Source organism: Pseudomonas sp. FP603 (assembly GCF_030687415.1).
In the GTDB taxonomy this organism is placed as follows: domain Bacteria; phylum Pseudomonadota; class Gammaproteobacteria; order Pseudomonadales; family Pseudomonadaceae; genus Aquipseudomonas; species Aquipseudomonas wuhanensis.
The window spans coordinates 57,672-115,342 of record NZ_CP117431.1; the positions used below are offsets into that span (position 1 = coordinate 57,672).

46 protein-coding genes and 4 pseudogenes (2 of these 50 cut by a window edge) are annotated in these 57,671 nt (G+C 59.1%); 22 read left to right on the forward strand and 28 right to left on the reverse strand.

Features of this window, described 5'->3' with window-relative positions; genetic code table 11:
- From PSH65_RS00255 to PSH65_RS00280, 6 genes are all read right to left on the reverse strand, one after another.
- Positions 1-25 carry the beginning of an N-acetylmuramoyl-L-alanine amidase gene (locus tag PSH65_RS00255; RefSeq protein WP_305424430.1) on the reverse strand. 755 nt of this gene lie to the left of the window's left edge, so 25 of the gene's 780 nt are visible here — the first part of the coding sequence; it begins with the start codon at positions 23-25; the stop codon falls past the left edge of the window.
- A gap of 105 nt (positions 26-130) precedes the next feature.
- On the reverse strand, positions 131-2,158 hold the full coding sequence (locus PSH65_RS00260) for a diguanylate cyclase (RefSeq protein WP_305424431.1): 2,028 nt from the start codon (positions 2,156-2,158) through the stop codon (positions 131-133).
- Positions 2,159-3,019, reverse strand: a complete 861-nt coding sequence (locus tag PSH65_RS00265) for an endonuclease/exonuclease/phosphatase family protein (RefSeq protein ID WP_305424432.1) — start codon at positions 3,017-3,019, stop codon at positions 2,159-2,161.
- A 14-nt stretch (positions 3,020-3,033) separates the two neighbouring features.
- The gene (locus tag PSH65_RS00270) at positions 3,034-3,675 is read right to left on the reverse strand and encodes a thiol:disulfide interchange protein DsbA/DsbL (RefSeq protein ID WP_305424433.1); all 642 of its coding nucleotides are present in this window, start codon (positions 3,673-3,675) and stop codon (positions 3,034-3,036) included.
- Between the two features lie 197 nt (positions 3,676-3,872).
- Positions 3,873-4,484 carry a cytochrome c4 gene (locus PSH65_RS00275; RefSeq protein ID WP_205888941.1) on the reverse strand — a complete coding sequence of 204 codons (612 nt, stop codon included), beginning with the start codon at positions 4,482-4,484 and terminating at the stop codon, positions 3,873-3,875.
- 46 nt (positions 4,485-4,530) lie between these two features.
- Positions 4,531-4,821: a cytochrome c5 family protein gene (locus PSH65_RS00280; RefSeq protein ID WP_038980343.1), complete on the reverse strand. Its 291-nt coding sequence runs from the start codon at positions 4,819-4,821 to the stop codon at positions 4,531-4,533.
- Between the two features lie 191 nt (positions 4,822-5,012).
- On the opposite strand from PSH65_RS00280, the gene yihA reads away from it, so the two are divergent.
- Positions 5,013-5,654, forward strand: coding sequence for a ribosome biogenesis GTP-binding protein YihA/YsxC (yihA, locus tag PSH65_RS00285; protein WP_038980342.1), 642 nt, complete (start codon positions 5,013-5,015; stop codon positions 5,652-5,654).
- Positions 5,655-5,954: 300 nt separating this feature from the next.
- On the opposite strand, the gene polA is transcribed toward yihA, so the two are convergent.
- On the reverse strand, positions 5,955-8,723 hold the full coding sequence (polA, locus tag PSH65_RS00290) for a DNA polymerase I (protein WP_305424434.1): 2,769 nt from the start codon (positions 8,721-8,723) through the stop codon (positions 5,955-5,957).
- 74 nt (positions 8,724-8,797) lie between these two features.
- On the opposite strand from polA, the gene PSH65_RS00295 reads away from it, so the two are divergent.
- Entirely contained in the window at positions 8,798-9,085 is a 288-nt protein-coding gene (locus PSH65_RS00295) for a DUF2782 domain-containing protein (protein ID WP_305424435.1), read from the forward strand.
- A gap of 59 nt (positions 9,086-9,144) precedes the next feature.
- Positions 9,145-10,095 (forward strand): homoserine kinase, encoded by a 951-nt coding sequence (locus tag PSH65_RS00300; RefSeq protein ID WP_253545653.1) that lies wholly within the window; start codon positions 9,145-9,147, stop codon positions 10,093-10,095.
- Positions 10,096-10,212: 117 nt separating this feature from the next.
- Here the strand turns inward: PSH65_RS00300 and PSH65_RS00305 are convergent, their stop codons facing one another.
- Positions 10,213-11,133, reverse strand: coding sequence for a zinc ABC transporter substrate-binding protein (locus PSH65_RS00305; RefSeq protein WP_305424436.1), 921 nt, complete (start codon positions 11,131-11,133; stop codon positions 10,213-10,215).
- Between the two features lie 66 nt (positions 11,134-11,199).
- Between PSH65_RS00305 and zur the strand changes: the two genes are divergently transcribed.
- Genes zur through PSH65_RS00325 form a run of 4 tightly spaced genes read left to right on the forward strand, consistent with a single transcriptional unit; the run spans position 11,200 to position 13,996 of the window.
- Positions 11,200-11,682: a zinc uptake transcriptional repressor Zur gene (gene zur / locus PSH65_RS00310; protein ID WP_007902861.1), complete on the forward strand. Its 483-nt coding sequence runs from the start codon at positions 11,200-11,202 to the stop codon at positions 11,680-11,682.
- Entirely contained in the window at positions 11,682-12,461 is a 780-nt protein-coding gene (gene znuC / locus PSH65_RS00315; RefSeq protein ID WP_008076246.1) for a zinc ABC transporter ATP-binding protein ZnuC, read from the forward strand. Before zur ends, znuC begins: the two co-directional genes overlap by 1 nt.
- Positions 12,454-13,242, forward strand: a complete 789-nt coding sequence (gene znuB / locus PSH65_RS00320) for a zinc ABC transporter permease subunit ZnuB (protein WP_305424437.1) — start codon at positions 12,454-12,456, stop codon at positions 13,240-13,242. Before znuC ends, znuB begins: the two co-directional genes overlap by 8 nt.
- A gap of 37 nt (positions 13,243-13,279) precedes the next feature.
- Positions 13,280-13,996: a PA5502 family lipoprotein gene (locus PSH65_RS00325; protein ID WP_305424438.1), complete on the forward strand. Its 717-nt coding sequence runs from the start codon at positions 13,280-13,282 to the stop codon at positions 13,994-13,996.
- A gap of 109 nt (positions 13,997-14,105) precedes the next feature.
- On the opposite strand, the gene katE is transcribed toward PSH65_RS00325, so the two are convergent.
- A complete protein-coding gene (gene katE, locus PSH65_RS00330; protein ID WP_305424439.1) occupies positions 14,106-16,244 on the reverse strand; it encodes a catalase HPII in 2,139 nt (712 codons plus the stop codon).
- 264 nt (positions 16,245-16,508) lie between these two features.
- Here katE and PSH65_RS00335 point away from each other — a divergent pair, with 264 nt between their 5' ends.
- Genes PSH65_RS00335 through PSH65_RS00345 form a run of 3 tightly spaced genes read left to right on the forward strand, consistent with a single transcriptional unit; the run spans position 16,509 to position 19,024 of the window.
- Positions 16,509-17,516 carry a methionine ABC transporter ATP-binding protein gene (locus PSH65_RS00335; protein WP_305424440.1) on the forward strand — a complete coding sequence of 336 codons (1,008 nt, stop codon included), beginning with the start codon at positions 16,509-16,511 and terminating at the stop codon, positions 17,514-17,516.
- Positions 17,516-18,190, forward strand: a complete 675-nt coding sequence (locus PSH65_RS00340) for a methionine ABC transporter permease (RefSeq protein ID WP_305424441.1) — start codon at positions 17,516-17,518, stop codon at positions 18,188-18,190. Before PSH65_RS00335 ends, PSH65_RS00340 begins: the two co-directional genes overlap by 1 nt.
- Before the next feature lie 60 nt (positions 18,191-18,250).
- Positions 18,251-19,024 carry a MetQ/NlpA family ABC transporter substrate-binding protein gene (locus PSH65_RS00345; RefSeq protein WP_305424442.1) on the forward strand — a complete coding sequence of 258 codons (774 nt, stop codon included), beginning with the start codon at positions 18,251-18,253 and terminating at the stop codon, positions 19,022-19,024.
- 166 nt (positions 19,025-19,190) lie between these two features.
- Here PSH65_RS00345 and PSH65_RS00350 read toward each other — a convergent pair whose 3' ends face one another.
- Both PSH65_RS00350 and PSH65_RS00355 read right to left on the reverse strand, forming a co-directional pair.
- A complete protein-coding gene (locus tag PSH65_RS00350; protein ID WP_305424443.1) occupies positions 19,191-20,090 on the reverse strand; it encodes a D-hexose-6-phosphate mutarotase in 900 nt (299 codons plus the stop codon).
- A gap of 87 nt (positions 20,091-20,177) precedes the next feature.
- Positions 20,178-20,582, reverse strand: coding sequence for an acyl-CoA thioesterase (locus PSH65_RS00355; RefSeq protein WP_007896491.1), 405 nt, complete (start codon positions 20,580-20,582; stop codon positions 20,178-20,180).
- Positions 20,583-20,946: 364 nt separating this feature from the next.
- Here PSH65_RS00355 and PSH65_RS00360 point away from each other — a divergent pair, with 364 nt between their 5' ends.
- The 8 genes from PSH65_RS00360 (at position 20,947) to PSH65_RS00395 (ending at position 31,780) form a co-directional block, all read left to right on the forward strand.
- A complete protein-coding gene (locus tag PSH65_RS00360; RefSeq protein WP_305424444.1) occupies positions 20,947-22,245 on the forward strand; it encodes an MFS transporter in 1,299 nt (432 codons plus the stop codon).
- 233 nt (positions 22,246-22,478) lie between these two features.
- Positions 22,479-23,477 carry a phosphate ABC transporter substrate-binding protein PstS gene (locus tag PSH65_RS00365; protein ID WP_305424445.1) on the forward strand — a complete coding sequence of 333 codons (999 nt, stop codon included), beginning with the start codon at positions 22,479-22,481 and terminating at the stop codon, positions 23,475-23,477.
- A 487-nt stretch (positions 23,478-23,964) separates the two neighbouring features.
- Complete coding sequence (locus PSH65_RS00370; protein WP_305427079.1) at positions 23,965-25,998, forward strand: ABC transporter permease subunit; 2,034 nt, start codon at positions 23,965-23,967, stop codon at positions 25,996-25,998.
- 15 nt (positions 25,999-26,013) lie between these two features.
- Entirely contained in the window at positions 26,014-27,684 is a 1,671-nt protein-coding gene (gene pstA, locus PSH65_RS00375; protein ID WP_305424446.1) for a phosphate ABC transporter permease PstA, read from the forward strand.
- Between the two features lie 207 nt (positions 27,685-27,891).
- Complete coding sequence (gene pstB, locus PSH65_RS00380; RefSeq protein WP_305424447.1) at positions 27,892-28,725, forward strand: phosphate ABC transporter ATP-binding protein PstB; 834 nt, start codon at positions 27,892-27,894, stop codon at positions 28,723-28,725.
- A 71-nt stretch (positions 28,726-28,796) separates the two neighbouring features.
- Entirely contained in the window at positions 28,797-29,558 is a 762-nt protein-coding gene (gene phoU / locus PSH65_RS00385; protein WP_007896483.1) for a phosphate signaling complex protein PhoU, read from the forward strand.
- A gap of 165 nt (positions 29,559-29,723) precedes the next feature.
- Positions 29,724-30,674, forward strand: a complete 951-nt coding sequence (locus tag PSH65_RS00390) for a response regulator (RefSeq protein WP_305424448.1) — start codon at positions 29,724-29,726, stop codon at positions 30,672-30,674.
- Positions 30,675-30,883: 209 nt separating this feature from the next.
- Complete coding sequence (locus PSH65_RS00395) at positions 30,884-31,780, forward strand: peptidoglycan DD-metalloendopeptidase family protein (RefSeq protein ID WP_305424449.1); 897 nt, start codon at positions 30,884-30,886, stop codon at positions 31,778-31,780.
- Between the two features lie 115 nt (positions 31,781-31,895).
- Here PSH65_RS00395 and PSH65_RS00400 read toward each other — a convergent pair whose 3' ends face one another.
- The 3 genes and pseudogenes from PSH65_RS00400 to phoB form a co-directional block, all read right to left on the reverse strand.
- Positions 31,896-33,236 (reverse strand): hemolysin family protein, encoded by a 1,341-nt coding sequence (locus PSH65_RS00400; RefSeq protein WP_305424450.1) that lies wholly within the window; start codon positions 33,234-33,236, stop codon positions 31,896-31,898.
- A gap of 123 nt (positions 33,237-33,359) precedes the next feature.
- Positions 33,360-34,647: pseudogene (phoR, locus tag PSH65_RS00405) on the reverse strand (phosphate regulon sensor histidine kinase PhoR).
- Between the two features lie 74 nt (positions 34,648-34,721).
- Positions 34,722-35,412 (reverse strand): annotated as a pseudogene (gene phoB / locus PSH65_RS00410) (phosphate regulon transcriptional regulator PhoB).
- Positions 35,413-35,564: 152 nt separating this feature from the next.
- Between phoB and PSH65_RS00415 the strand changes: the two are divergent.
- On the forward strand, positions 35,565-35,942 hold the full coding sequence (locus tag PSH65_RS00415; RefSeq protein ID WP_305424451.1) for a hypothetical protein: 378 nt from the start codon (positions 35,565-35,567) through the stop codon (positions 35,940-35,942).
- A gap of 79 nt (positions 35,943-36,021) precedes the next feature.
- Here PSH65_RS00415 and ubiA read toward each other — a convergent pair whose 3' ends face one another.
- Positions 36,022-36,912 carry a 4-hydroxybenzoate octaprenyltransferase gene (ubiA, locus tag PSH65_RS00420; protein WP_305424452.1) on the reverse strand — a complete coding sequence of 297 codons (891 nt, stop codon included), beginning with the start codon at positions 36,910-36,912 and terminating at the stop codon, positions 36,022-36,024.
- Positions 36,912-37,475: a chorismate lyase gene (locus tag PSH65_RS00425; RefSeq protein ID WP_305424453.1), complete on the reverse strand. Its 564-nt coding sequence runs from the start codon at positions 37,473-37,475 to the stop codon at positions 36,912-36,914. Before PSH65_RS00425 ends, ubiA begins: the two co-directional genes overlap by 1 nt.
- Before the next feature lie 200 nt (positions 37,476-37,675).
- Between PSH65_RS00425 and PSH65_RS00430 the strand changes: the two genes are divergently transcribed.
- The 3 genes from PSH65_RS00430 to PSH65_RS00440 all read left to right on the forward strand — a co-directional run bounded on the left by PSH65_RS00430 (position 37,676) and on the right by PSH65_RS00440 (position 39,479).
- Positions 37,676-37,843, forward strand: coding sequence for a rubredoxin (locus PSH65_RS00430; RefSeq protein ID WP_007896465.1), 168 nt, complete (start codon positions 37,676-37,678; stop codon positions 37,841-37,843).
- Between the two features lie 19 nt (positions 37,844-37,862).
- Positions 37,863-39,011: an NAD(P)/FAD-dependent oxidoreductase gene (locus PSH65_RS00435; RefSeq protein ID WP_305424454.1), complete on the forward strand. Its 1,149-nt coding sequence runs from the start codon at positions 37,863-37,865 to the stop codon at positions 39,009-39,011.
- A gap of 192 nt (positions 39,012-39,203) precedes the next feature.
- The gene (locus PSH65_RS00440) at positions 39,204-39,479 is read left to right on the forward strand and encodes an HU family DNA-binding protein (protein ID WP_003213368.1); all 276 of its coding nucleotides are present in this window, start codon (positions 39,204-39,206) and stop codon (positions 39,477-39,479) included.
- Between the two features lie 89 nt (positions 39,480-39,568).
- Here the strand turns inward: PSH65_RS00440 and PSH65_RS00445 are convergent, their stop codons facing one another.
- From PSH65_RS00445 to tssG, 12 genes and pseudogenes are all read right to left on the reverse strand, one after another.
- Positions 39,569-39,964 (reverse strand): DUF6124 family protein, encoded by a 396-nt coding sequence (locus PSH65_RS00445; RefSeq protein ID WP_305424455.1) that lies wholly within the window; start codon positions 39,962-39,964, stop codon positions 39,569-39,571.
- 480 nt (positions 39,965-40,444) lie between these two features.
- Positions 40,445-40,750, reverse strand: coding sequence for a tetratricopeptide repeat protein (locus PSH65_RS00450; protein WP_305424456.1), 306 nt, complete (start codon positions 40,748-40,750; stop codon positions 40,445-40,447).
- A 203-nt stretch (positions 40,751-40,953) separates the two neighbouring features.
- Positions 40,954-41,400 (reverse strand): hypothetical protein, encoded by a 447-nt coding sequence (locus PSH65_RS00455; protein ID WP_305424457.1) that lies wholly within the window; start codon positions 41,398-41,400, stop codon positions 40,954-40,956.
- 22 nt (positions 41,401-41,422) lie between these two features.
- A pseudogene (locus PSH65_RS00460) lies at positions 41,423-45,791 on the reverse strand (RHS repeat-associated core domain-containing protein).
- A 96-nt stretch (positions 45,792-45,887) separates the two neighbouring features.
- Positions 45,888-46,169 (reverse strand): hypothetical protein, encoded by a 282-nt coding sequence (locus PSH65_RS00465; RefSeq protein WP_305424458.1) that lies wholly within the window; start codon positions 46,167-46,169, stop codon positions 45,888-45,890.
- Between the two features lie 41 nt (positions 46,170-46,210).
- Positions 46,211-46,810: a hypothetical protein gene (locus PSH65_RS00470; RefSeq protein ID WP_086946469.1), complete on the reverse strand. Its 600-nt coding sequence runs from the start codon at positions 46,808-46,810 to the stop codon at positions 46,211-46,213.
- Between the two features lie 115 nt (positions 46,811-46,925).
- Positions 46,926-47,513: a hypothetical protein gene (locus PSH65_RS00475; protein ID WP_305424459.1), complete on the reverse strand. Its 588-nt coding sequence runs from the start codon at positions 47,511-47,513 to the stop codon at positions 46,926-46,928.
- Positions 47,514-47,550: 37 nt separating this feature from the next.
- Positions 47,551-52,022: pseudogene (locus PSH65_RS00480) on the reverse strand (RHS repeat-associated core domain-containing protein).
- A 12-nt stretch (positions 52,023-52,034) separates the two neighbouring features.
- Positions 52,035-52,469 carry a DcrB-related protein gene (locus tag PSH65_RS00485; RefSeq protein WP_305424460.1) on the reverse strand — a complete coding sequence of 145 codons (435 nt, stop codon included), beginning with the start codon at positions 52,467-52,469 and terminating at the stop codon, positions 52,035-52,037.
- 18 nt (positions 52,470-52,487) lie between these two features.
- Positions 52,488-54,425, reverse strand: coding sequence for a type VI secretion system Vgr family protein (locus PSH65_RS00490; RefSeq protein ID WP_305424461.1), 1,938 nt, complete (start codon positions 54,423-54,425; stop codon positions 52,488-52,490).
- 171 nt (positions 54,426-54,596) lie between these two features.
- A complete protein-coding gene (gene tssH / locus PSH65_RS00495) occupies positions 54,597-57,275 on the reverse strand; it encodes a type VI secretion system ATPase TssH (protein WP_305424462.1) in 2,679 nt (892 codons plus the stop codon).
- Positions 57,268-57,671 carry the 3' portion of a type VI secretion system baseplate subunit TssG gene (gene tssG / locus PSH65_RS00500; protein WP_305424463.1) on the reverse strand. It continues 649 nt past the right edge of the window, so 404 of the gene's 1,053 nt are visible here — the last part of the coding sequence; its start codon lies beyond the right edge, outside the window — the gene reads right to left on this strand; its stop codon occupies positions 57,268-57,270. Before tssG ends, tssH begins: the two co-directional genes overlap by 8 nt.

Sequence of the window (57,671 nt, forward strand, 5' to 3'; positions counted from 1 at the left end):
ACGCAATAAGAACAAGACATTTCATGGCGGGAGGCAGTACACGCAGGACAATAATGCAACAGTGTAACGGTATTGCCTTGCGCGCAGATGGCAAAAAATGCTGTTTTAAACAAAATGGAACAATTAGCTATCAGCCCAGTTCTATTCGATTCCGGCCATTATTTTTCGCCCGATATAGCGCCTGATCGGCTCTTTTAAGCACCAGATCACTATGTTCGCCCGATCTGAAGGCGGTCAGTCCCATGGAAATGGTGATAGTGACTCGCTCGCCCTTGAAGTGGAACGGGCAGGCTTCGATCGATGCGCGCAACGCTTCCAGCAGCTTCGCGCCAGCCATAGGTGGTGTGGCAGGCATCAACAGTACAAATTCCTCACCGCCAAATCGGGCAATGAAATCAGTCCCCCGCAGACGCTTGCGTAGCACGCTGGCGATGATTTTCAGCACCTTGTCGCCCGCCAGATGGCCGTAGTTGTCATTGATGCGTTTGAAATGGTCGAGGTCGAGCATTGCCAGCAACAGGGTATTGCCATGTTGTTGCCATTGACCGATTTCCTGCTCCAGGCGTTCGCTCCAGGCCGCTCGATTCGGCAGGCCGGTCAAGGGATCGATCAAGGCCTTCTGGCGCTGCTCTTCGAGATGCTCGCGGTAGCCCAGGGCTTCCTGCTCCATGTGAGCAACCCTTTCGGCCAGGCTTTGCAGGCGGGCTGCTACTTCCTGCTCACGCTCATCGCGCTGCTTCTGGTGTTGGTCCATGGTGCCGAGCAGGCCTTCGAGATGGTTTTCCAGCACATGCTTGAGATCATCAAGGTCTGCCGCTTCCTGCATGCTGCTTTGCAAGCCGTCAACTTGCTCGCGAATCTGTGTGTCCATTTCCCGCGCGGCCGAGCGGTTGTCGGCGTGGCCGTCGCTCGCGGCTTGCAAGTTGCTCTGGAATGACTCGAGGCGTTCGTTGAGTTGCTGCAAATACGCTTCGAATTCGTGTTGGCCGCTGTCGGTGATCGCTAGCATCAACGTTGCCAGGTCATCGAGGATCGGTAGCAATTCGTACCAGTTCAAGCCATTTTGCAGGCGATCCCGCATCGCCTCGGCTTGCGGACGATGGCGTTCGGGCAGTGCCAGGTCATCGAGAAGACCCAGCAGCGTGTCTTCGATGTGCTTGGCGACAGAGCTGTAGGATGGCTCCGGCGAGTCCGGCAGGGCATACAGAACATCGTGCTCGGACGGCTCTGGATCGATGGTCTCCGGAGTCAGTTCATCGGGATTGATTGCCGACGGAGCCTGAGTGGCCGGTAGGGTGATCATTGGAGCCGTCTCTTGTGTCTGCTCGACATTCGCTCGGGTTTGTAACTCCAGGACTTGGCTGCCCGTAGATTCTGGCTCAAGGACGGGCGGGACAAACGCCACGACTTCAGCCGCAGGTGCCATTGCTGTTGGTGCCTGAATTTGCACTGGCTCAGGGCGCGTAGCGGCGGGCAGGGCGGCTTCTACTGTTGGCAACACCTGCGGTTTATGGGCGGCTGGCGTGAGATTGATCACCGCTTGTGGGGGCTCGGCCGCTGCTGCAACCGGTTCGACAGGTTGCGGGGCAGGCATTGGCGATGCGGGGGCGGCGACCTGTGGCGCGGTCTCTTCCGTTTCCCTACCGAACAGGCGTTGCAGCAAACTCGGGCGACCAGGCTCTGCAGGGTTCTCCAGCAGGTTCAAGGCTTTGCCTTGCAAGCCACTCAGTTCGCTGAGCAGTAACGGGATCTCGCGAGCCTGGCCCACTCGTCCGTCCAGCTGCTTGGCGAAATTCTTCAGTGGCCGGCTCACTTCCCGGGGCAGTGGCAGCGCTTGCAGTTGAGAGACCAGCGCCGTCAGGGCGGCACTGACTTGATCGACCCGGGTTTCCCGGCGTTGCTCGGAGTCGAGCACGGCCTTTTCCAGGCGTGGCAGCAAGGCCGCCAGGCCGGCGTCCATGTCATCGGTGCGGACGACTTCGCGCATTTCCTTCATGCATTGATCAACGGCGCGATCAGTACCTTCTGCGGCCAGGGTGCTGCGCACCAACCCACGACGCAGCAGATCAAGCCGGGCGTCCCATCGACGTTCCAGTTTTTCTTGTTGCTCGATGCTTTTGAGGTATTTCTCTTTCCAGCGCTGTGCTTCGTCGCTCATTCAGGCAGGACTCAACGCGGGCAATGCATCAGCCGTGAGCGAACCCGGCAGACGAATCTCTACCGCGACCGGCAGGTGATCGGAAATGGGATGTGCCAGCACTTCGACTTTTTCAAGGGTCAGGGTGGGGCTGAGCAGAATATGGTCCAGGCAGCGCTGTGGGCGCCAGCTGGGAAAGGTCGCTTCCAGTTGCGGCGCGAGCAGGCCTAAATCACGCAACGGGGAGTTTTGCAGCAAGTCACTGGCATGGGTATTCATATCGCCCATCAGCACCTGGTGTTTATAGCCGCCGATCAACTCGCGGATGTAAGCCAGTTGCATGCTCCGGGCGCGAGCGCCCAGCGCCAGGTGCATCATCACTACCACGAGTGCCTCCGGACCTTCGCCGAAGCGCACCAGAATGGCCCCGCGACCCTTGGGTCCTGGCAGCGGATGATCTTCGATCGCCCACGGGCGCAGGCGGCTGAGCACGCCATTGCTGTGTTGGCCGAGATGACCGAGATTGCGATTGAGTTGTTGATACCAATAAGGGAAGGCGCCGAGCTGCGCCAGGTGTTCGACCTGATTGACGTAGCCTGATCGCAGGCTGCCGCCATCGGCTTCCTGCAAGGCGACCAGGTCGAAGTCGCCCAGCAGATTACCGATTTTTTGCAGATTGTCGGCACGCCCGGTGTGCGGCAACAGATGTTGCCAGCCGCGGGTCAGATAGTGCCGATAGCGCTCGGTACTGATACCGACCTGGATGTTGAAACTGAGCAAACGCAGACGGTTGTCCACGGGCAACCCCGTCGATTCCAGGTGATGCTCGTTGACCCGCGGGTGATGCAGGCCAACGATGCGTTCAGTTCCCCAGCGGCGCATGGCAGGTGCCGCGCTTAGTTGGCGACGGCCTTGGTTGCCGCTCGCTCTTTGGCAACCAGTTGGTCGGCCAGTTTCAGCGCTTGTTCGGCACCGCCGGCAGAGCCGATGTCAAAGCGATACTTGCCGTTGACGATCATGGTAGGCACGCCGGAGATTTCATATTTCTTTGCAAGTTCTTTGGCTTTGTTGATCTGGCCCTTGATGGCAAAGGAGTCGAAGGTGGCCAGGAACTTATCCTTGTCTACTCCTTGGGTCGCCAGGAAGTCCGCCATGTCTTCTTTGTCGGTCAGTTTCTTGTGTTCTTTCTGAATCGCTTCGAAAACTGCAGCGTGAACCTTGCTTTCGACACCCATGGCTTCAAGCGTCAGGAACATCTGGCCGTGTGCGTCCCACGGGCCGCCAAACATGGCGGGAATCCGCACGAAGTTCACGTCGGCAGGCAGTTTTTCAGCCCATGGGTTAACGACGGGTTCGAAGGCATAGCAATGCGGACAGCCGTACCAGAACAGTTCCACGACTTCGATCTTGCCAGGCACGGCCACCGGGACCGGATTGCTCAGCTCGACATAGGGTGCTTCAGGTTTTTCGGCGGCTTGGGCAGTCATGCCGAACAGGCTGGCAGCGACGAGCGCGGCGCTGATGATCAGATTACGCATGCTTTACTCCTGGACAATTGGGTCGCCTCGCGCGACCTGTTTTCAGACAGATCCTGGCGGGCTTGAGTTTGTAGTGTAACGGCAGCGGCCACAAAAAAGGGCAGCCAAAGCTACCCTTTTTATGTTTGCATCGACGGATTAATCGAGTGTTAACGTTGCAAGAGACGTACATCACTCACAACGCTCGATCACAGGCCTTAGTGCAAGCCTTGAATATAGCTGGAGACTGCGGCGATATCTTCGTCGCTGAGCTTTTTAGCGATGCTCTGCATCGGTTTGGTGTCGCCGTCGTTGGTGCGGCCGCCTTCTTCCTTGCGGAATTCGGTCAGTTGCTTGGCGACATATTGAGCGTGTTGCCCGCCCAGATGCGGGAAGCCCGCTGCGGCGTTGCCGGTGCCATTAGGCGAATGGCAGCCGGTGCAGGAAGGCAGGCCCTTGGCCAGATCGCCACCACGGAACAGTGCTTCACCACGAGCCACGACTTTCGGGTCGGCGGCACCGACGCTGCCTTTCTGGCTGGCGAAGTAGGCGGAGATATCGGCCAGGTCCTGATCACTCAGGTTGGTCAGCAGGCCGGTCATTTCCAGTACCGTGCGTTTGCCGGACTTGATGTCGTGCAGCTGCTTGTTCAGATAACGCTCGCCCTGACCTGCCAGTTTCGGAAAGTTAGGCGCCATGCTATTGCCATCCGGGCCATGACAGGCGCCACATACTGCGGCTTTCGCCTGACCAGCAGTCGCATCACCTGCAGCATGGGCAATGCCGGAGATCCCCACGGTCAACAGCAGACTCACGATCAATTTGTTCATCAGCTAATCCAACTACGGCTAAGGGTTAAAGAGTTATGGGCCGGGTTTACTCGCTCATCCAGTGGATGATGGCTCGGTAATCCTCGGCACTGCAGTCCATGCACAAACCACGCGGCGGCATCGCCTTGAAACCCTGGGTCACGTGTTGCACCAGCGTCTCCATACCTTTCGCCAATCTCGGCGTCCAGGCTTCCTGATCGCCCTTGCGGGGCGCCATGGGTAGTTGGCCGGAATGACAGGCACCACAAACACGGTTGTACACAGCTTCCGGATCCTGTGTAGCCTGAGCGCTGTAAAGCGGCATCAAGACACCGGCAGCTAGCAGCCATTTCGTCATAAAACGACCTTTTCAGGGTTGAGAGCGTGCTGCGTTCTAATGCGCAATCAAGGTTAATCGCTCTCGTGAACTTCATCCTACGCTGGGACAAAGCGCACACAAAATCTGCGGCATTATATACTGGCGTCACTGAAACGGAAACGACACTGCTTGCCGCGTCCATTCCCGGCGCCGCCCACATCGGAAATCCCATGCAACTCAAGAACCCCATCCTCGGCCTGTGCCAACAGTCCACCTTCATGCTCAGCGCCGCCAAAGTCGACCAATGCCCCGACGACGAAGGCTTTGAAGTGGCCTTCGCCGGGCGTTCCAACGCCGGCAAGTCCAGCGCGTTGAACACCCTGACACACGCCAGCCTGGCGCGGACCTCGAAAACACCGGGTCGCACACAGCTGTTGAACTTCTTCAAGCTAGACGATGAACGCCGTTTGGTCGACCTGCCGGGTTACGGTTACGCGAAAGTGCCGATCCCGTTGAAGCTGCACTGGCAGCGTCACCTCGAAGCCTATCTGGGCGGTCGCGAGAGTTTGAAAGGTTTGATTCTGATGATGGACATCCGTCATCCAATGACCGATTTCGACCTGCTGATGCTCGATTGGGCCATCGCCAGTGGCATGCCGATGCATATTTTGCTGACCAAGGCAGACAAGCTGACCTACGGTGCGGCAAAAAACGCATTGCTCAAGGTTCAGGCGGAAATCCGCAAGGGCTGGGGCGATTCGATCACTATCCAGCTGTTTTCGGCACCCAAACGCATGGGCCTGGAAGACGCCTACACTGTACTGGCGGGCTGGATGGAGTTGGCGGACAAGGGCAGCGAGACTGCCGAGTAAGACTTTACAGGTGAAAAGCCAGGCAAAAAAAACCCCGGACTTCATATGGGGAGGGAGAAGTTCCGGGGTTCAAGCTCCGGACCGCTAGGGCGGGGTCCAGATATCTGCCAACACTTAACACAACATAGGAGCATCGAAGGGCTTCACCAGCCATTCAGTATCTCTGAGTGGCGGTTCACGGATTTAGTTCAGACTATTTTCAAAAACTATTGGAAATAATCGACGTCATTTTCCGCACTATAGCCCTTCGTTATTTTGTGCTGCGGCATTAGGCCGCAGCACAGGCGTCTTTCATACCGATCAGTGCGCTTCATCCCAGTTGTTGCCTATGCCCACCTCGACCAGAAGCGGTACATCCAGCTGTGCTGCGCTGCTCATGTGTACGCGAATATCCTCACGCACCTGGTCGATCAGATCCTCACGCACCTCAAGCACCAATTCATCGTGTACTTGCAGGATGACTTTGGCGTCCAGACCTGACGATGTCAGCCAGTTATCTACCGTTACCATGGCTTTCTTGATGATGTCCGCCGCGGTGCCTTGCATCGGGGCGTTGATTGCCGTGCGCTCCGCTGCTTTGCGCAGGGCCTGGTTTTTCGCGTTGATTTCCGGCAGGTACAAACGACGACCAAAGATGGTTTCGACGAAACCCTGCTCGGCGGCCTGGGCGCGCGTGCGCTCCATGTATTCCAGGACGCCGGGATAACGGGCGAAGTAGCGGTCGATGTAGGCTTGGGACTGTTTGCGGTCAACGCCGATCTGCTTGGCCAGGCCAAACGCGCTCATGCCGTAGATCAAACCGAAGTTGATGGCTTTCGCGCTACGACGCTGATCGTTAGTGACCGCGTCCAGTTCGACGCCAAACACCTCTGCGGCCGTGGCGCGGTGTACATCGAGGTTGTTGCGGAAGGCATGCAACAAGCCTTCATCCTTGGCCAGATGCGCCATGATCCGCAGTTCGATTTGCGAGTAGTCCGCGGCCAGCAACTTGTAGCCTTTCGGCGCGACGAACGCCTGACGAATCCGCCGACCTTCGGCAGTGCGAATCGGAATGTTCTGCAGGTTCGGGTCGATCGACGATAAGCGTCCGGTGGCGGCGACGGCTTGCTGGTAAGACGTATGAATGCGCCCGGTACGAGCGTTGATCTGCTCAGGCAAACGGTCGGTGTAGGTGCTTTTGAGTTTGCTCAGCGAGCGGTATTGCATCAGCACCTTGGGCAGCGGGTAGTCTTGTTCGGCCAACTCAGCCAACACCGCTTCGGCGGTCGAGGCCTGGCCCTTGGCGGTTTTGCTAAGTACAGGCAAACCGAGTTTTTCGTAGAGGATCACGCCCAGTTGCTTCGGCGAACCCAGGTTGAATTCTTCACCGGCAATGGCGAACGCCTCACGCTCAAGGGCGACCAGTTTCTCGCCCAGTTCGACGCTCTGGATGCCGAGCAGGTTGGCATCTACGAGTGCGCCTTGGCGTTCGATTCGGGCCAGAACCGGCATCAGCGGCATTTCAATCTCGTTGAGCACTTTGCACAGGCTTGGCGTTGCTGCCAGTTTTTCCTGCAAAGCCTGGTGCAGCTGGAAGGTGACATCGGCATCTTCGGCAGCATAGGGGCCCGCCAGCTCAAGAGAGATCTGGTCGAAAGTCAGCTGTTTGACGCCTTTGCCCGCGATTCCTTGAATATCGGTCTTGCTTTGGCCCAGGTACTTGAGCGCCAGGCTGTCCATGTCGTGGCGGGTGGCCGTCGAGTCCAGGACGTAAGACTCGAGCATAGTGTCGTAGGCAATACCCTGAACAATAATCCCGTTGCTCTGATCGCCACCGATGGCGCAGTTGGCGAGGATATTGGTTTCGAATTTCGCATGCTGGCCGACTTTCAGCTTATTCGGGTTTTCCAGCAGCGGTTTCAACGCCAGCAGCACGGTGTCGCGATCCAGTTGCTCCGGCACGCCCATGTAGGAATGGGTCAGCGGAATGTAGGCCGCTTCGTTGGCCGCGACGGAAAACGACAGACCCACCAGTTGTGCATGTTGAGCATCGGTACCATTGGCTTCGGTGACGAAGGCGATCAGTGGTGCCTTGTCGAGCTTGTCCAGCCAGGCCTCGAAGTGTTGCTGGTCGAGGATGGTTTCGTACTTCGCTTCGGCAGCACCCGGCTGTTCCTGGGCGACCTCGACAATGTCCTGACCCGAGCGCTTCGCGTCGCGCTGGTTTTCTTCGAACCAGCTTTTGAATTCCAGCAGGGTGTAGAGCTCGGCGAGCTTGTCGTGATCTGGCGGACCCATTTGCAGATCGTCGAGACCGATGTCCAGCGGTACGTCGATCTTGATGGTTGCCAGTTGATAGGAGAGGAACGCCATCTCCTTATGCTCTTCGAGCTTGGCCGGCAGGGTTTTGGCGCCGCGAATCGGCAGGGTCGGGACGATATCGAGCTGCGCATAGAGCTCGGTCAGGCCGCCGTTCACGCCGACCAGCAGGCCGGAAGCGGTTTTGGGGCCGATGCCCGGAACGCCCGGGATGTTGTCGGACGAATCGCCCATCAGTGCCAGATAATCGATGATCTGCTCGGGAGCGACGCCGAATTTCTCCTTCACGCCTTCTACGTCCAGTGCGCTACCGGTCATCGTATTGACCAAGGTAATGTGCCCGTCGACCAGTTGCGCCATGTCCTTGTCGCCGGTGGAGATCACCACCGGACGGTCGGCGGCCGCGCTGCTGCGGGCCAAGGTGCCGATCACGTCGTCCGCTTCGACGTTGTCCACGCACAGCAATGGAAAGCCCAGGGCCTTGACGCTGGCGTGCAGCGGCTCGATCTGGACCCGCATATCGTCAGGCATGCTTGGGCGATTGGCCTTGTATTCGGCGAACATCGCGTCGCGGAACGTCCCGCCCTTGGCGTCGAATACCACGGCGAACGGGCTGTCCGGGTACTGCTTGCGCAGACTCTTGAGCATGTTCAAGACGCCCTTGACCGCACCGGTCGGCAGGCCTTTGGACGTGGTCAGCGGTGGCAGCGCGTGAAAGGCGCGGTACAGATAAGAAGAACCGTCCACCAGGACGAGGGGGGCTTGGCTCATGAGCAGGATCAACCTTTTCGGCGGGTCCGGCGCTAGAATAGCGGGACCGTTGACGACAAAGGGACAAGGTTATCATGCGCACACTAAATCGCTTGTTGCTGGCTGGCTTGTTCGCAATCACTCCTTTGGCTGCCATGGCCGCGGATGACGCGCCCTCGGCAGACCCGGATGTAACAATCCGCACGGAAGGTGACAAAACCATTCAGGAGTATCGGCAAAATGGTTTTTTGTATGCCATCAAGGTGACCCCGAAAGTCGGTAAACCGTATTTCCTTGTGCGCGCTGATGGCTCGGACGGTAACTTCATCCGCTCGGATCAGCCGGATATGTTGATTCCGTCGTGGAAAATATTCGAGTGGTAAGCCGCTCCTAACTTAAATTGGCGCTGGCAGTCGCGGCGCCCGTACTGGCAGTTTTAACCATGTCTGTGTTCACCCCCCTGGCTCGGCCCGAGCTGGAAACCTTTCTCGCCCCTTATGGGCTCGGCCGCCTGCTTGATTTCCAGGGGATCGCCGCCGGTAGCGAAAACACCAATTTCTTTATCAGCCTGGAGCAGGGCGAGTTTGTCCTGACCCTGGTCGAGCGAGGTCCGGTGCAGGAGATGCCGTTCTTCATCGAGCTGCTCGACGTGCTGCACGACGCCGACCTGCCGGTGCCTTATGCACTGCGCACCACCGACGGCGTCGCCTTGCGCGAACTGGCCGGTAAACCTGCGCTGCTGCAGCCACGTCTGGCGGGCAAGCACATCAAGGATGCCAACGCGCAGCATTGCGCTCAGGTCGGCGAGCTGCTGGCTCATCTGCACCTGGCGACCCAGGCCAACATGATCAAACGCAAAACCGATCGCGGCCTGGACTGGATGCTGGAGGAGGGCACGCAGTTGCTTTCGCATCTGAATGCCGAGCAAAGCGATTTGCTGCAACGGGCGCTGGATGAAATCACACAGCAGAAGACGAAAATTCTGGCGCTGCCGCGGGCCAACATCCATGCGGACCTGTTCCGCGATAATGCGATGTTCGAAGGCACGCACCTGACCGGGTTGATCGACTTCTACAACGCCTGTTCGGGGCCGATGCTCTACGACGTGGCGATTGCCTTGAACGATTGGTGTTCGGACGAGCAAGGGCAGCTTGATGGCGCTCGGGCGCGGGCGCTGCTGGGTGCTTATGCCGCGCTGCGACCGTTTACCGCTGCCGAAGCCGAGCTGTGGCCGACCATGCTGCGCGTGGCGTGCGTGCGGTTCTGGTTGTCGCGGTTGATCGCCGCGGAGTCTTTCGCCGGGCAGGACGTGTTGATTCACGATCCGATGGAGTTTCAGCTGCGGCTGGCGCAACGGCAGAAGGTCAGCACGCCGTTGCCTTTCGCCCTCTAAAAGCATCGCGGGCAAGCCACGCTCCCACAGGGTTTGTGTCGTTCATAGTATTGGCGAACGACACAAACCCTGTGGGAGCGTGGCTTGCCCGCGATTGGGGCGACACAATTTTCGGAACTACAACGACTCCAGACACCCCGCCAAATCATTCCCCAGCTTTTCCAGCAATTGCTCATAGCCCTGAGCGGTCGCTGGCGTGTATCCGCCCAGCGCATCCAGTTCCGCCAGTTTCACCGGCAGCCCGGCCACCAGGGTTTCTGCCAGGCGTGGGCGCAGCGGAGGTTCGCTGAACACGCAAGTCTTGCCGACTTCCTGCAACCGGGTGCGCATCGCTGCCACATGTTGGGCACCGGGCTGCACTTCGGCAGCGACACTGAACACGCCGGTGTGCTTGAGGCCATAAGCGTCTTCGAAGTAGTCGAAGGCTTCGTGGAACACGAAATAAGGCTTACCCGCGATACCCGCCAGACGGGCTTTCAGGCGCAGGTCCAAAGCATCCAGACGCTCGTCGAATGCCTTCAGGTTGCTCTGGTAGCGCGCCGCGTTGGCCGGATCGGCCGCGCTGAGGTCGGTGGCCATTTTGCTGGCGATCACTCGGGCGTTGATCGGTGACAACCACAAGTGTGCATCCAGGCTGCCGGGGCGGTGATCGTGGTCATGCTCGTCGGCTTCTTCGGCGTGAGAGTGGTTATCTTCGGCGAAGTGTCGCAGTTTCAGGCCAGGCAAATCCTGCACCGCAACGCTCGGCAGCGTACGACCTTTCAGTACGCGAGGCAGAAAACCTTCCATGTCCGGGCCGATCCAGTACACCAGATCCACCGATTGCACTTTCCGTACGTCGGAAGGGCGCAAGGCGTAGTTATGGGGCGAGGTGCCGGGCGGCAGCAAGACTTCCGGAACCGCTACGCCGTCCTGCACCGCTGCGGCTATCAGCTGCAGGGGTTTGACGCTGGTGAGGACTTTGACCTCGGCTTGAGCTGAGCCGATCAGCAGAAAACTTGCGACAAATGCGACAAAGATAGAAAAAAGTCGGGACACGATGACCACTCGAAGAGGCGAGAACGGGTAACATAATAACGTCTCTCACAAAACTCGTCGCCGCTCATGCCTAAAACACCGATTGCCAGCCGTCCCCACGACCACTCTCATTGCGTGCATAGCGCATTGTCTGAGGCCGATGCCTTGTGCGCACGTCAGGGGCTGCGCCTGACCGCTTTGCGCCGGCGGGTGCTGGAACTGGTATGGCAAAGCCACAAACCGCTGGGTGCCTACGACATTCTGGCGGTGCTCAGCGAGCAGGACGGCCGCCGCGCCGCGCCTCCAACCGTGTACCGCGCGCTGGATTTCCTGCTGGAAAACGGCCTGGTACACCGCATCTCCTCGCTGAACGCCTTTGTCGGCTGTAATCACCCGGAACACGCTCACCAGGGCCAGTTCCTGATCTGCCGCGAATGCCACGCCGCCATCGAACTCGAACAGAAATCCATCAGCGACGCGATCATCAATAGCGCCAAAGATGTCGGATTTATCGTCGAGGCCCAGACCGTTGAAGTGATCGGTCTCTGCTCGGGTTGCCAGGGGGCTTGATGAGCAACGCGCTGATTCGCCTCGAGCAGGTGGCTGTCACCTTTGCCGGGCAAAACGTGCTGGACAACATCGAGCTGAGCGTCGAGCCGGGGCAGATCGTCACCTTGATCGGCCCCAACGGTGCCGGCAAAACCACGCTGGTGCGCGCGGTGCTCGGTCTGTTGAAGCCGGACAGCGGCAGCGTCTGGCGCAAGCCGAAGTTGCGCGTCGGTTACATGCCGCAAAAACTCCATGTCGATCCGACCCTGCCGCTGTCGGTGCTGCGCTTCTTGCGTCTGGTGCCGGGCGTGGACCGCGCTCGCGCCTTGGCGGCCCTCAAGGAAGTCGGTGCCGAACAGGTCATCGACAGCCCGGTGCAAAGTGTTTCCGGTGGCGAAATGCAGCGGGTGCTGCTGGCTCGGGCACTGTTGCGCGAGCCGGAATTGCTGGTGCTTGATGAACCGGTGCAAGGTGTCGATGTGGCCGGTCAAGCCGAGCTCTACAGCCTGATAACACGCTTGCGCGACCGTCATGGTTGCGGCGTTTTGATGGTCTCTCACGATTTGCATCTGGTGATGAGCACCACCGATCAGGTGGTGTGCCTGAATCGCCATGTCTGCTGTTCCGGGCATCCCGAGCAGGTCAGCGGCGATCCGGCATTCGTCGAGCTGTTCGGAAAAAACGCACAAAGCCTGGCGATATATCACCACCATCACGACCACGCCCACGACCTGCATGGCTCGGTGGTCAGCGCGGTCCCGTCGACTCACGTTCATGGAGATAGCTGTAAGCATGGCTGATTTTCTGCTTTATGCCCTGCTTGCAGGTCTGGCCCTGGCGCTGGTCGCGGGCCCGTTGGGTTCGTTCGTGGTCTGGCGGCGCATGGCCTATTTCGGCGACACGCTGTCCCACGCCGCATTGCTCGGCGTGGCGTTGGGTTTTCTGCTGGATGTCAGCCCGACCGTTGCCGTTACTGTAGGCTGCTTGTTGCTGGCGGTATTGCTGGTGACGTTGCAACAACGGCAGCCACTGGCGTCCGACACGCTTTTGGGAATTCTCGCACCGAGCACGCTCTCTCTGGGTCTTGTGGTACTAAGCTTCATGCATGAAGTGCGGATCGACCTGATGGCCTATCTGTTCGGCGACTTGCTGGCGATCAGTCCGACCGATCTGGCCTGGATCCTCGGCGGTAGCGCGGCGGTGCTGACATTGCTGGTCACGCTGTGGCGACCTTTGCTGGCGATTACGGTGCACGAAGAACTGGCCAAAGTGGAAGGTTTGCCAGTGGCGGCGTTGCGCCTGGCCCTGATGTTGCTGATCGCTGTGGTGATCGCGGTGGCAATGAAAATCGTCGGCGTGTTGCTGATTACTTCGTTACTGATTATTCCGGCGGCTGCGGCACAGCGTCACGCCCGCTCGCCGGAGCAGATGGCACTGGGCGCGAGCCTGCTGGGCATGCTCGCGGTGTGTGGCGGGCTGGCGTTGTCCTGGTTCAAGGACACCCCGGCCGGCCCGTCGATTGTGGTGACGGCTGCCGCACTGTTTCTGCTGAGTTTTGTCCTGCCCCGTCGAGGGGTGTAGACTTGCTCGTTTTTTGCGCAAATAGAGAGTCGCAGGAATGAAGCTGTTCGCCTCCCGTTATCTGCTCCTTGTCGCATTTTCGCTGCTACTGGGCGCTTGCCAAAGCACGCCACCGGCGGCCATCGAGGCCCCCGATGCACGGGCCACGGCTATCGCACAGCTGGAACAAAGCCTGGCCAGCAGCGAGCTGGCCACTGCCGAAGGACAATTGGCAGCCTTGCAGGCCGAGTCGCCCAACGATCAATCCCTCGAGCAATACCAGCGGCAATTGGCTGAGGCTTATTTGTTGCGTAGCCAGATCGTGTTGCAAAAAGGTGATGTGAATGCAGCAGCCACCGCCCTCAGCCGTGCCCGGGTATTGATGCCCAAGGCCCCGGCGCTAACCGGTGGCGTCAACAGCGCCATTGTCCATGCCCGCAAGGCGGAACTGGATAAAGCCGAAGCGGCGCTCAAGGCTGCCGAAGCCAAGCCTCAAGCCAAAGTCATCGACCCGACGGCTGAAAGCACCACGGTCGCATTGAACCTCACCGATATGAGCAAGCTTCGTCGTCAACTGGATGCCATCGCCGCCGATGTGGTGAATTATCAGTGCGACGTGAGCATTCAGGTGCCGCGCACCCAGGATTACCCATGGCTGGCCACGCTGCTGACCAAACGGGTGAAGAAGCTGGATTCGGAGTTTGATCTGAAGCTGGAGAAACAGATTCTGCGCAACATTCCGGCGCAGATGGTTCTGAGTCCACGCAAGCCTTAAAAGCTTCGCGGGCAAGCCTCGCTCCTGCAGGTTCGCGTTGATTTTGAAATCGACACCGACCCTGGAGTGAAGCTTGCCCGCGAAGGCGCCCTTCCTAACGAAAAAAATCTTAAGCCGGAACCGCCTTGGCCTTAGGCTCCCTATCCCACACCCGATGCTGCCCGATCGCGGCAAAAAACGCCTTGAACAGCTTGGCATCGTTACCCACGATCAGCCCCGCATCAGCCTCCAGCTTCAACACATCCAGCAACTGCCTCGCTTCGCCATGCAACGCGATTGCCTTCAAATGCTTGTACGCCTCCAGCAGGTAATGCAGCGCTACACCGTCGTTACTCAGCGCCTTGATCGACGCCGCGCCACCCGGTACGAACACCGCGTCAAATGCCACCGACGGTGAACCTTCCATCGACGCATCCACCGGCAGCGCTTTGCCATCGGCGGTTGTCACGGGGGCCGAGGTCGGGCCAAGCAGTTTGGCGTGCGCGCCTTCGGCCATCAGAGCCTTTTTCATCGATTCAATCGCCGCGCCATCCACCCCGTTGGCCGCCAGAATGGCCACTTTTCGGGTTTTGATATCCCCTGACAGCAGGTTGGCCTGGCTCAGGGCGGGGGAGTGGTCGAGTGAAGTTTTGCGCACCTCGACCGTGCCGGCCTTCGGTACCGGCAAGCCCAGGTTCTGTGCCACGCGTTTGGCCAGTTCCAGATCGATATTGGCCAGGATCTCATTCACCTGCCGCGCACGAATAAATTCGCGTTCGACCTTGCCCAGCTCAAAGCTGTAAGCCGCGATGATGTGTTCCTGTTCGTGCTTGCTCATGCTGTGGAAGAACAGCCGTGCTTGGGAGAAATGGTCGCTGAACGACTCGCTGCGCTGACGGATTTTCGCAGCATCGATGCGCTCCGGATAAGTCTCGAAGCCGCCGTCCTGCGCTGCCGGTGGGGTTTCCTTCGGCCAGCCGCTGTCGATAGAGTTCGGCTCGTAAGAGGCGCGTCCCTTGTCGATGGTGGTGCGGTGCTGCGCATCCCGTTGACCGTTGTGGAATGGCGACACCGGACGGTTGATCGGGATCTCATGAAAATTCGGCCCACCCAGTCGGCTGATCTGCGTATCGGTGTAGGAAAACAGCCGCCCTTGCAGTAACGGGTCATTGGAGAAGTCGATCCCCGGCACGATATGCCCGGGGCAGAAGGCAACCTGCTCGGTCTCGGCGAAGAAGTTGTCCGGGTTGCGGTTGAGCACCATCTTGCCCAGCGGAGTGATAGGGACGACTTCCTCGGGAATGATTTTGGTTGGGTCGAGAAGGTCGAAATCGAAGGCATGTTCGTTTTCCTCCTCGATGACCTGTACGCCCAACTCCCATTCCGGGTAGTCCCCCATCTCGATGGACTCCCAGAGATCACGACGGTGGAAGTCGGTGTCTTTACCGGCAAGCTTCTGCGCCTCATCCCACACCAGCGAGCAGGTGCCGGCGGCGGGGCGCCAGTGGAATTTTACGAAGCGTGCTTTGCCTTCGGCATTGATCATGCGAAACGTGTGCACGCCGAAGCCTTGCATGGTGCGCAGGCTTTTGGGAATTGCCCGGTCGGACATGGTCCACATCACCATGTGCGCGGATTCCGGCACCAGAGAAACAAAGTCCCAGAAAGTATCGTGGGCCGAACCACCGGTAGGAATCTCGTTGTGGGGTTCGGGTTTTACCGCATGGACGAAGTCAGGAAATTTGATCGCATCCTGAATGAAGAACACCGGCATGTTGTTGCCCACCAGATCGAAGTTGCCTTCGTCGGTGAAAAATTTCACCGCGAAACCTCGTACGTCCCGCACGGTATCGCCTGATCCGCGCGGACCTTGCACCGTGGAAAAGCGCACAAAAACCGGAGTCTTTTGATGTGGGTCTTGTAGGAACCCGGCCTTGGTCAGTACGGAATGGGTTTCGTACGCCTGGAAGTAACCATGGGCGCCGGTGCCGCGGGCATGGACGATGCGCTCGGGAATGCGTTCATGGTCAAAGTGCGTGATCTTTTCACGCATGATGAAGTCTTCCAGCAATGACGGCCCGCGGGCACCGCCCTTCAACGTGTTCTGATTGTCCGCGACCTTCACGCCCTGGTTGGTGCGCAAGGCCTGCTCGGTGGCGTCGGAGCGAAATTTTTCCAGGCTGTCGAGCTTGGCGTTGGTGTTACTGCGGTCTAGGGTATCGGTCCCGGCCAGTGCGCTTTGGGGGGCTGCAGGCTTTTTAGTACTCATCAGACGTAAACTCCTCGTGGCGATTCCCGCCGGGCCAAGGCTTATGGGCCATTGCCCAGACACGGCATCCAGGCATTCTCGAGTTGCTTAATCAGTGACCGATGGGGAGTTGGCGCCGTTCCTTTTTTCTGACCTTTGATCGCGTTATTGCCAAATCGCTGGTTGAATGCGAAATAAATGCTAAGAACCTCTATACGGACAGGCTAAAATGCGCGCCCGGCTAACCGCTGATCCTTTTCTAACGCGCCCCACAAGGTTCGCTACGTGATCGAGTTTCAAAACGTCCACAAAACTTACCGCGTCGCCGGTAAGGATATTCCCGCCCTGCATCCGACCAGTCTGACGATTGAGAATGGTCAGGTCTTTGGCCTGATCGGCCATTCCGGCGCGGGAAAAAGTACCCTGCTGCGTCTGATCAACCGCCTGGAGAACTCCAGTGGCGGCAAGATCATCGTCGATGACGAAGAAGTCACCGCGCTGGATGCCAATAGCCTGCGGCGCTTCCGTCAGCAGGTCGGGATGATTTTCCAGCACTTCAACCTGCTGGCCTCCAAAACCGTTGCCGACAATGTCGCGCTGCCGCTGACCCTCGCCGGTGAACTGTCCCGTGGCGAAATCGACCGGCGTGTGGCGGAGTTGCTGGCGCGGGTCGGCCTGTCTGATCATGCGAAAAAGTACCCGGCACAATTGTCTGGCGGTCAGAAGCAGCGTGTCGGCATCGCCCGCGCCCTGGCAACCAAACCGAAAATCCTGCTGTGCGATGAAGCCACCAGTGCCCTGGACCCGCAAACCACGGCGTCGGTCCTGCAACTGCTGGCCGAGATCAACCGTGAGCTGAAACTGACCATCGTCCTGATCACCCACGAAATGGATGTGATCCGTCGGGTCTGCGATCAGGTGGCGGTGATGGATGCCGGCAAGATCGTTGAGCAAGGTTCGGTGGCCGAGGTGTTCCTGCATCCCAAGCACCCGACCACCAAGCGCTTCGTACAGGAAGACGAGCAGATCGACGAAAGCGAACAGCGCGACGACTTCGCTCATGTACCGGGGCGCATCGTGCGTCTGACCTTCCAGGGCGAAGCGACCTACGCGCCGTTGCTGGGTACCGTCGCCCGGGAAACGGGCGTGGACTACAGCATCCTGGCCGGTCGTATCGATCGCATCAAAGACGTCCCTTACGGGCAATTGACCCTCGCCGTCACCGGCGGCGACATGGAAGCGGCGTTTGCCCGCTTCACCGCAGCTGACGTCCACATGGAGGTGCTGCGCTGATGGAAGTCCTGATGAGTTTCTTCTCTAATATCGACTGGTACGAAATCTGGCTGGCCACCGGCGATACCCTGCTGATGCTCAGCGGTTCGCTGTTGTTCACCGTGCTTTTAGGATTGCCGCTGGGCGTGCTGTTGTTCCTGTGCAGCCCTCGTCAGTTGCTGGAAGCCAAAGGCGTCTACGCGCTGCTGTCGCTGGTGGTGAACATTCTGCGTTCGCTGCCGTTCATCATTCTGCTGATCGTGATGATTCCGTTCACTGTGTTGATCACGGGCACCTCCCTGGGTGTTGCCGGTGCGATTCCACCCTTGGTAGTGGGCGCCACGCCGTTCTTCGCACGACTGGTAGAAACCGCCTTGCGTGAAGTGGATCGCGGCATCATCGAGGCGACCCAGGCCATGGGCGCGACGACACGTCAGATCATCATCAATGCCTTGCTGCCGGAAGCTCGTCCGGGCATCTTCGCGGCGATTACGGTGACAGCGATTACACTGGTGTCCTACACGGCAATGGCCGGTGTGGTCGGCGCTGGCGGTCTGGGCGACCTGGCGATCCGTTTCGGTTACCAGCGTTTCCAGACGGATGTGATGGTTGTGACGGTGGTGTTGCTGCTGATGCTGGTTCAAGTGCTGCAAACCGTTGGCGACAAATTGGTTGTCCACTTCTCACGTAAATAAGTCATGAGCCGGCCATTCGCTGGTAGGCGCCAAACGGGCGCCTCACAAGGAGTTAGCTGAATGAAAAAACTACTCGTCGCATTCGCTGCCGTTGCAGCCTTTTCCGCACACGCTGCCGACACCCTGACCGTCGCGGCCACCCCGGTGCCTCACGCGGAAATCCTCGAGTTTGTTAAACCGGCCCTGGCCAAAGAAGGCGTGGACCTGAAGGTCAAAGTCTTCACCGACTACATCCAGCCGAACGTGCAGGTGGCCGAGAAGCGTCTGGACGCCAACTTCTTCCAGCACCAGCCGTACCTGGATGAGTTCAACAAGGCCAAGGGCACCAGCCTTGTCAGCGTTGCCGGTGTGCACCTGGAACCTTTGGGCGCTTACTCCAGCAAGTACAAAGCCCTGACCGAGCTGCCGGGCGGCGCCAACGTGGTGATCCCTAACGACGCCACCAACGGCGGTCGTGCGCTGTTGCTGCTGGCGAAGGCTGGCCTGATCAAGTTGAAGGATTCGAACAACATCCTGTCGACCGTCAAGGACATCACCGAGAACACCAAGGACCTGAAATTCCGTGAACTGGAAGCCGCGACCATCCCGCGCGTGCTGACTCAGGTCGACCTGGCGCTGATCAACACCAACTATGCGCTGGAAGCCAAGCTCGATCCGTCCAAGGACGCGCTGGTCATCGAAGGCAGCGACTCGCCATACGTGAACATCCTCGTGGCCCGTCCGGACGACAAGGACAGCGCCGCGATGCAGAAACTGGTTGCTGCGCTGCACAGCCCGGAAGTGAAAGCCTTCATTCTCGAGAAGTACAAAGGCGCGGTATTGCCGGCGTTCTGATCAGCTGACGTAAACGAAAAAGGGGCGCAATCACTGCGCCCCTTTTTTGCGTCTGAAACACCGTACCTGTGGGAGCGGGCTTGCCCGCGATGGCGGTGAAACAGTCGACATCAATATTGAATGATGCTCCGTCATCGCGGGCAAGCCCCACATTCGTTTTGTGGTGTTAAAGGGATTTGCTGGCGATGCTCACACCCAAGGTGTGGCTCGCCCCTGGTGCCAGCGTCACCACATCATCCATCACATTCGCCGTTTCAATACACAGCATGCGCTGCCAGCCATCGTCAGCCATGTCACTGAACGCTGCAGCGCGGTCGATCCAGGGGTTCCAGATCACCGCCGAACGCGAACCGCTGCTGGTCAGTTCAATGCGTCGTTCCCAGTGTGGGTCAACAATGCTCAGCTTCGGTGGGGTATTGAGATAGATGCGGTCGGTCTCGCCGGTAAAACGCAAATCACCGGTCTGGGTGACGGTTTTCCAGTCGTCCAGGGTTTCGATATAACTCAAGCCGTCCAGCCCTTCGACATGTACGTTGCGCACATCGCTGACCGCGAAATAGCTGTGCAATGCCTGGCTGATCGTGACGTGCTCAGCGCCTTTGTTTTCGCTCGTCAGGTTGATATGCAACTGCTCATCCAGACGAATGCTCAGCTTCAAGTCCACTTGATGCGGCCATCCCGGCAGACCGCCTTCGGGGTAGGGCAGAACGAATTCCACCTTCAGGCTTACGCCCTCGGTTTCGATGCCGAGCAATTCCCAGTCCATCGCACGTACCAGACCATGGGCGGTCGGCGGTTCATTGCCGACGCGCATGGCCTGGACACTCTGCGGATTGCGCGACAGGTTGCCGAACCATGGCCAGCACACTGGAACGCCGGCGCGGATGCTTTTGCCGGTCTTGAACACCGCCTCGTCGTTGAGCCAGATCAGTGGCGGCTCGCCAGCCAGTTGATAACTGAGGATGTGCGCACCTTGTTGGGCCACCAGCAATTCGGCCTGACTGTGACGGATGCGCCAGCAGTTCAGTTCATCCAGTTTCACAGCTTCAACGTTGGGCGTGCTCATGGGGCAACTCTCAATCAGGAACAATGACTGCAATGGACCGCAAAACGGTCGCCGTGTTTAACGCACCGTTTTTTTACGAGCTCCGGTTTAACGCGCTCTAGGCGGAACCGAGCGAGTGCGGCCGCTGCCGTCGATGGCGACGAACACAAAGACGGCTTCGGTCACTTTACGCCATTCGCTGGACAGTGGATCGTCGCTCCAGACTTCGACCATCATCTGAATCGAGCTGCGGCCGATTTCCAGGGCCTGGGTATAGAAGGACAGCTGAGCACCCACCGCTACCGGCACCAGGAACGCCATGCGATCGATCGCAACGGTGGCTACGCGACCACCGGCAACCTTGCTGGCCATTGCGGTGCCAGCCAAATCCATCTGCGCCACCAGCCAGCCGCCGAAAATATCGCCAAAGCCATTGGTTTCACGCGGAAGCGCGGTGATTTGCAGGGCCAGGTCGCCTTGCGGGATTGGATCTTCTTGTTCGAGCTCTATCATGCCGGGGGTGCCTCTGACCCGTGACTCTTCATAGTTGTAGCGGGTGGATAGCCGTCTCGGAAAAACGATTCAGCCCCGAACATACTACGTTCGTCACGTTTTTCGTAAGGCGCCTAAAGGGAAACTCTGCGAAATCGGCTGACAGGTGCCAACGACGGTTTCGCACAGCAACCCCTTACAAGCCGTTGCAATGTTGCGAGTATATCGATCGGTAGACTCCGAGACGACCGTCCGGTTCTCATTTTGACCGTCAAATACGCGCCTCTATGTGCTTTTTCGAACAATTTGCTATCGTGCCGAACCTGCCCAAGCCTCTGCCAGCGTTGTTGAGGTTGCAGATCCGACTATAAGAGAAGCCCTTGCCATGACCACAGCGCCCTCGAGCATCGCGCAGCCCACCCATTCCGCACGTCCGCTGACCCGTAACGACTACAAGACGCTATCGCTGTCTGCCCTGGGCGGCGCGCTGGAGTTTTACGACTTCATCATCTTTGTGTTCTTCGCCACGGTGGTCGGCAAACTGTTCTTCCCCGCAGACATGCCCGAGTGGCTGCGACTGATGCAAACGTTCGGCATCTTCGCCGCTGGCTATCTGGCGCGGCCGCTGGGCGGCATCGTCATGGCACACTTCGGTGATCTGCTGGGGCGCAAGAAGATGTTCACCTTGAGCATTTTCATGATGGCCGTGCCAACCCTGATCATGGGCTTGCTGCCGACTTATGCGCAGATAGGTATGTGGGCGCCGATCCTGTTGCTACTGATGCGGGTGATCCAGGGCGCGGCGATTGGCGGGGAAGTGCCAGGGGCCTGGGTATTCGTTTCCGAACACGTGCCGCAGCGGCACATCGGTTATGCCTGCGGCACGCTGACCTGCGGTCTGACCGCCGGTATTCTTTTGGGCTCATTGGTCGCCACCGCGATCAACAGCATTTACACACCCGTTGAGGTCTCGGATTACGCCTGGCGGATCCCGTTCCTGCTGGGCGGTGTGTTTGGCCTGTTCTCGGTCTACCTGCGCCGCTGGCTCCACGAAACCCCGGTGTTCGCCGAGCTGCAATTGCGCAAGGCCCTGGCCGAAGAAGTGCCGCTGCGCGCCGTGTTGCGCGACCATCGCGGTGCGATTCTGATTTCCATGCTGCTGACCTGGCTGCTGTCCGCCGGCATTATCGTCGTCATTCTGATGACCCCGACCGTGTTGCAGACCGTTTACCACTTCGCGCCGACTACCGCGTTGCAGGCCAACAGCCTGGCCATCGTGTTCCTGAGCCTGGGCTGTGTGGCCTCCGGTGTATTGGCTGACCGCTTCGGCGCAGGCCGGGTGTTCGTGTTCGGTAGCGCCGCGCTGCTGATCAGTTCGTGGACGTTCTATCACAGCCTGTTCAACCATCCCGACTGGCTGTTCCCGATGTATGCCCTGACCGGTCTGCTGGTCGGGACCATCGGTGCGGTGCCGTATGTGATGGTCAAAGCCTTCCCGGCGGTGGTGCGGTTCAGCGGGTTGTCGTTTTCCTACAACCTGGCTTACGCGATTTTCGGTGGCCTGACACCGATGGTCGTCACCCTGCTGCTCAAGGAAAGCCCGATGGGGCCGGCCTATTACGTGGCGATTATTTGTGGGGTCGGGATTGTCGTGGGTGGGTATCTCTGGAAGAAGGGTCGCTAACCTTGTAACCGATCGTTCCCACGCTCTGCGTGGGAATGCCGCCATGGACGCTCTGCGTCCGCTTTTGAATGGGACGCAGAGCGTCCCGAGATGCATTCCCACGCAGAGCGTGGGAACGATCTATCGCTAGATGCTGGCCTTTCATCCAATTGTCATATTTCAGCCATAGAGTGTTCACACGGCCTGCTGATACTTGGCCCCGACTTAACACACCTATCTGCTAGGAGTAAGGCATGAAACTGAAGCGTTTGATGGCGGCAATGACTTTTGTCGCTGCTGGCGTTGCGACTGCCAACGCGGTTGCCGCTGTTGACCCTGCTATCCCGAGCTACACCAAGACCACTGGTGTGTCGGGCAACCTGTCCAGCGTCGGCTCCGATACCCTGGCGAACCTCATGACCCTGTGGGCTGAGAACTACAAAAAAGAATACCCGAACGTAAACATCCAGATTCAGGCCGCCGGTTCTTCTACCGCGCCACCTGCGCTGACTGAAGGCACCGCTAACCTGGGCCCGATGAGCCGCAAGATGAAGGACAACGAGCTGCAAGCCTTCGAAACCAAGTACGGCTACAAGCCAACCGCTATCCCGGTTGCCGTAGACGCCCTGGCTGTCTTCGTACACAAAGACAACCCGATCCAGCACCTGACCATGGAACAGGTCGACGCTATCTTCTCCTCGACGCGTCTGTGTGGCGCTAAAACCGACGTGAAAACCTGGGGCGACCTGGGTGTGACCGGCGACCTGGCCAACAAGCCGGTTCAGCTGTTCGGTCGTAACTCGGTATCCGGCACCTACGGCTACTTCAAGGAAGAAGCCCTGTGCAAAGGCGACTTCAAGCCAAACGTCAACGAACAACCGGGTTCGGCTTCGGTTGTGCAGTCGATCAGCTCCTCGCTGAACGGCGTCGGTTACTCGGGCATCGGCTACAAGACCGCCAGCGTGAAGACCGTGGCCCTGGCCAAGAAAGGCAGCACCGAGTTCGTTGAAGACACCGAAGAAAACGCCCTGAACGGCAAGTATCCGCTGTCGCGTTTCCTCTACGTTTACGTCAACAAGGCCCCGAACAAGCCTCTGGCCCCGCTGGAAGCCGAGTTCGTGAAACTGGTTCTGTCCAAACAGGGTCAGGAAGTGGTCGTGAAAGACGGCTACATCCCACTGCCAGCCAAGGTTGCTGCAAAAGCACTGGCTGATCTGGGTCTGTCGGAAGGCGGTAACGTCGCAAAAAAGTAAAACCCTAGGCCCGGGCTAAGCCCGGACCTGTAGGAGCAAGGCTTGCCCGCGAAAGCGGTGGGTCAGTCCACATTGATGTTGAATGTAACGACCCCTTCGCGGGCAAGCTTCGCCCCTACAAATGCCGGTAAATACCGGCCCCCAAATTTCCGATCCACTGCCAGTTCCCACAGGCGGTGGATTTGTTGCGTCACTGCATTGTCATCTTTCTGTCATACAGGATCGCTAGGGTGTGCGAATGAATGATCTGGCCAACTCCACCATGACTACAAATCCCCCCAAGCGAATTGACTTCAATACGCCTGAGCTGCACCGCAAGCGCCGTATTCGTGCGCTGAAAGATCGCCTGACCCGCTGGTACGTCCTCGTCGGCGGCCTCGCCGTCCTCGGCGCGATCACCCTGATCTTCTTCTTCCTCGGTTATGTTGTCGCGCCGCTGTTCCAGGGTGCCGATCTGACTGCCAAAGACGCCATCACGCCCGCCTGGATGCAAGACGCCGGCAAGCCGCTGATGATCTCCCTCGAAGAACAGAACCAGGTCGCCATGCGGGTTTCCGACAAGGGCCAGGCGCTGTTCTTTGATATCGACACCGGCGCCGAACTGCGCCGCGTTGATCTGCCAATCCCGGCGGGCAGCAGCGTAACCGCTATCGGCGAAGACCAGCCAGGTCAGCCACTGGTCGCGGTGGGCTTGTCCAACGGTCAGGCTCTGGTGTTCCGTCACACCTATAAAGTCAGCTACCCGGATGGCAAGAAAACCATCTCGCCAGCCATTGAATACCCATACGGCGAAACGCCAATCGCGCTGAACGAGACCGGTGGTGCGCTGGAGCACGTCAGCCTCAACGCTACCGATTCGACCCTGCTGCTGGCCGGCTCCAGCGGTGCGCAACTGCATGTCATCTCGCTGACCAGCGAAGAAAACATGATGACCGGCGAAGTCACCAACGAGCAGAAGCGCATCGACCTGCCGCAAATGACCGAGCCGGTGAAGAACATCTTCGTCGACCCGCGTCAGCAATGGTTGTACGTGGTCAATGGTCGCGCCCAGGCCGACGTGTTCAGCTTGCGCGACAAGAGCCTCAACGGTCGCTACAAGTTGCTCGAAGATGGCAATGCCGAAGTGACCGCCAGTACACAATTGCTGGGTGGTATCTCGCTGATCGTTGGTGATTCCAAGGGCGGTCTCGCCCAGTGGTTCATGGCTCGCGATCAGGATGGCGAACAACGCCTCAAGCAGATCCGTACCTTCCAGATGGGTACGACGCCGATCGTTGAAATCACTGCCGAAGAGCGCCGTAAAGGCTTCGTCGCTCTTGATGCGTCCGGCAAGCTCGGCGTGTTCCACAGCACCGCTCACCGCACTTTGCTGGTGGACCAGGTCGTCGACGGCCAAGGCCTGTTCGGCCTGTCGCCACGGGCTAACCGCGTGATCGTGGAGCAAGGTGGCAAGCTGCAACCTCTGCTGCTCGACAACCCGCATCCGGAAGTCTCGTGGAGCGCGTTGTGGAGCAAGGTCTGGTACGAGAACTACGACGAGCCTAAATACGTCTGGCAATCGACCGCCGCCAACACCGACTTCGAACCCAAGCTGAGCCTCTCGCCGCTGACCTTCGGTACCCTGAAAGCTGCGTTCTACGCCATGCTGCTGGCCGCGCCACTGGCCGTCGCCGCTGCGATCTACACCGCGTACTTCATGGCTCCGGGCATGCGTCGCAAGGTCAAACCGGTGATCGAGCTGATGGAAGCGATGCCGACGGTGATCCTCGGCTTCTTCGCCGGCCTGTTCCTGGCGCCGTATGTGGAAGGGCATCTGCCGGGGATTTTCAGTCTGCTGCTGTTGATGCCGATTGGCATCCTGGTCGCCGGTTTCACCTTCAGTCGCCTGCCTGAGTCCATTCGCCTGAAAGTGCCGGATGGCTGGGAAAGCGCGATCCTGATTCCGGTGATCATGTTTGTGGGCTGGCTGTCGCTGTACATGAGCCCGTACATGGAAACCTGGTTCTTCGGCGGTGACATGCGCATGTGGATCTCCCACGACCTGGGCATCACCTACGACCAGCGCAACGCCCTGGTGGTCGGCTTGGCCATGGGCTTCGCGGTGATTCCGAACATCTACTCCATTGCCGAAGATGCCGTGTTCAGTGTGCCTCGCGGCCTGACCCTGGGCTCTCTGGCTCTCGGTGCCACGCCGTGGCAGACCATGACGCGGGTGGTGATCCTCACCGCCAGCCCGGGCATTTTCTCGGCGCTGATGATCGGCATGGGCCGTGCGGTCGGTGAAACCATGATCGTGCTGATGGCCACCGGTAACACCCCGGTCATGGAAATGAACCTGTTCGAAGGCCTGCGCACATTGGCAGCCAACGTCGCGGTGGAAATGCCCGAATCGGAAGTCGGCGGCAGCCACTACCGCGTGCTGTTCCTCTCGGCGCTGGTGCTGCTGTTGTTCACCTTCGTCATGAACACCCTCGCGGAACTGATTCGTCAGCGTCTGCGCAAGAAATACTCGTCGCTTTAAGAAAGGTAGAAGTCTGTGAAACAGAACTCCCTGAATGGATGGTTCAAGAGCGGCGCCCCCGGCGTCTGGATCAGCGGTGGCGCGGTGTCCATTGCGGTCATCATGACCATTGGCCTGCTGGCGGTGATTGCCGTGCGCGGTCTGGGTCACTTCTGGCCGGCGGACCTGATCCACGCCAGTTATGACGTGCCGGGCCAGGCCAATCACCTGGTCATCGGCGAAGTGGTGCAGAAGGAAGAAGTGCCCCGCGAGCGCCTGAAAAGCGCTGGCCTGCCGGTGCCCGACCAAGGCCCGGAGTTCATGACCCGCGAGCTGATCAAGGTCGGCAACCGTGATCTGAACGGCAACGACTTCACCTGGATCGTCGGTGAGTGGCTGACCAACCAGAAGACCCCGCCAGAGCTGATGGCCATCGAGCGTCGCGAGTGGGGCAACTTCTACGGCTACCTGGTCAACGTCAAACAGGATGGCAAGGTCATCGCTGAAGGCGAGGCCGCATGGCCTGAGTTGCAGGCCCGTGTTGCTCGCGTCAACCAGCTCGCCGCGCAGCTCAAGACCCTGGAAAAGGTCGATATCGGTGCGATCAACGCCGGTCTCGAACGCATCCGTCTGCACGGTCGCAAACTGGAGCTGGACGGCCGTCTCGACGCTGCCGCGCAAGCGGACCTTGAGTCCGAGCGCGCCGAGCTGAACGCCCGTTATCAGGAAATCGAAGCGCGTTTGAACGACCTGCATGCGCAGTTCAACCGCGACAGCCTGACCGCTCGCGATGCTAACGGTAAAGAAGTCGAAATCGGCATCGGCAAAGTGGTTCACGCCTACCAGCCGAATGGCATGGGCACGCTCACCAAGATCGGCTTCTACTTCAGTAAGGTCTGGGAATTCCTCAGCGATGACCCCCGTGAAGCCAACACCGAAGGCGGGATTTTCCCGGCGATTTTCGGCACCGTGATGATGACCCTGATCATGGCGATGATCGTGACTCCGTTCGGCGTGCTGGCGGCAGTCTACCTGCGTGAATATGCGCGGCAGAACACCATGACTCGCTTGATCCGCATCGCGGTGAACAATCTGGCGGGTGTTCCGGCCATCGTTTACGGCGTGTTTGGTCTGGGCTTCTTCGTCTACGTACTCGGCGGTTCAGTCGACCGGTTGTTCTTCCCTGAAGCACTGCCGGCACCGACCTTCGGTACGCCGGGCCTGCTCTGGGCCTCGCTGACACTGGCGCTGCTGGCCGTGCCAGTGGTGATCGTGGCCACCGAAGAAGGCCTGGCGCGGATTCCTCGCACTGTTCGCGAAGGCTCGCTGGCCCTTGGCGCGACCAAAGCCGAAACCTTGTGGAAAATCGTGCTGCCGATGGCCAGCCCGGCGATGATGACCGGCATGATCCTCGCCGTGGCCCGTGCCGCCGGTGAAGTGGCGCCGTTGATGCTGGTGGGTGTGGTGAAACTGGCGCCGTCGCTGCCGCTGGATGGCAACTACCCGTACCTGCACCTGGACCAGAAGATCATGCACTTGGGCTTCCACATTTATGACGTTGGCTTCCAGAGCCCGAACGTCGAAGCCGCGAGGCCGCTGGTGTACGCCACTGCATTACTGCTGGTGCTGGTGATCGCGACATTGAACCTGTCGGCCGTTTATATCCGTAACCATCTGCGCGAGAAATACAAAGCGCTGGATAGTTAACTTTATAAGTCGGCGTGGCCCCTTGTGGGAGCTGGCTTGCCTGCGATGCAGACGACGCGGTCTGTCAGTAACACCGCAGTGATGCCATCGCAGGCAAGCCAGCTCCCACAGGGACCGGCGTCAGACAGAGATTTTGAGTAAGCCGCTGGCCCGAACATCAAGCCAGCGGTTCAACGAACCGAATTTGTTAGCACAGGGGAGCCTCCCATGCAGCACGAAGCACACACTCACGGCATCAACATGTCGGCCCTGGGCCGCGACAAACAGAGCCTGAGCCTCGAGCAGGAAACCGTGGCCATCGAAGTGCCGGGCCTGAGCCTGTTCTACGGCGACAAACAAGCGCTGTTCGATGTCAGCATGAACATCCCGAAACAGCGTGTGACCGCCTTCATCGGCCCGTCCGGCTGCGGCAAGTCCACGCTGCTGCGCACTTTCAACCGCATGAACGACCTGGTGGATGGCTGCCGCGTCGACGGCGCAATCAACCTCTATGGCAACAACATCTACCGCAAGGGCGAGGACGTGGCCGAGCTGCGTCGCCGGGTCGGCATGGTGTTCCAGAAGCCTAACCCGTTCCCGAAAACCATTTACGAAAACGTGGTTTACGGTTTGCGCATCCAGGGCATCAACAAGAAGCGCGTCCTCGACGAAGCCGTCGAGTGGGCGTTGAAAGGCGCGGCGCTGTGGGATGAGGTCAAGGATCGTCTGCACGAGTCGGCACTCGGCCTGTCTGGCGGTCAGCAGCAACGTCTGGTGATTGCCCGCACCATCGCCGTGGAGCCGGAAGTACTGCTGCTCGACGAGCCGTGCTCGGCACTCGACCCGATCTCCACGCTGAAAGTCGAAGAGCTGATCTACGAACTGAAATCCAAGTTCACCATTGTGATCGTGACCCACAACATGCAACAGGCCGCGCGGGTTTCCGACTACACGGCGTTCATGTACATGGGCAAACTGGTGGAATTCGGCGACACCGACACTCTGTTCACCAATCCGGCGAAGAAGCAGACCGAAGACTACATCACCGGTCGTTACGGCTAGGAAGCTGTTGTTGCTCACTGAACTGACGCTGCGGTCCACCGCACCTTACCGGACGCTCCAAGGACGCCAACATGATTAGTAAAGAAGGCCTTACCCATCACATCTCCGCGCAGTTCAACGCTGAGCTGGAGGAAGTTCGCAGCCACCTCCTGGCCATGGGCGGGCTGGTCGAGAAGCAGGTCAACGACGCGGTCACCGCGCTGATCGAGGCCGATTCGGGCCTGGCCCAGCAAGTGCGCGAGATCGACGACCAGATCAATCAGATGGAGCGCAACATCGACGAAGAATGCCTGCGCATTCTGGCCCGTCGCCAACCGGCGGCATCGGACTTGCGTCTGATCATCAGCATCTCCAAGTCGGTGATCGACCTCGAGCGTATCGGCGACGAGGCCACCAAGATCGCCCGTCGCGCCATTCAGTTGTGCGAAGAAGGCGAAGCGCCGCGCGGTTACGTCGAGGTTCGCCACATCGGCGACCAGGTGCGCAACATGGTTCGCGATGCCCTGGATGCGTTTGCCCGCTTCGACGCCGACCTGGCGTTGTCGGTGGCGCAGTACGACAAGATCATCGACCGCGAATACAAGACCGCCCTGCGTGAGCTGGCCACCTACATGATGGAAGACCCGCGCTCTATCTCGCGGGTCTTGAGCATTATCTGGGTGCTGCGTTCCCTGGAGCGGATCGGCGACCACGCACGCAACATCTCGGAACTGGTGATTTACCTGGTGCGCGGCACCGACGTGCGTCACCTGGGCCTCAAGCGCATGAAAGAAGAAGTTGAAGGCACAAGTGCCGAAACCGCTAATGTTCCGGGCAAAGCTGACGATAAGTAAGATTGCCCAAGAAAAGCGCCCGGCCCTTTGGTCGGGCGTTTTCGTTTGGAGCTTTTGAATGGAAAAGCAGCACCCGCGAACGAAAAGTCCCGGCGTGACTGAAGAGTTTTGGCAAAGTGCCATCAGCCAGCGTTATGCTTGCCGGGATTTTTAAAGGGGTGTTGGATGAGCAAGATCAGTGTGTTGGTCGTGGACGATGCGTCGTTCATTCGTGACCTGGTGAAGAAGTGCCTGCGCAACTACTTCCCGGGGATCCGGACCGAAGATGCAGTCAACGGTAAAAAGGCCCAGGCCATGCTGGCCAAAGAAGCGTTCGACCTGGTTCTGTGCGACTGGGAAATGCCGGAAATGTCCGGTCTGGAACTGCTGACCTGGTGCCGCGAGCAAGACAACCTCAAGACCATGCCGTTCGTGATGGTCACCAGCCGTGGCGACAAAGAGAACGTCGTCCAGGCGATTCAGGCCGGGGTTTCCGGCTACGTCAGCAAACCGTTCACCAATGAACAGCTGCTGACCAAAGTCAAACAGGCGCTGAACAAGGTCGGCAAGCTCGACACCTTGATGAACAGTGCGCCGACCAAAATGAACTCGGCATTCGGCAACGACTCCCTGAGCGCATTGACCGGTGGCAAGGCTGCTGTCGCCGCGCCATCGGCGGCACCGGTCAACCCGTTCGCCAAACCTGTCGCCGCTGCACCAGCCCCGGCCGCCGCACCGTCTCGTGGCCTGCTCAACAGCCCGCCGGTCAAGGCGCCTGCAGCCTCCGCGGCACCCGCTGGCGGTCGTGGCCAAGGCCAACTGCGCCTGCCGAGCGGCACCCAGCAATGCGTGATCAAGGCCTTGAGCATTAAGGAAGCGCTGCTGGTGGTGAAACGCACCGACACCTTGCCGCAAGTCCTCGACAGCGCCGTGCTCGACCTGGAGCAGGGCGACAACGCCGAAATCGCCCGTCTCAACGGCTACCTGCACGCCATCGTCGCCCACGAGCCGAAGCCCGACAGCGAGTGGCTGCAGCTGACCTTCCGCTTCGTCGACCAGGATGCGCAGAAGCTCGACTACATCTCCCGCCTGATCGCCCGTGGCACCGCGCAGAAGCATTTCGTACCCGGCGCGTAAGCCCGGCGTCGCCTTCTCGTACGCCTTCGCGGGCAAGCCTCGCTCCCACAGGTTCACTGTTTACCTGTAGGAGTGAGGCTTGCCCGCGAAGAGGCCATCGAAATCACCGCACATCTTCTGAACCGCCCATTTTGAAACATCTGCCGACTACGCTGGTCCATTTCAGCTGCTAGGCTCCTTCCCAGGCCTTACTCGACAGAATCTTGCCCATGTTCGCGCGCCTGCTGTTTTTCTGTGGTCTGTTCATGGCCTCCACCTCGGCTGTGGCCATGACGATCTACCGGTCCACCGACGCCAGTGGCGTGGTCTCTTACAGCGACCGCCCCACCAAAGGCGCGAAGGTGTTCGTTTTTCGGGACCGGATGGTCGAGCGTCTTGAGCGGCAGGTGTACCTCGATATCAAGAGGCAGAAGGGCATGGACAGTGTGTTCGTGCGCAACGATCTGTATGCGCCAGTCGAGATCGAGCTGAGTTTTTCCGGGCTGAATAACGTCAGTGGTGCACCGAGCCGACCGATCCGCCGGGTGATGCCGGCACGCAGTAACCTTCGTCTGGCACTGCTCAAGGCGACGAAGGCCGGAAGGCCGCTGGCGTATACCCCAAGGTTCGAATACTCCCTGGGCGACCCTGCAGGGGCCGCCATGGCCTATCGATATCCGTTGCCCTGGCGTGGTGGGCCGTTTCGCCTGAGTCAGGGCGCCAATGGCCAATACAGCCACTATGGGCCGAAGAACCGTTATGCGATGGACATCGCCATGCCCGAAGGCACGCCGATCATCGCGGCGCGCGGCGGGATGGTCGTTAAAACCGAGAATAGACAAACCGGGCGCGGCAACGATCCGTCGGGCAATTTCGTGCGGGTGTTGCACGATGACGGGACCATGGGCGTGTACCTGCACCTCAAGAAAGGTTCGGTCAGCGTACGGGAAGGTCAGCGAGTGGTGGTGGGCAGCGCGCTGGCGCTGTCGGGCAACACCGGCAACAGCAGCGGCCCGCACCTGCACTTCGTGGTGCAGCGCAATACAGGCTTGGGGTTGGTGTCGATTCCTTACCAGTTCAATCAGCCGGTGGGGGCGTTGCCCAACTTTGCGTTGGGCAAGAAGTAATGGGTTGGCTGACCCAACGCCATCGCGGGCAAGCCCGCTCCCACAGGTCCTGCGCAAGTCCTTGTGGGAGCGGGCTTGCCCCGCGAAGGGATCGACGCGGATCCGGATCAGCCTATCAATCCAGCATCAACACCTTGGCCAAAATGATCTTCGGCCCTTTCATCTTCTTGATGATGATCCGCAAGCCTTCGACTTCCAGCACTTCTTCCTCTTCCGGCACCCGTTTCAGGGTTTCGTAGACCAGCCCGGCAAGGGTTTCGGCCTCGATGTGGTCCAGATCGATGCCCAGCAGGCGTTCAACCTTGAACAGCGGCGTATCGCCCCGTACCAGCAGCTTGCCCGGCTGATACGCGAGGATCCCGCGTTCAGCCTTGCGGTGTTCGTCCTGAATGTCGCCCACCAGCACTTCCAGCACGTCTTCCATGGTCAGGTAGCCGATGATGTTGCCGTCGGCTTCCTCGACCAGGGCGAAATGCGAGCCGCCCTTGCGGAACTGTTCCAGCAACTGCGACAGCGGCATGTGCCGCGATACGCGCTCCAGGGGGCGGGTCAATTCGGCAAGGTTGAACGACTCGGGAATGTGATCCAGGGCCGCCAGCTCCAGCAGCAAATCCTTGATGTGCAGCAGACCGACGAACTCCTGGCGCTCGCTGTCGTACACCGGGTAGCGGCTGAACTTGTGGCGACGGAACATCGCCAGAATTTCCTTGAGCGGTGCGTTGAACTCCAGCGTCACCAGGTCTTCCCGGGAGTTGGCCCAGTCGACCACTTCCAGCTCGCCCATTTCCACCGCCGAGGCCAAAACACGCATGCCTTGGTCGCTCGGGTCCTGGCCACGGCTGGAGTGCAGGATCAGTTTCAATTCTTCACGGCTGTAATGGTGTTCGTGATGCGGGCCGGGTTCACCTTGTCCGGCGATGCGCAGGATCTGGTTGGCGCTGGCGTTGAGCAGATAGATGGCCGGGTACATGGCCCAGTAGAACAGGTACAGCGGCACGGCCGTCCACAGCGACAGCAGCTCGGGTTTGCGGATAGCCCAGGATTTCGGGGCCAGTTCGCCGACCACGATGTGCAGGTACGAAATGATGAAGAACGCCGTGAAGAACGACACGCCTTTGACCACTTCGGCGGAATCGACGCCCACGGCAGTCAGCACGGGTGCCAGCAGGTGCGCGAACGCCGGCTCGCCGACCCAGCCCAGGCCGAGAGAGGCGAGGGTGATACCCAATTGGCACGCCGACAGGTAAGCATCGAGCTGACTGTGCACGGTACGCAGGATGTGCCCGCGCCAGCCGTGCTGCTCTGCGATGGCTTCGACCCGGGTCGAGCGCAATTTGACCATGGCAAATTCCGCCGCAACGAAAAAGCCGTTGAGCAAAACCAGGATCAGAGCAAAAAGAATCATGCCGAAGTCGGCGAATATTGTTGCGAGGGTCAAGCCAGGGGAAGGGTCCATGATGGAGTTTTGCGGGTTCCGTGTATTCGAATGGTAAGAAAAAAGTGCGCCTGAAGGGCAGGCACAAGTCAGCCAATGTAGCGGCTGACTGGACGATTGCCTAGTGGCGAGTGCTGGCCGGTATCAATCGGCGGCGCTGATAACGCGGGATTTTGTCACCTGGGCTGGCGCAAAATGGCAAGTAAACGTGCTGCCGTGGCCCGGTACGCTGCTGATTTCCATACGAGCCCGGTGGCGCAGCAACACATGTTTGACGATGGCCAGCCCCAGCCCGGTGCCGCCGGTGTTGGAGTTGCGGCTGGAATCGACGCGGTAGAAGCGCTCAGTCAGGCGCGGCAAGTGTTTGCTGTCGATGCCGATCCCCGAATCCTGCACGCTCAGGTGTGCGCCTTGATCGTCACCCCACCAGCGAATGCGGATATTGCCCTCGGCCGGGGTGTATTTCACTGCGTTGAACACCAGGTTGGAGAACGCGCTGCGCAATTCGGCTTCGCTGCCCTTGAGCTGAATCGTCGGGTCGGCTTCCAGGGTGATGTGCTGATTTTTCTGACCGGAAAGCTGCTGAGCGTCGCTTTTGATCGATTGCAACAGGCTGTCGATGGATACCGGCTGGTTGTCCGAGGGGTAATCGGTGGCTTCCAGTTTGGCCAGCAGCAGCAAATCGTTGAGCAACGTCTGCATACGCCCCCCTTGCTGCTGCATCTGTTGCAGGGCACGGGTCCAGCGCGGATTCACTTCTTCGACGTTGTCGAGCAGGGTTTCCAGGTAGCCGCAGATCACCGTCAGCGGCGTGCGCAGCTCGTGGGACACGTTGGCGATGAAGTCTTTGCGCATCTGTTCCAGCTGATGGATACGCGTCACGTCGCGCACCAGCATCAAGTGTTCGTTGTTGCCGTAGCGGGTGATGTACAGCTGAATACGCAGGCGATCATTGATCGGCGAAGGAATTTCCAACGGCTCGGCATAGCTGTCCTGCTCGAAGTATTCCTTGAAGCGCGGATGGCGCACCAGATTGGTCACTGGCTGACCACTGTCCTGAGGGGTCTTGAGGCCCAGCAAGGTTTCGGCGGCGCGGTTCCACCATTCCAGGTTGCCGTCGCTGTCGAGCATGATCACCGCATCTTTCAGCGCAGCGGTGGATTCCTGGACCCGGTCGATCACTGCTTGCAGGCGCCCGCGCACCCGTTGGTCGCGGCGTTGCAGGTGGTAGATGCTGTCGAACACTTCGCCCCACAAGCCATAGCCGTCGGGTGGTGCTTCATCGGGTTGGTGCTGGCGCAGCCATTCATGCAAACGCAGCAACTGCTTGAGGGTCCATGCCAGGTAAAGGCCCAGGCCCACGGCGAGGGCTCCAGCCGTAATAACCGGAAATCAGGCCAATCACCAGGCAGGCGGTGACCAGCAACAGCATGTGGCGAATCAGGGTGCCATGCCAGTTTTGGTTCACGGAAAAATGCGTCCTTGTCAGCGAGTCTGGCGGTCGGCTCAGGCCTTGGTGGAAAACCGGTAGCCGGTGCCGCGCACGGTTTGTACCAGATTTTCATAGGCATCGCCGAGGGCTTTGCGCAGGCGACGGATGTGCACATCGACCGTGCGCTCTTCGACATAGACATTGCCGCCCCCAGACCTGATCCAGCAACTGGCCGCGAGTGTAGGCACGTTCCTGGTGGGTCATGAAAAATTGCAGCAAGCGGTACTCGGTCGGGCCCATCTCGGCGGGTTTGCCGTCGATGGTCACGCGGTGGCTGATCGGGTCAAGCAGCAGGCCACCGACTTCGATCGGCGCTTCGCCATCGGTCGGGCCGGCGCGGCGCAGCACGGCTTTCAGGCGCGCCACCAGCTCACGTGGGGAAAACGGTTTGGTGATGTAATCGTCGGCGCCGACTTCCAGCCCCTGGATCTTGTTGTCCTCTTCGCCCTTGGCGGTGAGCATGATGATCGGGATATCCCCGGTCAGCTCATCGCGCTTGAGACGGCGGGCCAGCTCGATGCCAGAGGTGCCGGGCAGCATCCAGTCGAGCAGGATCAGGTCCGGTTTACGGTCGACGATAATGGCATGGGCCTGCTGCGAGTTCTCTGCCTCCAGGCAGTCATAGCCGGCCATTTCCAACGCAACGGCGATCATTTCGCGAATGGGCGCTTCGTCGTCGACGATCAGAATGCTCCTGCCAACCATGCCTTAATCCTCTTGTCATTTAACTGTCTTGCGCCGCATTAGATAACGGAATTATTGCAGTCGTGTGACAGTATTTTAGCCGTCCTGCGATTGTCGTGATCCTGAACTAAGCTCTAAGTCCGAATCCTGACAACCACAAGAGGAAGGTTTCCATGACTCACATTGCTCAATCCTGGAAGGCCCTGCTGGTTACGGCTGCGTTAACGCTGCCGTCCCTGGCCTTTGCCGCCGATCCGGCCATGATGAAAGACGGCATGATGGTCGACCAGAAGGGTATGACCTTGTACACGTTTGATAAGGACAAAGAAGGCCAGTCGATGTGCACAGGTGAGTGTGCAACGATGTGGCCACCGTTGATGGCGCCGATGGATGCCAAGCCCACCGGAAAATGGATGCCGATCAAACGCGATGACGGCACGATGCAATGGGCGTATGAAGGCAAGCCAATGTATGGCTACAAAATGGACACGAAACCCGGGGATACCGCGGGTGACGGTAAAGGCGGCTTCTGGCACATGTATCGGCACTGATTGACTGCAAAAAGATTGCACCCGTAGCAGCTGGCGAAGCCTGCGTTCGGCTGCGGCAACTGCTACAGATCAATCGCAGTCAGCGCGACGCGTAATCCAGCACAATCCCGACGAAAATCGCCAACCCCGCCCAGTGATTGTGCAAAAACGCCTGGAAGCAGCGCATCCGGTCCTTGCTGCGGGTGTACCAGAACTCCCACGCAAAACAACCCGCCGCCGCCAGCAGCCCGAGGTGGAACCAGCCGCCGAGCTGGAATTTCGAACCCGCCAGCAGCAAGCACCCCAACGCCAAGCCCTGCAGGGTCAGAATGATCACCCTGTCGGCGTCGCCAAACAGAATCGCCGTGGATTTCACCCCGATCTTCAGGTCGTCATCGCGGTCGGTCATGGCGTAATAGGTGTCGTAGCCTACGGTCCACAGCAGGTTGGCGATCCACAGTAACCAGGCCGTCGCCGGCAGTTCACCGGTCTCGGCGGTGAACGCCATGGGCATGCCCCAGGAGAACGCCGCGCCCAGCACCACTTGCGGGTAATAGGTGTAGCGCTTCATGAATGGATAACTGGACGCCAGGGCCAAGCCGCCCAGCGACAGCCAGACAGTTGCCGCGTTGGTGCACAGCACCAGCAAAAAGCTCACGCCCATCAGCACCGCGAAGAACACCAGGGCTTCTTTCGAGCTGATCTTACCGCTCACCAGCGGCCGCTGCTCGGTGCGTTTGACGTGGCCATCGACCTTGCGGTCCGCCCAATCGTTGATCACGCAACCACCGGCGCGGGTCAGCACCACGCCGAGCACGAAGATCACGACATTGGCCAGTGACGGCGAACCCTCACCGGCAATCCACAGTGCCCACAACGTCGGCCACAGCAGCAGGTAAATGCCGATCGGCTTGTCCATGCGGGTCAGCTGAATGAAATCCCAGGACCGTGGATTCAAACGGTTCAGGGACTTGAGCAGGCTCTGGTACATCAGCAATTCTCCGGATGGGCGCGGGCGGCGCTCCACAAGGTCGGCAGGAAAATCTCGGCCACCAGTACGCTCAAGGCGCCGCGGTCGAAACGCGAACGCCGGCCCCACAGTTCAGGCGCCTGAGCCTCCACCGGCAACCATGCTTGAGGATAATGACAAACCTCGATGGCCCGACGCTGAAAGGCCTGGTCGCAAAACAGCAACTCGCCCAGAGAGCGACTGCCCAGCTCATCCATGTGCAACCCATCGCCCTGCAACGCGCTACGCGCCGCCACGCTGCGGGCAAACACCCAGGCTTCACCGTGGCCGCGCAGATACACTTCGCGCACCCAGCCTTCGCTGCCTTCGGTCAGTTCCAGCGCGGCACATTCGTCGGCGCGCAGCGATTGCCAGCCTTCGAACAGCGGCGTGACGCTGAAACCGTCATTCGACAAACGGGTCAGGCGTCGGGTCAGCGACCCTTCATCGAACAACCAATTGAGCGTAGACGTGTCGGGGAGGGGCGTCAGTTGGCTTTGTGGGAGCCAGAGCAGCGTCGGGGAGGGGGCTTTTGAGTGCGGCACAGTGAGTCATTATTGGCAGCAAATGAGGCGGCGAGCTTACCATGTCAGGCGGCGAGTTTGATTGATCCGGCCTGCCGTTGCGCCGAACAGGCTTGCATCTGTCGGGCCCGATCAGTACAAAACGCCCTGAGCCGGACGGCAGCGCTTCACCCATCGACCGTTCGCGCCGGCAAAAGCCTGAATCCTGAGGAAGTACCTGAATGAAAAAGTGGCAATGTGTGGTCTGCGGCCTGATCTATAACGAAGCCGAGGGCTGGCCGGACGACGGTATTGCGGCGGGCACACCATGGCAGGATGTGCCGGAAGACTGGCTGTGCCCGGACTGTGGCGTGGGCAAAATGGATTTCGAAATGATTGAAATCAACTAAGACAAGCAAGGAGCAAGGAATGAACGCACCTGTCGTGATCGTCGGCACTGGGCTGGCTGGCTACAACCTGGCCCGGGAGTTTCGCAAACTCGATGGCGAAACCCCGCTGCTGTTGATTACCGCAGATGACGGACGCTCCTACTCCAAACCGATGCTCTCCACCGGCTTCGGCAAGAATAAAGACGCCGATGGCCTGAGCATGGCCGAACCGGGTGCCATGGCCGAGCAATTGAAGGCCGAAGTGCGTACCCACACGCGCATCAGTGGCATCGATCCTGGCCACAAACGCCTGTGGATCGGCGAAGAGGCGGTGATCTACCGCGACCTGATCCTGGCCTGGGGCGCGGAAACCGTGCGGGCGCCGATCGAAGGCGACGCGGCCGATGCCGTTTTCCCGATCAACGACCTTGAAGACTACGCCCGCTTTCGCGCGGCGGCGGCCGGCAAGCATCGGGTGTTGCTGCTGGGCGCCGGATTGATCGGCTGCGAATTCGCAAACGACCTGATTCTCGGTGGTTACGAGGTGCAACTGGTTGCACCGTGTGAACAAGTCATGCCGACCTTGCTGCACCCGGCGGCGGCCGCTGCGGTCCAGGCCGGCCTGGAAAGCCTGGGCGCGCGCTTCCACCTCGGGCCGGTGCTCAATCGCCTGCAGCGAGTGGCTGACGGCCTGGAAGCACATCTGTCCGACGGCCAGGTCATCCCTTGCGATGTAGTGGTATCGGCCATCGGTCTGCGTCCGCGCATCGACCTGGCGGCTGCTGCCGGGGTGCAGGTCAATCGCGGCGTAGTGGTCGACCGTCACCTCAAAACTTCTCATGCCAACATCTACGCCTTGGGCGACTGCGCCGAGGTCGATGGGCTGAATTTGTTGTACGTCATGCCCCTCATGAGCTGTGCGAGAGCGCTGGCTCAGACCCTCGCCGGAAACCCCACCGCTGTGAGTTATGGCCCGATGCCGATCACCGTGAAAACCCCGGTCTGTCCATTGGTGGTTTCCCCGCCACCACGGGGCGCGGAGGGCGTCTGGACGGTGGAAGGGCAGGGCGCGGACATCAAGGTGCTGTGCCGCGACAGCGCCGGCAAATTGCTGGGCTATGCCCTGACAGGCGCGGCGGTGATGGAAAAACTCGCCCTGAACAAAGAGCTTCCGCCCCTGTTGGCGTAAATACCGGTCGTTCTGTCGGAATCACCCCCTTTTTGTCCCCACAAAGGTCGCGGGGAGACTGGCGCGGCTCTTAAGCGCGTGCCATCCTCACTCCCGTCTGCCGCAGAGTAGAGCACCTGCGGCGCCTTAGGCGCTGTTCCAACGAGAACAGCACGGACATAACAACAAAAAACCGTCAAAGGGGCTTCACTAATGCGCAAACCAGAACTCGCCGCTGCAATCGCGGAAAAAGCAGACCTCACCAAAGAACAGGCCAACCGCGTTCTCAACGCCGTTCTCGAAGAAATCACCGGCGCCCTGCACCGCAAAGACAGCGTGACGCTGGTGGGCTTCGGCACCTTCCTGCAACGCCATCGCGGTGCCCGTACCGGCAAAAACCCGCAAACCGGTGAGCCGGTGAAGATCAAGGCCAGCAACACTGTTGCGTTCAAGCCGGGCAAGTCGTTGAAGGACAGCGTTAATCCGTAACACGCACCGACTTCCCGCATAGCGGGTGAGCGGGATAAAAAATGGGCACGCCAACGAGGTTGGGTGCCCATTTTTTTGTGGGTGGCGGATTAGCTGACGCGGCTTTGTTTCCTGGCGAGAATCGCTGCTATTTCCGGCTCATTCAGGTGATCCAGCGCGCGCTCTACCAACAAATGCACCCCGTCGGCCATGCGGCTGAGCGCCAGGGCTACGGAGCGGCGTGAACCGTCCACGTCGTCGGCGAGGTCGGCGGCGATGGCGCTGATGGACAAGATATCTTCCGAGGCATTGGCGAGGAGGGCTTCAGTGTTGATGCCCGGGCAGACGCTGAAGAGCTGGCCTTTGCGTTTCGGTGGCTTTGGTTCGGCTGGCGGGAAGTGGTGGTCGAGGGCGCGTTCGGCGGCGTCGTTGAGTTTTTTTGAATCGGGGCTTTCGTATGGGGAGACCGGATCGGTGTCCGGTGGGTTAGGTGTAACTTTGAACATGATCTTCAATTCCTTGAGTGATGCTGACACCACTTCGCCGACTAAACGAAGGGGAGGCAGCTGTACGCAGGTTAGTCGGACCGGGGAATTGAAGAAGCCGGCGCACCCAAAGGTGCCCTACGCACAGCTACCATCAAATGCAGGTAGGAAATACCTGTCTGACGGACGCTTGTACAACTTCAATTACCAGCGGGCGACTAAACCCGACCACTGACGATCAGTGACACGAATCAAGTTACCGACCGGCCCCAAAGCGTACAAGCCGGCGGATTCTGGCGTAGCCGTAGGCAACGACGCAAGGTGTTGTAGCTTTCACGACGTTACCTACAAGGCTTTTAAACAAGCACTGTCAGGCATTGGCGTGGGACCGACTGGAAAACCATTTTTGATCAGGATTGGGGGCCGCACTGTGTTCGGCAGCAACTGACCGAGGGCGTCGTAGGTAAAGAAGCGATGGATTCCTAGAGGCCTCGGTCGTGGTCAGGATTTTTTCTCTAAATAGAACTTCAAATATTTTTTTGGCCTTTCTTGAAAGGCTCGTGCCTTACCGAAGCTATAAGCATCGTCAAAGTATTTATAGGCCTGTGAATAATCTTCCAATTCAAAGTAGACCATTCCCAGGTTGATCAGCGGCCCTGTATCGATATCTGACTCTCGGCCATCCAGGGTCTTTTGCGCCCAATCTTTAGCGGTCTCGAAGTCACCGTTGTCGAAGTGCAGGTTGAAAAAAGAACCTGTGACCCATGACGACAAAGGTGTCCATTCAAGTTTTGGCTCAGGAAGCAAGTCCCATGCTCTTTGGTACAAGGCTTGGGCTTCATCTTTTTGTTTTGCTCATCGAGCTCATTGCCCGACGCCATGATGGCCATTAACTCGTCTGCCAGTTTGGGATTTTCATTGGCTAAGTCTTTCATATGATAGTTCTGCATTTATGGTAGACGTCCTGCTTGATACTTGATCGCTGTAAATGGCGTCAGATTTCTAACAGCCTACTCTAAGGTTTCCACTGCAGTCTCTCCTTCAAAGGTTTGGACGGCCGTTCGATAAATGACCGTCCAGCTATCCTCTGACGATCTTTTAAGAATATGTTTTGAGCCAAACACGTATATGGTGTCGCCAAGTGAAATTTTTTCTTTTATATGCTGTGCTGAGGGTGAGACTAAAAATTGATGTAAGAAGACCATGGGTAGGCCCTGATGATATAACCAGGCTGGTTCGCCCACCCATACAGGTTTTTCATTCAAACACAGGAACTCATTTTCTAGACGTTCTGTTAGCCATTTCTTTTTATTTTTTGGGGCGCCTTGCTCGACGTATTCGTTGTAAAGACCCCTTGCAAAATCTTCTGCACCTTCGGCTTCCATCGACGCGGATTGCTTTTCTGCGATCTCCATCGCAGCGCCCCAGAAAATGTGAAAATCGGTCAACCCGCTCATGTTTTCTCCTGTAAAGCTTGCTTTACCATTGTCCAGTGGTTTTTATAACTTTTACCAAGTCCCATCCTGTATGGCGGTACTTGTCCATTGACTCATGCCCCCAAGGTGTTGCTTTAGTCAGGTTCCAATCCTCGTGAGCGACTTTCGATCCGGCGCGTTGAGGAATGTACTGGTGGTTCAGTTCCATCGACACATCTATTCGAGCTGTCTTGCCGACACGCCCGAGCTGTCGGTTCCTTGCACTGTTGCGGTAGCGGACCTCGACCCTCATTCTCGGTGCTTTACCGGCCGCCATCCGCGCCAGGTTTTTTGCGGAATACTTGCCTGGCGGTGCTTTACTTGCCGCTTTTTTCCAGTGGCCTTTCCTTGCAGTACCCCAACATTTCCATCCCCATGGATCCACCCAGGCAATCGGATTCGGCGCAAATTGGTATAGATTGAGATCCCCTTCCAACCCAATCGGATCCGGCGTCGTAAACCGCCCCACATCCGGATCATAAAACCTGAACGTATTGAAATGCAGCCCCGTCTCCCGGTCCAGGTACTGCCCCTGAAACCTCAGGTTCTGTTCTTCAATGTAATACGGCTCGCGCACCTCTTCTAATGTGTTGCCCCACACCCGATAAGTTGCATGCCAGACGTTGTGGCCGTCCGCCTCGGTGAGTTGTTCCGGCAGGCCATTGAGATCGTTGTGGTAGTAGCGGATTTTTTGCAGCGGGCCGGTGCCGTCGACGCGGGCCAGGGGTTCGTAACCTTCGTCTTCGTAGAGGTAAAGGCTGGTCTGCTGATGGCGATGTTCCTGCAACAGACGCAAGCCGTCCCAAGTGAAGCGGGTTTCTCCCAGTGGATAACCCTTGCTGTCGTGTTCGGTCTTGGCGATGCGCCGGCCCAGCGGATCGTAGGTCATCCTGACCACGCTGCCGTTTTCGTTACGCACTTCAATCAACCGGCTTTCGGCATCGTAACCGAAGCGTTGCAGGCCCCGTTTAGCACTGCGTTTTTCGATCATCCGGCCAAACGCGTCATATCGATAACGCTTGTCCTGATAGGTCAGCAGTTTGTTGTGCACCACCAGCCCGGCGCCGGGTTGTGGGCCGTCCAGCAGGTTGGCGGCGGCGTCGTAGGCGAAGGTTTCACGCTGGCCGTGCAGGCTGTCCTGGCTGGCGATGATGCGGCCGGTGGCGTCGTAGTGCAGCAGTTGGCGGTGTTGCGTGGCGGGTTGCTGGTCGAGTTTGCCGATCAGGTTGTCGGCGGGGTCGTACTCGAAATGCTTCTGCACGGCGGCCGCCATCAGCGATGGCTGGCTGGTGTGTCGGCGTTGGCGTGCGCGCAAGCGGCCGCTGCGGTCGTATTCGCTGCGGGTGCTGAGTTGGCCTTGGGTGCGCAGCACTTCGCGGTGCAGGCGATCGCGTTCGAAGTCGCTGATGACCTGGCCGTCGAGGTTGATCTGGTGCAGGTGGCCGCTGCCGTAGTACAGGCGGTTGATCCAGCGGTCGTCGGGCAGTTGGGTCTGGATCAGGTTGCCGAGTTCGTCGTAGTGGTGTTGCAGGCTGCCGGCGGCGCTGTGTTCGGCGAGCAACTGGCCGAGGGCGTCGTAGGCGAAGCTCAGGGCTTGTGCGTTGCCCTGGTGGTCGGTGAAGGTGATGGCGGTGAGCTGGTCCAGCGGGTCGTAGGTGTAGTCGGTGCGGCCATCGTCGGTGATTTTGGCGATCAGCCGGCCGACGGCGTCGCGTTCCAGTCGGTGAACGATGGGAGCGGGGGGCGACTCGGGAACGACGGCCAGGCCGTTGCCATAAGGCGCCGGAACAGCTGTCACCGCCGCGACGTTATCCAGCAGGTCATAGGTGTAGCGCTTGGCGCTGCCATCCAGATCCTGTTGTTCTGTCAGCCGATCTCCAGCGTCCCAGGCAAACCGATAACTCTCGCCGTTCTCATTGGTCAGCGCTTGCAGTCGCCCGTAGCGGTCATACCCAAACTGCACCTGTCGGCCGTGGGCGTCGGTGCGCTGACGCACCTGGCCGCGGCGGTTGTGTTGGTAGAGCGTGGTGTGCCCGGCCGGGTCGGTGTAGCCGATCAACTGGCCGCTGACGTCGCGCTGATACTGCTCGGTGCGCCCGTCCGGCAATTGGCTGCTGAGCAACCGGCCCTGGGCGTCGTAGCTGAATTGGGTGCGTTCGCCGAGGGCATCGGTGATGGTTTGCAGATAGCCTCGGTTGTCGTAGCTGAACCGCGTCGGGTAACCCGAGCAATCGATGTGTTCGATCAATTGGCCGAACGGGTTCCAGCGCAGTTTTTTGCTTTTGCCGGTGGCGTCGATGATCTCGACGACCTGGCCTTGGGTGTCGTAGCGGTAGCGGGTGATGTGGCCCAGCGGATCAGTCTCGGCGATGCAATTACCGCGCTGATCGTAGCGATATTGCCAGCTGTTGCCTGCAGCATCGGTTTCCACCAGCGGCAAGGCCCAGTGCTCGAGCCATAAGGTCGAGTCGCTGCGGCCCAGCGGGTCGGTTTCGCCGATCAGGTTGCCAGCGTCGTCGTAGCTGTATTCGTAGCGCCCGCCCTGCGGGTCGGTCGCGTTGAGCAATTGGCGCTCGTCGTTCCATTCGAACTGCCAGGTCTGGCCGAGGTTGTCGGTGTATTCGGTGATCTGGTGCTGGGTGTTCCAGCGTCGTGTGCTGATGCGCTGCAAACCATCGGTGATGCGCGTGACACCGGCCTTCAGGTCATAGTCGAACTGGTAAGTGTCGCCCTCGTCGGTCCAGTGCCCGACCACGCGCCATTCAAGGTCTTCAACCAACGCCCATTCATAAAAGCACCGCAGCCCCGTGGGCAACTGATGCTCGACCATCCGCCGTCCGGCGTCGTATCTGAAGCGCCGTTGCACCTGGCCGGTGGTGTCGCGCACTTCGGCCAGGTTGCCGGCTGCGTCGTAGCCATAGCTGACGAGCACTTCGCGATGCTGGTCGGGATACACGCGTTCCACCCGAGCCACGCGGTCGCGTTCCCGAATCAGTTCGATCTGTATCAGATCGAAGGTGTCCCGCAGGCGCGCCAACTGTCCGGTTTCGTCATAGTCGAGGTGGATGCGGTTGTCGTTTCGATCACCGAGCTGATTAAGGCGCAACAAGGACGGATTACCGGGTGTGACGTCGAACAGCCGATACAGCCCGTCATCGCTTTCAATCAGCAACTGCCCATTGTGGTGCCGCCGAACACTGAGCCCTTCACCGGCACTGAACACCGCGCCACCCAGAGGAATCGAGCCCATATCGATGCGCCGGCCCTGTTCATCGGTGTAGACCAGCGTTTCGCCGCCCTCCGGGTGAGGCAGGATTTCCACGCATACCTCATAGGACACACTCCAACCCGCCCCGAACAACCCGTCGCGTCGCTCGTCGCGGCTGTTGTAGAAGCGCTGCCAATCGATCGGCAAGACGCCCGGCAGCACGAAATCCAGCTCTTCATCACCCCCCAGCACCTTGGCCCCGGTGGCGGCATGCACCGGGTTCGATGAGCCCATGGCGGCGTTGGCCATGGCCCCCATCGCGCTGCTGACGGCCATCGACGTCGCGCCGCCGATCAGCATGCACGGCAATTTGCTGAAGAACTTGCCCTTGCCACCCTTGAGCATCAGCAACGCGGTGACCAGGCCACGGGGGTCTTGCCGCTGCGGATCTCGCGCACACCACCACCGAACCGCCGCCAATGGTCACGTTGGAGGAAATCAGCCCCGACGATACGACCTTGGCATCGCAGGTGCTGCGGTCGCCGCTGCGCACGGCGGGCTGGCCGTTGATGGTGACCTTGTCCGAGCCCTCGGCCATGAACTGCGGCGGCATCGGCGGATGCTTCATGCAGACGAGCAGGTCCAGTGGCTTGGGCACCGCGCCGGGCGCCGGGGTGGCAACGGTGGGGCGCCACATCTGGGAGAAGAAGCTTTCGGCCATGTCGAGGTAACTGGGCTCGGCTTCCGGCTCGGGTGCTTCCAGCTCGGTACCGGCCGGCGCGACATGGGACGGGATTGCCCCGGCGGCCCTGGCAGCAGGGATGTTATTGGTGAGGGTGTTGGTGGAGCCGGTGAGAATGTTCGCCTGCACCGTGGGCGGAAACAGCGCGTTGCTGAAACTCTCGCACAGGTTACTCAAGCCCTTGTCGGCCCCGGTCTTGCTCATGGCGAGGCCGACAATCGTGCCCACCACCAAGCCGAGCACGAAGCAGCCCAACCCCCCGGTGACGACCGTGATGCCCGTGGCTGCCACCACGGCCGCCGTCGCCACCGCGGTGATCGCGATGTTCGCTGCCACCTCCAGCACGCCGCCAAGAATGTCGGCCATCATCGAGGTGTGGTCGAGTGCATCGCCCAGGCGGGCGGCCCAGAGTGCGTCAGACATGCGGGATGTTAATCCGACGTAAGTGTCTGACGGCTGCGTAATCGTTGTGCGGGTTGCGCAATTCGATGCCTTCCATTGCACCTTTCTCCTTGTTGGTTACGGCATGCGCATTAGCGCAGTCCTCAGGCGTTTGATCAGCTTCGGATTCTTGAGGCAATCGGCCGGCCGTTTGTTACCGAGGGCGGGCACTTTCTGTTCGATCCACCACAACCCTTCCTCAAGCCCTCTTTTACCGTTGAGGACGACCGCCATATCGAGGTAACCATCCATTACTTTGGCCAGTGTGCGGGCGTTGTCGTCGAGATAGTCCTCTTCGTATAACCGCACAAACACATTCCAATCGGAATCGCCGGGGTATTCGTCTTCCAGTTGTTCCATCTTCTGCGCTCATTGGCCGGGTCAGAATCATGACCTGAAGATCAACCATAAAAGTAATCAAAAAACCGTTCGAAATTTTCTTTCCCCAGTAGGGGGCTGACTTCCTTTGTGAGTAATTTCACGAACTTGCTGGAAAGCTCGTCATCGTCGTTATAGATCTCAAATATTTCGAATTTTCCGTGGACAACCTCAATCAATTTTGCAAGAGCGAAAAAGAAATCAGCCAATGAGTCGGCAATTTTGAAAGGCAAAGCCACGTCATAGCTGGCAAATACAGGTGTACCCTCAATGTCGGTAACAGCGATGACAGGTTTACCACCTCCGATATCATCCATGAATACTACAAAACTGGCTGGCCAGCGTGGGTTGAGCTGCGACTTGTTTGAATTGCCATCCCACTTGTAGCCCACTTGGTCATCTTCAAGGGTGTTCAGATCAAAAAAACGTATCGGAGTCAAACCTGTCTCTATCTCAACACCCACAGGCTCGTAGTTGTCATAGAAAAAGTCAGTTTCGACAGAGCGTTCAAGCGTTTGCGGCCATGTGGCGTTGACTTGGCCATTCTTTTCGAAGCTGCCCTCTGACTGAAACTTCTTGTGGATACGGCGCAGCTCTATTAGTGCCTTTTCTAACGCGCTCATGTTCGTTATTCCGAATAAAAACTCAAGTGACGCATTTAGGCTTGCCAAGCGTTTAATGCAGTGAATCAAGCGCCTTTATAGCTATTACCAACCGCTGTGCATTAAACGCTGCTTTTTATCTTAGTGGTACAGGTAAACGTCGGGTTAAAGGCCGCAGACTCTCACGATCCGTCCACAGCCCCGGAAATACTTCAAATTTCAAATCGTCACGGTTAAGTCCAGTATCGAAATAGCGGCACAATCTGTCGCTCAAGTCGTCGTCCCCCCACATGTTGGTAAGCTCATACTGTTCAATAGCATCGCGATTTTTTGAAAGCTTCAGATCTTTTTGACGCACGGGTGCCAAGCTGTAATCGATAGCGCAGTCTTTGCCGGTATCGATCAGGTCGGCACCGCGGAAGGGGAATCCACCTTCAAAGTTAACGTGCGGTCTTAACCAGTAACGTTCGTGGTCTGACAGGACCAGTGGAGTCGTAGGTTGTAGCTTTTCGACGGCAAGTCGTTGGGTAACGACCTTCCCTACAAAACCGCTAAACAGAATTTTACTGTCGGCCAGCACGAGATCGCTCCAGATTCCATTCACGCTTCTCACGTCGTAAAAACGCATGACGGAATTTTTGATCATCTGGCCTACGGTATATAAATCGTCTCGCAGTTTGAGGCTGACTAAATCGCCTTCCTTCCAGGTTATGCGTTTGGCCATGGGGCTCACTCCATCTTAATAATCATTAACGAATCACTCATGAGCAACGGCCTCCTCTGCCTTTGCTGACCCCTTTAGCGGCGGCTTTGACTCTGGCTTTGTTGGCGGCTTTTATACGTTTATCCAAGGCTTTGCCTGCCGGTGTTTTGGCCAGATGTTTATCAGCAGCAGCAAGATATTCTTTTCTTCGCGCATTACCTTGGCCCACCGGATTCTGCGCGTTGGCGGTGCCGTCTTTTCCGCCTAACCCTTCATAAACGCGTTGCTCCAGCCCACGGGTAACGTCCTTTCCGTCCTGGCCGTATGCTGTATGCAGGACCTGAGGAGCTTGACCACCAAAGCGATCAAAACTCGATCCATAGCGATAGTTCAGCACGTCTGAACCCACCTGTTTACCTTGCATGCTGGCATAGCCGACATAGGCTTTACCGGTTGCTTTGTCGACGCCCAGATAGGTGATATGGGTTGCCGTAGTTGGACTGCCCGCCAGCCCCCATGCATCACTCCAACCCATCGGGTTGGGGCCATACTGATAGAGGTTCAGACCGCCGGCGAGCCCTATTGGATCAGGCGTAATGAACCGACCAATGTCAGGGTCGTAAAACCTGAACGTGTTGTAGTGCAGTCCGGTTTCCCGGTCCAGGTACTGCCCCTGAAACCGCAGGTTCTGCTCTTCTATATAGTACGGCTCACGAGTCTCCTTGGCGGTATTACCCCAGACTCGATAATTGGCCTGCCAGATGCAGTGCCCATCGTGTTCCGTGAGCTCCTGCGGCAACCCATTGGGGTCATTGTGGTAGTAACGGATTTTTTGCAGCGGGCCCATTCCGTCAACGCGCGCCAGCGCCTCGTAGCTGCCGTCTTCATAAAGGTACAGGCTAGTCTGGTTGTTTCGGTGCTCCTGAAACAGTTGCAAGCCGTCCCACACAAAACGAGTGGTGCCAAGCGGATAACCATTCTTGTCTTGTACGGTTTTTTCAATGCGCCGACCCAAGGGGTCATACGCCATCTTGACGATAGTTTCACCCGCCGCACTCTGATTTCGAACTTCGATCACACGGCTTTCGGCGTCGTACCTGAAGCGCTGAACCCCTCGGCTGCCACTACGTTTTTCGATCAGTCGACCGAAACTATCGTAGCGGTAGCGTTTGTCCTGATAGGTCAACAATTTGTTATGTACTACCAGACCTGCCCCCGGTTGCGGGCCGTCCAATAAATTGGCCGCCGCATCATAGGCATAGATTTCATGCTGCCCTTGAATGTTGTCTTGGCTGGCGATGATTCGGTCGGTAGCGTCGTAATGCAAAAACTGTCGATGCGCAGTGCCTGCTTTTTGTCCGAGGCGCGCAATCAGGTTGTCGCTGGGGTCATAGTCGAAGTGTGTTTGTGTCGCTCCAGGTAATTGTCGCGGCTGGCTATTCGGGCGCCGCACGTATGAACGCAGGCGCCCGCCGCGATCATATTCAGTTCTGGTATTGATTTGGCCCTGTGTGCGAAATACCTCACGGTGCAGGCGATCACGTTCGAAGTCACTGATGACCTGGCCGTCGAGGTTGATCTGGTGCAGATGACCACTGCCGTAATACAGCCGATTGATCCAGCGGCCGTCGGGCAGTTGGGTCTGGATCAGATTACCGAGTTCATCGTAGCGATGTTTTAAACTGCCGCCCAAACTTTGTTCTTCGAGTGGCTGGCCCAGAGCGTCATATACAAAACCGAGTTTTTGTTCGCGGCCCTGGGTGTCTCTGAAAGTGATCGCGATCAGTTGATCCAACGGATCGTAAGTGTAATCAGTGCGGCCATCGTCAGTTATCTTGGCAACCAGACGCCCAACCGCATCTCGCTCCAGGCGGTGGACGATAGGCTTTTCGGGCGTTTCCGAGACAACAGCAAGCCCGTCACCATATTGCGTAGGCAACGAGACTACGCGGGTAATGCTGTTCAGAACGTCGTAATCATAGCGATGGGCGCTTCCATCGAGATCCTGTTGTTCAGTCAGACGGTCGCTGGCATCCCAGGTAAACCGATAATTTTCGCCGTTTTCATTAGTCAGAGCTTGTAGCCGCCCGTAACTGTCATAACTGAATTGCACCTGCCGGCCATGGGCATCCGTACGTTGACGAATTCGACCCCGAAGGTTGTATTGGTAATGAGTGGTATGACCTGATGGGTCGGTATGTTCCGTCAATTGACCACTGGCGTTACGTTGATAATGTTCAAAGCGACCATCGGGAAGTTGGCGGCTGAGCAACCGGCCCACTGTGTCATATGTGAAGGTTGTACGCTCCCCGAGTGGGTCGGTGATGACCTGAAGGTAGCCACGATTGTCATAGCCATACCGCGTCGGATAACCCGAGCAATCGATGTGTTCGACCAGTTGGCCGAACGGGTTCCAGCGCAGCTTTTTGCTTTTGCCGGTGGCGTCGATGATCTCGACGACCTGGCCGTGGGCGTCGTAGCGGTAGCGGGTGACATGGCCCAGTGGATCGGTTTCGGCGATGCAGTTGCCGCGTTGATCGTAGCGATATTGCCAGCTGTTGCCGGCGGCATCGGTTTCCACCAGCGGCAAGGCCCAGTGCTCGAGCCATAAGGTCGAGTCGCTGCGGCCCAGCGGGTCGGTTTCGCCGATCAGGTTGCCGGCGTCGTCGTAGCTGTATTCGTAGCGCCCGCCCTGCGGGTCGGTGGCGTTGAGCAATTGGCGTTCGTCGTTCCACTCGAACAGCCAGGTCTGGCCGAGGTTGTCGGTGTATTCGGTGATCTGGTGCTGGGTGTTCCAGCGCCGTGTGCTGACGCGTTGCAGACCATCGGTGATGCGCGTGACACCGGCGACGAGGTCATAGTCGAACTGGTAAGCGTCGCCCTCATCGGTCCAGTGCCCGACCACGCGCCATTCCTTTTCCTCGATGCAAGCCCACTGATAAAAACAGCGAAGGCCTGTGGGCAACTGATGCTCAGTCATCCGCCGCTCGCTGTCGTAAACGAAGCGGCGCTGTACCTGGCCTGCGGTATCGCGAACTTCTGTCAGGTTGCCTGACGGATCGTAGCCATAACTCACCAACACTTCACGGCGCTGGTCCGGGTAGACCCGCTCCACCTGACTGACTCGTGTCTGAAGGTAGATCAATTCCACCTGAACCAAGTCAAAGGTGTCGCGCAGTTTTACAAGGCGTCCGGCGTCGTCATAGTCGAGGTGAACCCGGTTGTCATTGCGATCACCCAGCTGGCTAAGACGCAATGCCGATGAGTTCCCAGGTGTTGCATCGAACAGTCGATACAGTCCGCTATCGCTTTCAATCAACAACTGCCCGTTAACGTGGCGTCGAACACTAAGCCCCTCACCCGCACTGAACACCGCGCCGCCCAGGGGGATCGAGCCCATGTCGATGCGCCGGCCCTGTTCATCGGTATACACCAGCGTTTCGCCGCCCTCCGGGTGAGGCAGGATTTCCACGCATACCTCATAGGACACACTCCAACCCGCCCCGAACAACCCGTCGCGGCGTTCGTCACGGCTGTTGTAGAAGCGCTGCCAATCGATCGGCAAGACGCCCGGCAGCACGAAATCCAGCTCTTCATCACCCCCCAGCACCTTGGCCCCGGTCGCGGCATGCACCGGGTTCGACGAGCCCATGGCGGCGTTGGCCATGGCGCCCATCGCGCTGCTGACGGCCATCGACGTCGCGCCGCCGATCAGCATGCACGGCAATTTGCTGAAGAACTTCCCCTTGCCGCCCTTGAGCATCAGCAGCGCGGTGACCGCCAGCCCCACGCCCGGGGTCTTGCCGCTGCGGATCTCGCGCACCACCACCGAACCGCCGCCAATGGTCACGTTGGAGGAAATCAGCCCCGACGATACGACCTTGGCATCGCAGGTGCTGCGGTCGCCGCTGCGCACGGCGGGCTGGCCGTTGATGGTGACCTTGTCCGAGCCCTCGGCCATGAACTGCGGCGGCATCGGCGGATGCTTCATGCAGACGAGCAGGTCCAGCGGCTTGGGCACGGCGCCGGGCGCGGGGGTGGCGACGGTGGGGCGCCACATCTGGGAGAAGAAGCTTTCGGCCATGTCGAGGTAACTGGGCTCGGCTTCCGGCTCGGGTGCTTCCAGCTCGGTACCGGCCGGCGCGACATGGGACGGGATCGCCCCGGCGGCCCCCTGGCAGCAGGGATGTTATTGGTGAGGGTGTTGGTGGAGCCGGTGAGAATGTTCGCCTGCACCGTGGGCGGAAACAGCGCGTTGCTGAAACTCTCGCACAGGTTACTCAAGCCCTTGTCGGCCCCGGTCTTGCTCATGGCGAGGCCCACGATCGTGCCCACCACCAAGCCGAGCACGAAGCAGCCCAACCCCCCGGTGACGACCGTGATGCCTGTGGCTGCCACCACGGCGGCGGTGGCCAGCGCGGTAATCGCGATGTTGGCTGCCACCTCGAGCACACCGCCGAGGATGTCGGCCATCATCGAGGTATGGTTGAGTGCATCACCCAGCCGGGCGGCCCAGAGCGCGTCAGACATGCAGGGTGCTCATCAGGCCGGAACGTCGAACAGCAACGAACTCTTGATGGTCGCCCAATGCGCGGCTTCGGCATCGCCGAGTTTTTCCGCCTTCACGTAGCTCAGGGCGAGCATTTTGCGGGTGCCGGGCAACACCAGTGCCAACTGGTATTGGAAGACTTTGTCGTTGCCCTTGTTGAACTGGCTGCGCAACTCGATGCCTTCGACTTCCTGGCCGGCGCCCAGGCGCACGGCGACGCCCGGTTGAAAGCGCAAGTCTTGCACTTGTTTTTCCAGGCGCTTGAGCTGGTCGTCGAAGTTGCTTTGCAGGGTTTCGCCCTCGGCCAGCAAGCTGCGGCTGACAATCAGCGAAGTGCCCAGTTCAGGGAACTTGAGGATGTTGATCGACGCGTCTTGCAGTTCGCCTGCCGGCAGTTGGAACTGGAATTCATTGATTCGGTAAGTCATGGAACACAGATCTCGTGATTAGCCCTTGGGCTTAGGAAACGCGGCATTGATGTTGGCGTCGATGCTGGCCTTGACGCCCTGGCCATCAGGCGTGGCGCCAGCGCCGCCGCCATTGTTCAGGTGCAGCACGCCGCCGGTGTTGATCTCGGCATCACCGCTGGCATAGAAGCTGATTTGCACGCCGGTCAGGTTGATCTGGCCGCTGGCATTGAGCTCCAGGATGCTTTCACCACAGACCAGCCGCAGGTTCTCACCCACTTCGATGACGTAGCTCTGGCTGATGCTGTCGGTCTTGCGCTGGCCCACCGACAGAATGTCTTCCTGCTTGACGATGCGCAGCCGATTGTTGCCGATGGTCACCGTCTCGTTATGTCCGATGCTTTTGTTGCGGTCGTGGCCCACCGAGTGGCTTTCATCCACTTCCACCACGATGTCCTGATTGCGCTCGGCATGGATGTACAACTGCTCGGCGCCTTTTTTGTCTTCCATGCGGATTTCGTTGAAGTTCGCCGGTGTGCCGCCCTTGCTCGAACGGCTTTTCATGCCGCTCTGGGTGGCGTTTTCCGGCAAGTCGTAGGGCACAGTTTGTTCCGCGTTGTAGACACGGCCGGTGATGATCGGCCGGTCCGGGTCGCCTTCGAGGAAACTGACGATCACTTCCTGGCCGATCCGCGGGATCTGCATCGAGCCCCAGTTTTTTCCGGCCCAGGATTGCGACACGCGAATCCAGCACGAACTGTTTTCGTTGGACTGGTCGTGACGGTCCCAATAGAAATGCACCTTCACCCGGCCGAACTGGTCGGTCCAGATTTCCTCGCCCTTGGGGCCGACCACCAGTGCAGTCTGCGGGCCTTTGACGATAGGCCGGTGGGTGTTGGGCAGGGGGCGGTAGCTTTGTTGTGCGTCGATGCAGGTCAGGCTGCTTTCGAACTGCGCCGAAGCGGCGATGCCACCGGTTTCCCCGCTTTCCTGAGAGATGTAGTAGCGGGCGCTGGCGATCAGGTATTCGCGGTTCTGGTCCTGGCGGGTGAAGCCCGTGAGGCTGAACAAATGACCCGATCCCAGGCCCCGGGCGTTGCCGGCGAACTCGACCTGTTCGTGCAACGTCTGCAAGGCTTCGATGCGGGTGCGGGCGTAATGTTCGCCGTCTGCGCTTTGCACATAGGTGCCGGGATAGTCATACAGCGGATAGTCGCCGGCGGTGTGCGGACGAGGCATGGCCGAGCGCACGTCAATTCGCGCGCTGGGGCGCTGGAAGTCATAGTCGTTGAGTTCCAGCGAACCCGGCTGGACTTCCTGGGCCAGGTGCCAATCGTGGATGTGATCGCGTTCGCGCTGTTGTTCATTTTTGGGGTAGTAGGGCACCGAAGCGTAGCCGGGCACGCTGGTGTGGGCGCCGTAGGCATCGGCCAGCACCAGCACGTGACGACCCTGTTCATGGCGGAAGAAGTAGTAGATCCCTTCCTGCTCCATCAGGCGGCTGACGAAATCGAAGCTGGTTTCGCGATACTGCACGCAGTATTCCCACTCACGATAGGGCCGGCTCAGGGCATCTTCGAAATCGGAAAAACCCAGGTCGCGAAAAACCTGTTTGATGATCTGCGGGATGGTCAGGTTCTGGAAAATCCGGCAATCGGATGTGCGGGTCAGCAGCCATAGCCAGGGCCGCAGCGTGGCCTGGTAACTGGCGAACTGGCCCTGGTCGACGTTCTGGCTGCAACGGGCAACGATGCCATGGAAATAGCGCTCGCCACCGCCATCCAGTTGCAGGCTCAGGCACATGGGTTTGCCCAACAACTGGTTGAGGTCGATGGCGTTGTCCAGCGAGTGCAGTTGCAGCTCATAGTTGAACAGCCGCCCCAGCTCTTCGCCGCCGCCCATGTCCTTGAGCAACAGCACATCCGGCCCCAGGGGACTGGTGATTTTTGCCAGGCGTGAGAGTTGCTTGAATAGCATCAGTTATCCCGTAAACGTTGTAATCGCCGCGCCGCTTTCCCCAGCAGAAACCGGATCAAGTGTGGGAGCTGGCTTGCCTGCGATAGCGGTGGGACATTCAGCATTGATGCCGATTGATACACCGCTATCGCAGGCAAGCCTGCTCCCACACTGACCGCATTCCTCCAGGGGCTATGCGGCGTCGCTGAAGTCGTAGTGCAGTTCGTTATCCCGGGCGCTGATCCGCACGCCTGCCAGCGCTTTGCCTTCGAGCATGCGGGTGAGGAACTCGCGGCTCATGTCCGGCAACAGGCTGTTGGTCAGGATGGTGTCGATCATCCGCCCGCCGCTTTCGGTTTCGGTGCAGCGGGAGACGATCAGGTCGATCACCGCGTCGTCGTAGTCGAAGGCCACTTTATGGGTGTTCTCCACGCGCTTTTTGATGCGGTTGAGTTGCAGGCGGGTAATGGCCTTGAGCATCTCGTCGCTGAGCGGGTAGTACGGAATGGTCACCAGGCGGCCCAGCAATGCCGGCGGGAAAATCTCCAGCAGCGGCTGGCGCAGGGCCTTGGCGATCGCTTCGGGTTCGGGCACGTTTTGCGGGTCTTTGCAGACCTGGGCAATCAACTCGGTGCCAGCGTTGGTGGTCAGCAGGATCAAGGTGTTCTTGAAGTCGATCACCCGTCCTTCGCCGTCCTCCATCACGCCTTTATCGAAGACCTGGAAGAAGATCTCGTGCACGTCCGGGTGGGCTTTTTCCACCTCATCCAGCAGCACCACGCTGTAGGGTTTGCGCCGCACGGCTTCGGTCAGCACGCCGCCTTCGCCATAGCCGATATAGCCCGGTGGCGCGCCCTTTAGGGTGGACACGGTGTGAGCTTCCTGGAATTCGCTCATGTTGATGGTGATGACGTTCTGCTCGCCGCCGTACATGGCTTCGGCCAGCGCCAGGGCGGTTTCGGTCTTGCCCACACCGGAGGTGCCGGCGAGCATGAACACGCCAATCGGTTTGCTCGGGTTGTCGAGGCCGGCGCGGGAGGTCTGGATGCGTTTGGCGATCATCTGCAAGGCGTGGTCCTGGCCGATGATGCGTTTCTTCAGGTGCAGGTCGAGGTTGAGCACAGTTTCCAGTTCGTTGCGGGCCATGCGGCCCACCGGAATACCCGTCCAGTCGGCGACCACCGAGGCCACGGCCTGGTAATCGACCGTCGGCAGAATCAGCGGGGTTTCGCCTTGCAGGGTGCTGAGGCGCTGTTGCAGGTCCACCAGTTTTTCGCGCAAGGCGTGGCTGGTCTCGCTGCCGTCCTCGCTGTCCACCACACCGACGCGCTCGCGCAGGGTGGCGCGGGTGGCGAGCAGTTCGTCCACCAGGGTTTTCTCTTCGGCCCAGCGACTTTCCAGCTCGGCGAGGCGTTCGCGTTCGGCACTCAGCAGGTTTTCGCTTTGGGTTTGGCGGGCGCCGATGACGATGCCGATGGCATGCTCGCGGGCGATGATTTGCAGTTCGGTTTCCAGCGCCTCGATGCGGCGACGGCTGTCATCCACTTCGGCCGGCACGGCGTGCAGGCTGATGGCGACCCGGGCGCAGGCGGTGTCCAGCAGGCTCACGGATTTGTCCGGCAACTGGCGCGCCGGGATGTAGCGATGGGAGAGCTTGACCGAGGCTTCCAGGGCTTCGTCGAGGATCTGCACCTGATGGTGTTTCTCCATGGTCGAGGCCACGCCGCGCATCATCAGCAGCGCCTTGTCTTCGGACGGCTCGGCGACTTGCACCACCTGGAAGCGGCGAGTCAGGGCCGGGTCTTTTTCGATGTGCTTCTTGTACTCGGCCCAAGTGGTGGCGGCCACGGTGCGCAACGTGCCCCGGGCCAGCGCCGGTTTGAGCAGATTGGCCGCATCCCCGGTGCCGGCGGCACCACCGGCACCGACCAGCGTGTGGGCTTCGTCGATAAACAGGATGATCGGTTTTGGCGAGGCCTGGACGTCTTCGATGACCTGGCGCAGGCGCTGTTCGAATTCACCTTTCATGCTCGCACCGGCCTGCAACAGGCCGACGTCGAGGCTGCGCAGTTCCACGTCCTTGAGCGCCGGAGGTACGTCACCGGCGACGATGCGCAGGGCAAAGCCTTCGACCACGGCGGTTTTACCGACGCCGGCTTCACCGGTCAGAATCGGGTTGTTCTGCCGACGGCGCATGAGGATGTCCACCAGTTGGCGGATTTCTTCGTCACGCCCGACAATCGGATCAAGCTTGCCGCTGCGGGCCTGCTCGGTGAGGTCGACGGTAAAGCGCTTGAGTGCTTCCTGCTTGCCCATGGCGCTGGGAGCCATGGCGCCGCTGGCTTCACCGGGCACGCTGCCTGCGTTGAAACCATCGCTGGCGCTGAGCGCATTTTCCGGCGAGTCACCGACGTATTCGTCAAAGCGCTCGCTCAGGGCCTCGACCTTGATCTTGTCAAATTCCGCCGACAGCCCCAGTAGCCCATGGCGCAGGCTCGGCGTCTTGAGGATGCCCAGCACCAGGTAACCGGTACGCACCTGGCTTTCGCCGAACATCAGGCTGCCGTAGACCCAGCCGCGCTCCACGGCTTCTTCCACATGGGAGGACAAGTCAGTGATGGACGTCGAGCCCCGTGGTAAACGGTCCAGGGCTTCGGTCAGGTCCCGGGCCAGGCGTGCCGGCTCGATATTGAACTGACGGATGATGCGGTGCAGGTCCGAGTCCTGCAATTGCAGCAACTGATGAAACCAGTGGGCCAGCTCCACATAAGGGTTACCGCGCAACTTGCAGAACACGGTGGCGGCTTCGATGGCTTTGTAGGCCACGCTGTTGAGTTTGCCGAATAACGCGGCGCGACTGATTTCACCCATGCTCATGGCTCCTTGAGATCTGTGAGGTGTTGGCCTGCTCGGCGTAGTGCCGGGCCAGTATTAAATCCTTGGCATCTTTTTCGGGTTGGCCCAGCCAGGTATTGAAACCCAGGCGGAACTGGCGATTGAGTTGCAACGCCGGTACGTCGGGCTGTTTCAGAATCAGGTTCAGATCCCAGTCCAGTTCATGGCCCAGGTATTCGGCCACCCAGGCCACCAGCTCATTGAAGGGTTGGCTACCGGGCAGCATGCCCATGTAGTCATCCAGCTTGAGTGGCCCCAGGCGAATGCGGAATTTGTGCTGGCGATCCCAGACGTAACGGCCCAGGCAAAAATCCACGCCCAATTGATGGGCGCTGACGCCCACGCGGCTGCGTTCCGGCAGCTGCAGCCATT

What these genes read in the sequence shown, in the direction of transcription:
- PSH65_RS00260 (WP_305424431.1), bottom strand. Translation starts at nt 2,158, where the DNA reads ATGAGCGACGAAGCACAGCGCTGGAAAGAGAAATACCTCAAAAGCATC.
- PSH65_RS00265 (WP_305424432.1), bottom strand. Translation starts at nt 3,019, where the DNA reads ATGCGCCGCTGGGGAACTGAACGCATCGTTGGCCTGCATCACCCGCGG.
- PSH65_RS00270 (WP_305424433.1), bottom strand. Translation starts at nt 3,675, where the DNA reads ATGCGTAATCTGATCATCAGCGCCGCGCTCGTCGCTGCCAGCCTGTTC.
- PSH65_RS00275 (WP_205888941.1), bottom strand. Translation starts at nt 4,484, where the DNA reads ATGAACAAATTGATCGTGAGTCTGCTGTTGACCGTGGGGATCTCCGGC.
- PSH65_RS00280 (WP_038980343.1), bottom strand. Translation starts at nt 4,821, where the DNA reads ATGACGAAATGGCTGCTAGCTGCCGGTGTCTTGATGCCGCTTTACAGC.
- yihA (WP_038980342.1), top strand. Translation starts at nt 5,013, where the DNA reads ATGCAACTCAAGAACCCCATCCTCGGCCTGTGCCAACAGTCCACCTTC.
- polA (WP_305424434.1), bottom strand. Translation starts at nt 8,723, where the DNA reads ATGAGCCAAGCCCCCCTCGTCCTGGTGGACGGTTCTTCTTATCTGTAC.
- PSH65_RS00295 (WP_305424435.1), top strand. Translation starts at nt 8,798, where the DNA reads ATGCGCACACTAAATCGCTTGTTGCTGGCTGGCTTGTTCGCAATCACT.
- PSH65_RS00300 (WP_253545653.1), top strand. Translation starts at nt 9,145, where the DNA reads ATGTCTGTGTTCACCCCCCTGGCTCGGCCCGAGCTGGAAACCTTTCTC.
- zur (WP_007902861.1), top strand. Translation starts at nt 11,200, where the DNA reads ATGCCTAAAACACCGATTGCCAGCCGTCCCCACGACCACTCTCATTGC.
- znuC (WP_008076246.1), top strand. Translation starts at nt 11,682, where the DNA reads ATGAGCAACGCGCTGATTCGCCTCGAGCAGGTGGCTGTCACCTTTGCC.
- znuB (WP_305424437.1), top strand. Translation starts at nt 12,454, where the DNA reads ATGGCTGATTTTCTGCTTTATGCCCTGCTTGCAGGTCTGGCCCTGGCG.
- PSH65_RS00325 (WP_305424438.1), top strand. Translation starts at nt 13,280, where the DNA reads ATGAAGCTGTTCGCCTCCCGTTATCTGCTCCTTGTCGCATTTTCGCTG.
- katE (WP_305424439.1), bottom strand. Translation starts at nt 16,244, where the DNA reads ATGAGTACTAAAAAGCCTGCAGCCCCCCAAAGCGCACTGGCCGGGACC.
- PSH65_RS00340 (WP_305424441.1), top strand. Translation starts at nt 17,516, where the DNA reads ATGGAAGTCCTGATGAGTTTCTTCTCTAATATCGACTGGTACGAAATC.
- PSH65_RS00345 (WP_305424442.1), top strand. Translation starts at nt 18,251, where the DNA reads ATGAAAAAACTACTCGTCGCATTCGCTGCCGTTGCAGCCTTTTCCGCA.
- PSH65_RS00350 (WP_305424443.1), bottom strand. Translation starts at nt 20,090, where the DNA reads ATGAGCACGCCCAACGTTGAAGCTGTGAAACTGGATGAACTGAACTGC.
- PSH65_RS00355 (WP_007896491.1), bottom strand. Translation starts at nt 20,582, where the DNA reads ATGATAGAGCTCGAACAAGAAGATCCAATCCCGCAAGGCGACCTGGCC.
- PSH65_RS00360 (WP_305424444.1), top strand. Translation starts at nt 20,947, where the DNA reads ATGACCACAGCGCCCTCGAGCATCGCGCAGCCCACCCATTCCGCACGT.
- PSH65_RS00365 (WP_305424445.1), top strand. Translation starts at nt 22,479, where the DNA reads ATGAAACTGAAGCGTTTGATGGCGGCAATGACTTTTGTCGCTGCTGGC.
- PSH65_RS00370 (WP_305427079.1), top strand. Translation starts at nt 23,965, where the DNA reads ATGCAAGACGCCGGCAAGCCGCTGATGATCTCCCTCGAAGAACAGAAC.
- pstB (WP_305424447.1), top strand. Translation starts at nt 27,892, where the DNA reads ATGCAGCACGAAGCACACACTCACGGCATCAACATGTCGGCCCTGGGC.
- phoU (WP_007896483.1), top strand. Translation starts at nt 28,797, where the DNA reads ATGATTAGTAAAGAAGGCCTTACCCATCACATCTCCGCGCAGTTCAAC.
- PSH65_RS00390 (WP_305424448.1), top strand. Translation starts at nt 29,724, where the DNA reads ATGAGCAAGATCAGTGTGTTGGTCGTGGACGATGCGTCGTTCATTCGT.
- PSH65_RS00395 (WP_305424449.1), top strand. Translation starts at nt 30,884, where the DNA reads ATGTTCGCGCGCCTGCTGTTTTTCTGTGGTCTGTTCATGGCCTCCACC.
- PSH65_RS00400 (WP_305424450.1), bottom strand. Translation starts at nt 33,236, where the DNA reads ATGGACCCTTCCCCTGGCTTGACCCTCGCAACAATATTCGCCGACTTC.
- PSH65_RS00415 (WP_305424451.1), top strand. Translation starts at nt 35,565, where the DNA reads ATGACTCACATTGCTCAATCCTGGAAGGCCCTGCTGGTTACGGCTGCG.
- ubiA (WP_305424452.1), bottom strand. Translation starts at nt 36,912, where the DNA reads ATGTACCAGAGCCTGCTCAAGTCCCTGAACCGTTTGAATCCACGGTCC.
- PSH65_RS00430 (WP_007896465.1), top strand. Translation starts at nt 37,676, where the DNA reads ATGAAAAAGTGGCAATGTGTGGTCTGCGGCCTGATCTATAACGAAGCC.
- PSH65_RS00435 (WP_305424454.1), top strand. Translation starts at nt 37,863, where the DNA reads ATGAACGCACCTGTCGTGATCGTCGGCACTGGGCTGGCTGGCTACAAC.
- PSH65_RS00440 (WP_003213368.1), top strand. Translation starts at nt 39,204, where the DNA reads ATGCGCAAACCAGAACTCGCCGCTGCAATCGCGGAAAAAGCAGACCTC.
- PSH65_RS00445 (WP_305424455.1), bottom strand. Translation starts at nt 39,964, where the DNA reads ATGTTCAAAGTTACACCTAACCCACCGGACACCGATCCGGTCTCCCCA.
- PSH65_RS00455 (WP_305424457.1), bottom strand. Translation starts at nt 41,400, where the DNA reads ATGAGCGGGTTGACCGATTTTCACATTTTCTGGGGCGCTGCGATGGAG.
- PSH65_RS00465 (WP_305424458.1), bottom strand. Translation starts at nt 46,169, where the DNA reads ATGGAACAACTGGAAGACGAATACCCCGGCGATTCCGATTGGAATGTG.
- PSH65_RS00470 (WP_086946469.1), bottom strand. Translation starts at nt 46,810, where the DNA reads ATGAGCGCGTTAGAAAAGGCACTAATAGAGCTGCGCCGTATCCACAAG.
- PSH65_RS00475 (WP_305424459.1), bottom strand. Translation starts at nt 47,513, where the DNA reads ATGGCCAAACGCATAACCTGGAAGGAAGGCGATTTAGTCAGCCTCAAA.
- PSH65_RS00485 (WP_305424460.1), bottom strand. Translation starts at nt 52,469, where the DNA reads ATGACTTACCGAATCAATGAATTCCAGTTCCAACTGCCGGCAGGCGAA.
- PSH65_RS00490 (WP_305424461.1), bottom strand. Translation starts at nt 54,425, where the DNA reads ATGCTATTCAAGCAACTCTCACGCCTGGCAAAAATCACCAGTCCCCTG.
- tssH (WP_305424462.1), bottom strand. Translation starts at nt 57,275, where the DNA reads ATGGGTGAAATCAGTCGCGCCGCGTTATTCGGCAAACTCAACAGCGTG.